We start from the raw sequence: 54,724 nt of genomic DNA, 5'->3' as shown, positions 1-54,724 counted from the left end.
GGCTGGACATCGCCGAGGTCAAGCGGGCGAACCCGCGGGCCGTCGGATGTGTGCTCGGCGGGCACGGCATCACCGCCTGGGGCGAGACGTCCGAGGAGTGCGAGCGCAACTCGCTGTACATCATCCGGACCGCCGAGGCCTTCCTCGCCGAGAAGGGCAGGGCGGAACCGTTCGGGCCGGTCGTCGCGGGATACGAGGCGCTGCCCCGGGCCGAGCGCAGGGAGCGGGCCGCCGCACTCGCGCCGTACATCAGGGGTCTGGCGTCACAGGACCGGCCGCAGGTGGGGCACTTCACCGACTCCGAGGCGGTACTGGACTTCCTGGCCCGCGCCGAGCACCCCCGGCTGGCCGCCCTCGGCACCTCCTGCCCCGACCACTTCCTGCGCACCAAGGTACGGCCGCTGGTGCTGGACCTGCCGCCGGCCGCGCCGCTGGAGGACGCCGTCGCCCGGCTGAAGGAACTGCACACCGCCTACCGGGAGGAGTACGCCGCCTACTACCGGCGGCACGCCCTGCCCGGCTCCCCCGCCATGCGCGGTGCCGATCCGGCCGTCGTGCTGGTCCCCGGGGTCGGCATGTTCAGCTTCGGCAAGGACAAGCAGACCGCCCGGGTGGCCGGCGAGTTCTACGTCAACGCGATCCATGTGATGCGGGGCGCCGAGGCGGTCTCGTCGTACGCGCCGATCGAGGAGGCGGAGAAGTTCCGCATCGAGTACTGGGCGCTGGAGGAGGCCAAGCTGCGGCGGATGCCCGCGCCCAAGCCGCTCGCCACGCGGGTCGCGCTGGTGACGGGGGCGGGCAGCGGGATCGGGAAGGCCATCGCGCACCGGCTGGTGGCGGAGGGGGCGTGTGTCGTCGTCGCCGACCTGGACGCCGAGGGCGCGGCGCGGGTCGCCGAGGAGCTGGGCGGGCCGGACCAGGCCGTCGCGGTCACCGTGGACGTCACCTCCGAGGAGCAGATCGCCGCCGCGTTCCGCTCGGCGGTGCTCGCCTTCGGCGGGGTCGACCTGGTCGTCAACAACGCCGGGATCTCCGTGTCCAAGCCGCTGCTGGAGACCACCGCCCGGGACTGGGACCTCCAGCACGACATCATGGCCCGCGGCTCGTTCCTGGTGTCCCGGGAGGCGGCCCGGGTGATGACGGCGCAGGGACTGGGCGGCGACGTCGTGTACATCGTCTCGAAGAACGGTGTCTTCGCCGGGCCGAACAACATCGCCTACTCCGCCACCAAGGCCGACCAGGCCCACCAAGTGCGCCTGCTGGCGGCCGAGTTGGGTGAGCACGGAATCCGGGTGAACGGGGTCAACCCGGACGGTGTGGTGCGCGGCTCCGGCATCTTCGCCGGGGGCTGGGGCGCGCGGCGGGCCGCCGTGTACGGGGTACCGGAGGAGAAGCTGGGCGAGTTCTACGCGCGGCGGACCCTCCTCAAGCGCGAGGTGCTGCCCGAGCATGTGGCCAACGCGGTGTTCGCGCTGACCGGCGGCGACCTCACGCACACCACCGGGCTGCACATCCCGGTCGACGCGGGTGTGGCGGCCGCGTTCCTGCGATGAGCGCGGGCGTGAAGGCGTACGCGGCCGTCGACCTGGGCGCCTCCAGCGGGCGGGTCATGGTCGGCCGGGTGGGCCCGGACTCGGTGGAGCTGACCGAGGCGCACCGGTTCCCGAACCGGCCGGTGCGCCTCCCGGAGGGCCTGCGCTGGGACATCCTCGCGCTGTACGGCGGTGTCCTGGACGGGCTGCGGGCGGCGGGCGCCCGCTGCGGCGGCCGGCTCGCCTCCGTCGGCATCGACGGCTGGGCGGTCGACTACGGCCTGCTGGACACCGACGGGGCACTGCTCGGCAATCCGGTCCACTATCGCGACGCCCGCACCGAGGGGGTCGCGGAGAAGGTGTGGGCGACCGTGCCGGCGGCGGAGCTGTACGCGGCGACCGGCATCCAGTACGCGCCGTTCAACACGCTGTACCAGCTCACGGCCGAACGCTCGACCGCCCGGTTCGCGCGGGCCGCGCGGGTGTTGCTCGTCCCGGACCTGCTGGCGTACTGGCTCACCGGCGAGCAGGGCACCGAGCTGACCAACGCCTCCACCACCCAGCTCCTCGACCCCCGGACCCGGACCTGGGCGTACGGGCTCGCCGACCGGCTGGGCATCGACCTGGCGCTGTTCGCGCCGCTGCGGCAGCCGGGCGATCCGGCCGGGGCCCTGCGGCCCGAGGTGCTGGCGGAGACCGGCCTGCGCGGCCCGGTGCCGGTGACGGCGGTCGGCTCGCACGACACCGCGTCCGCGGTGACGGCCGTCCCGGCGACCGGGGAGCGGTTCGCCTACATCTGCACCGGCACCTGGTCCCTGGCCGGCCTGGAGCTGACCGCGCCGGTGCTGACCGAGGAGAGCCGGGCGGCGAACTTCACCAACGAGCTGGGGCTGGACGGCACGGTCCGCTATCTGCGCAACATCATGGGGCTGTGGCTGCTCCAGGAGTGCGTACGGGCCTGGGGGGAGCCGGACCTGGGGCTGCTGCTGCGGGAGGCGGCGGCCGTGCCGACGCTGCGCTCGGTGGTGGACGCCGGGGACGCGGCGTTCCTCGCGCCGGGCCGGATGCCGGAGCGGATCGCCGAGGCGTGCCGGTCGTCGGGGCAGCCGGTGCCCGTCACCCGGGCGGAGGTGACCCGGTGCATCCTGGACTCGCTGGCCCTCGCCCACCGGCGGGCCGTGCTGGACGCGGCCCGGCTCGCCGACCGTCCGGTGGACGTGGTGTACCTGGTCGGCGGCGGCACCCGCAACGCGCTGCTGTGCCAGCTGACGGCCGACGCCTGCGGGCTGCCGGTGGTGGCGGGCGCGACCGAGGCGGCGGCCCTGGGCAATGTGCTGGCGCAGGCCCGCGCGCACGGACTCGCCGGCGACCTGCCCGCGCTGCGCCGGCTGCTCACCCGCACCCAGCCGCTCACCCGGTACACGCCCCGGGGGGACACCGGCCGGTGGCGGGCGGCCGAGGCTCGGCTCACCGCGCGGTGAGCCGCGCTCTCCCCGCGGCCGCACCCCGCCGACTACCCTGCACTGGTCCGATGATCCGTTTCCCCGTCCGACCACCGACACCGAGGAGCCGCGATGCGTGTCGCCCTGTTCCTGACCTGTGTCAACGACACGCTGTATCCGGACACCGGCCGGGCCGTGGTGAAGCTGCTGACCAGACTGGGTGTCGACGTCGACTTCCCGATGGGCCAGACCTGCTGTGGGCAGGCGCACTACAACACCGGCTACCGCCATGAGGCCGAACCGCTGGCCCGGCACTTCTCCGATGTCTTCGGCGAGTACGAGGCGATCGTGACCCCGTCCGGGTCGTGCGGGGCGATGGTGCGGGAGCTGTATCCGCGGCTGGGTGAGCGGGCCCGGGCCGAGGGGCGCGGGGACGGGCTCGCCCGGACGCTGGCGCCGGTGGTACCGAAGACGTACGAGCTGACGGAGTTCCTGGTGGATGTGCTCGGGGTGACGGACGTGGGCGCCTACTACCCGCACAAGGTCACCTATCACCCGACCTGTCACGGGCTGCGCGGGCTCGGGCTCAAAGACCGGCCGCGCCGGCTGCTGAAGGCGGTGAAGGGGCTGGAGCTGGCCGAGCTGCCGGGGGCCGAGGAGTGCTGCGGGTTCGGCGGCACGTTCGCGGTGAAGAACGCCGCGGTGTCGGCGGCGATGGGCGTGGACAAGGTGCGCAACGCGGAGTCGACGGGCGCCGGGGTGCTGTGCGCGGCCGACAACTCCTGTCTCATGCACATCGGCGGCACGATGAGCCGGCTGGGCAGCGGCATGCGGCCGGTGCACATCGCGGAGATCCTGGCGAGCACGGAGGAGGAACCGGCGGTATGAGCGGAACGTTCGTCGGCATGCCGGCCTTTCCCCAGGCCGCTCGGGGCGCCGTCCACGACTCCACCCTGCGCGGCAACCTTCGCCACGCCACGCACACCATCCGTGCCAAACGAGCCAGGGCGGTGGGCGAGTTGTCCGACTGGGCCGAGCTGCGCGAGGCGGGCCGGCGGATCAAGGACCACACCCTGCGCCATCTCGACCGGTATCTGGAACAGCTGGAGGAGTCGGTCACCGCGGCCGGCGGCACGGTGCACTGGGCGGCCGACGCCGAGGAGGCCAACCGGATCGTCACCGAACTCGTCGAGGCCACCGGCGAGTCGGAGGTCGTCAAGGTCAAGTCGATGGCCACGCAGGAGATCGAGCTGAACGAGGCCCTCGCGGCGGCGGGCATCCGCGCCTACGAGACGGATCTCGCGGAGCTGATCGTGCAGTTGGGCGAGGACCGCCCCTCGCACATCCTCGTCCCCGCCATCCACCGCAACCGGGGCGAGATCCGGGACATCTTCGCGCGGGAGATGCGGAAGTGGGGCCGGCCGGCGCCCGAGGGCCTGACGGACGCGCCCGCCGACCTGGCCGAGGCGGCCCGGCTGCACCTGCGGGAGAAGTTCCTGCGGGCGAAGGTGGGCATCTCCGGCGCCAACTTCATGGTCGCCGAGACCGGCACGCTCGTGGTCGTCGAGTCCGAGGGCAACGGCCGGATGTGCCTGACCCTGCCCGAGACGCTGATCTCGGTCGTCGGCATCGAGAAGGTCGTGCCCACCTGGCGGGACCTGGAGGTCTTCCTGCAGACCCTGCCCCGCTCCTCGACCGCCGAACGCATGAACCCGTACACCAGCATGTGGACCGGCACCACGGACGCCGACGGGCCGCGCGCCTTCCACCTGGTGCTGCTCGACAACGGCCGCACCGACACCCTCGCCGACACCGTCGGCCGCCAGGCGCTGCGCTGCATCCGCTGCTCGGCCTGCCTGAACGTGTGCCCGGTGTACGAGCGGGCGGGCGGGCACGCCTACGGCTCGGTCTACCCGGGCCCCATCGGCGCCATCCTCAGCCCCCAGCTGCGGGGCACGGCGAGCGAGATCGACGCCTCCCTGCCGTACGCGTCGTCGCTGTGCGGGGCCTGCTACGAGGTGTGCCCGGTCGCCATCGACATCCCCGAGGTGCTGGTGCACCTGCGGGAGCGGGTGGTCGAAGGCGGCCCGGCCGTGCGCCGGGGCAACAAGGTGCTGCTGAAGCCGGCGAAGGGGCACGCGGCCGAGCGGGCGGCGATGCGGGCGGCGCGCTGGGCGTTCGCCCACCCCGGCGCCCTGCGCGCGGGCCAGCGGCTGGCCTCCCGGACGCGCCGGCTGCACCCGCGCACCCTGCCGGGACCGGGCCGGGCGTGGAGCGGCGCACGGGATCTGCCGGCCGTACCCGCGGAGCCCTTCCGGGACTGGTGGCAGCGCACGCGTGGTGGAAAGGACGGCGGCGAGTGAACGGCAGGGAGCGGATCCTGGGCCGGGTGCGGCGGGCCCTCGCGGACGTGCCCCCGGACGAACGGCCCTACGAGGAGGCCGTGCCCCGGGAGTATCTGCGCGCGCACGGGGAGCGGACCACCGGGGAGACGGTGGAACTGCTGGCGGAGAACCTGGCGGACTACCGGGCGATCGTGCACCGCGCCGACGCGGAGGAACTGCCGATGCTCGTCAGGCGGCTGCTCGCCGAGCACGGCTCCCAGGAGGTGCTGGTCCCGCCGGGCCTGCCGTCGGGGTGGCTGGCCGCGGCGGACCCCGTGCGGATCCATGACCGGGCGGCCTCCACCGCCCTGCGCCTGGACCGGGTGGACAGCGTGGTGACCGGCTGTGCCGTGGCGATCGCCGAGACCGGCACCCTCGTGCTCGACGGCTCCCCGGACCAGGGCCGGCGCCGGATCTCGCTGATCCCGGACCACCACATCTGCGTCGTCCGCGTCCCGGACCAGGTCGTCTCCTCCCTCCCGCAGGCCCTCGAACGCCTCGATCCGGCCCGCCCGCTGACCTGGATCTCGGGTCCGTCGGCCACCAGCGACATCGAACTGGACCGGGTGGAGGGCGTACACGGCCCCCGCACGCTGGAGGTGATCCTGCTCGGCTGACCTCCTCGGTGCGCACACCGCCGGGGTCCGCCGGTCGGGGCACGGCCGGATGAAGGCCCGGGGCCGCTGCCGTAGCGTGGGTGGATGATCCGGTTCGAGCAGGTCACCAAGCGGTACCCGGACGGTACGACGGCCGTGGACGGCCTGTCCTTCGAGGTCGCCGGGGGCGAACTGGTGACCCTCGTCGGGCCGTCCGGGTGCGGCAAGACGACGACCATGATGATGGTGAACCGGCTCGTCGAGCCGACCTCCGGCCGGATCCTCGTCGACGGCCGGGACATCGCCACCGTCGACCCGGTGCGGCTGCGCCGCCGCATCGGGTACGTCATCCAGCAGGTGGGCCTCTTCCCGCACCGCACGGTCCTCGACAACACCGCGACCGTGCCCGCGCTGCTCGGCTGGAAGCGGGCGAAGGCGCGGGCCCGGGCGGCCGAGCTGCTGGACCTGGTGGGCCTGGACCCGAAGACGTACGGGCCGCGCTACCCGCACCAGCTGTCCGGCGGGCAGCGGCAACGGGTCGGCGTGGCCCGCGCGCTGGCCGCCGATCCGCCGGTGCTGCTGATGGACGAGCCGTTCGGCGCGGTCGACCCGGTGGTGCGCGAGCAGTTGCAGGACGAGTTCCTGCGCATGCAGGCCGAGGTGCGCAAGACGGTGCTGCTGGTCACGCACGACATCGAGGAGGCCGTCCGGCTCGGCGACCGTATCGCCGTGTACGGGCAGGGCCGGATCGAGCAGTCCGACACGCCCGGCGCGGTCCTCGGGGCGCCCGCCACGCCGTACGTCGCCTCCTTCGTGGGCGCCGACCGGGGGCTGAAGCGGCTGTCGGTCACCGCGATCGAGCCGGACGACCTGGAGCAGCCGCCGGTGGCCCGCCCGGACGAGCCCGCCGGCCGGGCCCGGGAGCGGCTGCGCGGCGAGGGCGCCCGGTGGGCGGTGGTCCTGGACGCGGACGGTGATCTGCACGGCTGGGTCGGCATCGGGGAACTGGCGGCGGGCGGCACGGTCGGGGACCTGGCCCACCGGATGACCGCCTGGGTGCCGGTCGGGGCGCCGCTGAAGCAGGCGTTCGGGGTGATGCTCCAGCACGACGCCGGGTGGGTGGCCGTGCTGGACGGGGCGCGGTTCCTCGGCGTGCTGACCCCGGCGAAGCTGCACGAGGCGCTGCGCCGCTCGGTGGACGCGGACGCGCGCGGGGTGGCGCGGGGGCAGGTGCCGTTCGACTCGGTGACGGACGCGTGAGGCCGGTTACCCGATCAGCCCCTTGTCCCGCAGATAGGCGCGGGCCACGTCGGCGGGCAGCCGGCGCGCGCTGTCGACCTGCCGGTTCACGGCGGCCAGGTCGGCGGTGGTGAGTACGTCGTCGAGCCGGCCCAGGGCCTTCGCCACCCGTGCGCCGCCCGCGCGGGCGCGGTTGACGACCGGGACGACGTGATCGGCGTTCTGCAGCCGCTTGTCGTCGGCGAGCAGGACCAGGCCGAAGGAGTCGAGGGTGGCGTCGGTGGTGGTGGTCAGCACCATCTGGTCCCGGCCCTGCTGCACGGCCCGTTTGGCCTGGGTGGTGCCGACGCCCTTGGGATCGATCCCGGTGATGTCGATGCCGTACACCTTCCGCAGGCCCGGGGCGCAGTACGGCCGCCGTACGCACTCGTCGCCCGCCGCGAGCCGCACCGGCAGTCTCCGGGCGCCGAGGTCGCTGAGGGTCTTCAGGCGGTGCCTGCGGGCGTAGTCGGCGGTCACCGCGAAGGCGTTCTGGTCGACGGCCCGGCCCGGCGGGAGCACGGTCAGGCCGCGGGGCGTGGCGAGGGCGCGCAGGGCCTTCATCGTGGCGCCGAGGTCGGGCGAGCCCACCGGGGGCGCGGCGGCGCCGTGCGTCTTGGCGTTCAGCCAGTCGGCGAAGGTGGCCGCGTACTCGGGTACGACGTCGATCCGGCCGGCTTCCAGGGCCGGTTCGTACAGTTCCCGGTTGGCGACCGTGAGGAGGGAGGTCCGGTATCCGGCCTCGTCGAGCAGCAGGGCGTACAGCCGGGCGAGCAGGTCGCTCTCGGTGAAGCCGGCCGAGCCGATGGTCAGCCGGCGGCTGTCGCCGGGGGCGGCGGTGATCCGGCCGCGGTCCTCCAGGGCGGGGCCGGCGGCGCAGGCCCCGAGGGGCAGCAGGGCGAGCAGCGCGAGGGCCGCACGGGCGAGGGCGGTGAGCGCGGCGGGGCGGGGGGTCTGCTTGCCTCTCATGGCCGGCCGCCCCTCGCCCGGGCCGGCGCCAGACGCTCGGCGAGTTCGAAGACGGCCTCCACCACGAGGGCGAAGGCGGCGACGAGGAACGCGCCCGCGACCACCTGGGGCGTGTCGGCCAGGTTGAAGCCGGCCGTGATGATGCGGCCGAGGCCGCCGCCGCCCGCGAGCGCGGCGAGGGTGGCGGTGGCGACGAGCTGGACCGCGGCGATCCGGACCCCGTTCAGCAGCAGGGGGAGCGCGAGGGGCAGTTCCACGTGGAACAGCAGTTGACGGCCGGTCATCCCCATGCCCCGGGCGGCCTGTACGACACCGCGGTCGACCTCGCGCACGCCGACGTAGGCGTTGGTGAGCAGCGGCGGTACGGCGAACAGCACGAGGGCGACCACGGTGGGGCCGTCGCCCCACCGGCCGACGGGGGTGAGCAGCAGCAGGACCAGGACGGCGAAGGTGGGCACGGCCCGGCCGGCGTTGGCGAGGTTCACGGCGAGCGCGCCGCCCTTGCCGAGGTGGCCGAGGACCAGCGCGACGGGCAGGGCGATCGCACAGCTCGGCAGGAGGCAGACGACGGTGAGCGTCAGGTGCTGGAGCAGCCGGTGCCCGATGCCGTCCTCGCCCGGCCAGTGCGCGGGGTCGGTGAGCCAGTCCCAGGCGGCTGCGAGGGTGCTCATGCGCGGGCCGCCCTGGTCCAGGGGGTGAGCAGCCGCTGCACGCCCAGCAGGAGCAGGTCCGCGGCGACGGCGATCAGCACGCACAGCACGGACGCGGTGAGCACCTGGGCCTTGAAGTAGCTGTTCATGCCCGCGTAGATGAGGTTGCCGAGGCCGCCGTAGCCGACGATCGCGCCGACCGTGGCCAGGGAGACCGCCGAGACGGTGGCGATGCGCAGGCCCGCCATGGCGGCGGGCAGGGCGAGCGGCAGCTCCACGGCGAGGAGCAGGCGGACGGGGCCGTAGCCGAGGCCGCGCGCGGCCTGCCGGGTCTCCTCCGGGACGGCGCGCAGGCCCGCGAGGATGTTCCGGACCAGCACGGTGAGCGAGTACAGCGCCAGCCCGGCGACGACGAGGGCGGCCGACAGGCCGTACAGGGGCAGCAGGAGGGAGTACATGGCCAGCGACGGGATGGTGTACAGGACCGTCGTCACGGCCAGGACCGGGCCGGCCGCCCGGCCCCGGCGGCGGGCCAGCACCGCGAGCGGCATCGCGACGGCGAGGCCGATCAGTACCGACAGAAAGGTCAGCTGGAGGTGCTGGACGACCGCGTCGAGCAGGATGTGCCGGCGGGTGCTCAGATAGACCCCGCAGATCCACTCGTTGCGCGTGAGGCAGTCGTCGGGGGGCGGGGTCACGGGTCCATTGCAGCGGGCGGGGGCGGGCGGGGCGCGTTGTGGTGGGCCGGACGGGGGTGCCGGCCGGGGTGCCGGCCGGGGAGGCGGTGGGCGTGGCGGGGGGTGGGCGTGGGGATCGGAGCAGACCGTGGCGCGGGGGCTGAACAAGCGCTTAGATAGGGCCGGAACGTTTCCCTGGGGCCCGCTCCCAGGATCCGCGCTGCTCCCGACCCGCCGGAGGCCCCCGTTGTTCACGTCCGTCGACGACGTCTCCGTCCGCCTCGCCGAGACCGGATATCTCGCCTCGCCCGCCATCGCCACCACCGTGTTCCTCGCCGCCCGCCTGGGCAAGCCGCTGCTGGTGGAGGGGCCCGCCGGGGTCGGCAAGACCGAGCTGGCCAAGGCCGTCGCCCAGGTGACCGGCGCCCGGCTGGTACGGCTCCAGTGCTACGAGGGCGTGGACGAGTCCCGGGCCCTGTACGAGTGGAACCACGCCAAACAGCTGCTGCGCATCAGCGCGGGCCGTGACGAGAGCTGGGACGAGACCCGGACCGACATCTTCAGCGAGGAGTTCCTGCTCCCCCGCCCGCTGCTGACCGCCATCCGCGGTGACGAGCCGACGGTGCTGCTCATCGACGAGACCGACAAGGCCGACATCGAGATGGAGGGCCTGCTGCTGGAGGTGCTCGGCGACTTCCAGATCACGGTCCCCGAACTGGGCACGGTCACCGCCACCCGCCGCCCGTTCGTCGTCCTCACCTCCAACGCCGGCCGGGAACTGTCCGAGGCGCTGCGCCGCCGCTGCCTGTTCCTGCACATCGGGTTCCCGGAGGAGGAGCTGGAGCGGCGGATCGTACGGCTGAAGGTGCCGGGCCTCGACGAGGCGCTGACCGCGTCGGTGGTGCGGGTGGCCGGGGCGCTGCGCGCGATGGACCTGCGCAAGGCGCCGTCCGTCGCCGAGACCGTCGACTGGGCGCGCACCCTGCTGGCCCTGGGCGCCGGCACCCTGGACGAGAGCGTCGTACGGGACACCCTCGGGGTGCTCCTCAAGCACCAGGAGGACATCCGGAAGGCGGCGGCCAAGCTGGACCTGGGCGCGCTGTGAGCGCCGTCGCCGACCGGATCACCGGTCTGGTGGGGGCGCTGCGCGCGCACGGGGTGCGGATCGGCACCGGGGAGAGCGTGGACGCGGCGCGGGCGGTGGAGGCGCTGGGCCTCGCCGACCGGGAGCTGCTGCGCGAGGGGCTGGCCGCGACCCTGCTGCACGGTCCGGAGCAACGACCCCTGTTCGACTCGGTGTTCGACCTGTACTTCCCGCGCGGTGTCGGCGGTCCGCGGAACGCTTCCGGGGGCCGGGACGAGCTGCGCGACCGGCTCGCCGAGGCGCTGGCCGCCGACGACCGGGCACTCATGGCCCGGTTGGCGGCGGAGGCGGTCGACGGACTGGGCGGCTACGGGAGTTCACCCGGCTCGGACGGCTGGTCGGCGTACCAGACCCTGGAACGGCTGCGCCCGGGGACCCTGTTGGCCCGGGTACGCGCCGGCATCCGTGGCCCGGGCGGCAGCGGGGCGGGCGGGGCGGACTTCGCGGACCGGCTGCTGGATGACGAGATCCGGCGCCGCGTCGAGGAGTTCCGGCGGATGGTCGGGACGGAGGCGCGGCGCCGGGTGGCGGAGCGGCGCGGGCGGGACGAGATCGCCCGGCGGGGCGTCCGGCCGACCGCCGACCGGGTCGACTTCCTGTACGCCGGCCGGGACCAGCTCGCCGAACTGCGCAGGACCGTCCAGCCGCTGGCGCGCAAGCTGGCCACCCGGCTGGCCGCGCGCCGCCGCCGGGCCGCGCGCGGCACCGTCGACCTGCGCCGCACCCTGCGCTCCTCGCTGTCCACGGGCGGGGTGCCGATACGGCCGGTGCTGCGCCGGCGCCGCCCGGTCCGCCCCGAACTGGTGCTGCTGTGCGATGTGTCCGGCTCGGTGTCCGGGTTCTCCGACTTCACCATGCTCCTCGTCCAGGCGTTGCACGAGGAGTTCACCAAGGTGCGTGTGTTCGCCTTCGTCAACCGGCTGGACGAGGTCACCGGCCTGCTCGGCCACGGCCGTGCCGACCCGGACGGGCTCGGCGCCCGCATCCGCGCCGAGGCCACCCTCACCGGCTGGCACGGCAGCAGCGACTACGGCATGGCGCTGGGCGAGTTCGCCGAGCGGTACGGCGGCGCGGTCGGCCCCCGTACGACCGTGTTCGTTCTCGGGGACGCCCGGACCAACATGAGCGACCCCAACCTCGCCGCCGTACGGGACATCGCCCGGCGGGCCCGGCGCGTCCACTGGCTCAACCCCGAGCCGCGCGACCGCTGGGGCACCGGCGATTCGGCGGCGCCCGCGTACGCCGGTCTGGTGGACATGCACGAGTGCCGCACGGCCCGGCAACTCGGCGCGCTGATCGCCCGGTTGCTGCCGGTGTGAGGCGGGTGCTCCGGGGCGTGCCCGCCGGTGCGGGGTGACGGCGGGCGGCCCGCCGTGATCGACTGGCCGCGACGGCACCCCCACCCGCGCCGGTCACCGACCCGAGGACATGCGATGAGCCAGCACCCGCCCGTGCCGCTGGGCACCTTCCCCACCCCCGTCGAACCGGCGCCCCGGCTGGCCGCCGCGCTCGGGCTGGGCCCGGACGACCTGTGGGTGAAGCGGGACGACCTGACCGGCCTGGGCGGCGGCGGGAACAAGGTCCGCAAACTGCAGTGGACGGTGGGCGCGGCCCTCGCCGAGGGCGCGGACACCCTGGTGACGACCGGTGCCCCGCAGAGCAACCACGCCCGGCTGACCGCCGCCGCGGGCGCCCGGCTGGGGCTGGACGTCGTCCTCGTCCTGCGCGGCTCCCCGGGCGGTTCACGCTCCGGCAACCTCGCCCTGGACGGGCTGTTCGGGGCGCGGCTCGCCTGGGCCGGCGACGTGGACCGGGCCGCGCTGGACGCGGCGGCCGACGAGGTCTGCGCGCGCCTGCGGGCCGCCGGTGCCCGTCCGGCGCTGATCCCGTTCGGCGGCTCCAGCGTCCTGGGGGCCAGGGGCTACGCGGGCTGCGGGGCGGAACTGCGCGAGCAGGTGCCCGACCTGCGTACGGCGGTGGTCGCGCTCGGCTCGGGCGGCACCATGGCGGGGCTGGTCGCGGCCCTGGGCAGCCGGTCGGTGCTCGGTGTCGACGTGGGCGCGCTGACCGGCCCGGCGGCCGCGGTGGCGGAGTTCGCCGCGCCGCTCACGGAGGAGGAGATCACGCCGGAGGGGCTGCGGGTGCGCCGGGACCAAGTGGGCGCCGGGTACGCGGCCCTGACCGGCCCGGTGACGGAGGCGCTGCGGCTCGCCGCCCGCACCGAGGGCCTGGTCCTGGACCCGACCTACACGGGCCGGGCCCTGGCCGGCCTCCGCGCCGCCGTCCGGGACGGCGACATCCGCCCGGGCGAGAAGACGGTCTTCCTCCACACCGGCGGCCTGCCGGGCCTCTTCGGCCACCCGGCGGCGGTGACCTTCGCGGAGGACGGCGCGACCCCCTTCGAAGCGTGACCGCCGCCGGCCGGAGACGCTCCTACTCCTTGGCGTACTCGTTCGCCATGGTCCCCGCGAAGTCGTGGATCACGACCTGCTCGTCACCGACCACCCAGGCGTCGTGGCCGGGCGGGCACATGACGGTGTCCTCCCTTCCGGCCGCTCACCGCGGCCGGGGCCGGCCAGCGTCCCCCGGCGGCCTCGGACGGCACCGGCGCTGCGGCGGCGGCCGTACCCCACCCCACCATCGTCGGCTCCGCTCCCCCGCCCCGCCAACCAGGTGAAGGACGGCGTCGGGACCCCACGGCCGGCGGGGCGGGCACCGGCCGTAGGCTGGCGTACCGCATGCCCCGCTCCTGTCCCCGACCACCCGAAGGTGACCATGTTCGCGCTCTCTCTCGGTGACGACGGCGCCGAGCTGTGCCCGCTCCCGCCCTGGCAGGCCGAGGAGTTCCTCGCCCATATGGACCGGGGGCGCGCGTTCATCGGGCGGTTCAACGGACTGCCGGACGTGGTCACCGACCCGGCGTCCAGCCGGGCGTTCCTGGAGGCGTACGCCCGGAAGGAGGCGGCCGACGCGGGGCTCATCCGGGCGATCCGCCTCGACGGCACCCTGGTCGGCGCGGTGATCCTGCGCCGGCTGGACGTCGCCCAGGGCACGGCGGAGGCGGGTTGCTGGCTGGAACCGGACGCGGTGGGCCGGGGCCTGGTGACCCGGGCGGCGCGGCGGCTGATCGACTGGGCGGTCCGGGAGCGGGGCGTCCACCGGGTGGAGTGGTGGGTGTCGTCCGGCAACGCGCCCAGCATCGCCGTGGCCCGCCGGCTCGGCATGCGCAAGGAGGCGGTCCTGCGGGACAGCCACCTCCACCGGGGCGAACGGCACGACGAGGAGATCTGGGCGGTACTGGCCCCCGAGTGGACGGCCGGCCCGGCGGCCGACGCGGCCTGACGGCGGCCTCCCCCTCGCGCGCCGCCCGCAGGGCCTTCGCCGGTTACCGCGCGACCGCCTTCACCAACGAGGAGGAGATCCAGGGCGGGCCGGCCGGGCAGGCCGAGCGGCTGTTGCGGGACCGGCTGACCGAGGCGGGCGTAGCTGTGCGCGCGAGCGGGCCGTGGACGCCGCACGCGGTGGTGGACCGCAACCTGATCACCGGCCGGAACCCGGCGTCCTCGGCTCCGGCCGCGAAGGAACCAGTGAAGCTGCTGGGCTAAGCCCCCCTTGGTCGGCCGAGGGTGGACCGCACCACCTGGGGGCCCCGCGCCGGAAGGCGTGAGGAGCTCACCGGCCGCCTGCCGCCGCCCGACGGCCGGGCCCTGCCGGTACGGGACAGTACCGGCTACGACGGTGACGGCCGGCCCGGTCCCCTGCCGGGCAGCCCGCCGCTGACCCACGATCGGCTGCGCGCGCCGATACCGCGTCCGGTACCGGTGGCCGGCTGACGGCGGCCCGGCGCCACCGGGAGGGCACTCAGCCCGTGTTCTCCCGGATGCGGGCCAGCAGAGCCCGCAGCTGCTCGCGTTCGGCCGTGTCCAGGGTCGCCGTGGCCTCGGCGAGGGCGAGGCGGTCGGTCTCCTCCGCCTCGCGGTGGCAGTGCAGCCCGTCCTCGGTGAGGCGCAGCAGGAACGCGCGCCGGTCCGTGGGGTGGCGCACCCGCTCCACCAGGCCGTCGCGTTCCAGGCTGTCCACGATCGTGGTGGTGGTGCGGGCGGCGATCCCGGCCATCTCGCCGAGGTCCCGCATCCGCAGCGGTTCCGGCGCCCTGGCCAGCATGCGCAGGGCGCGCAGCCGGGCCACCGACGCCCCCTTCTCCCGCAGCCGGGCCTCCACGAACTGCCGTAGTCGGTTGGTCGTCTCGTACAGCTCGTCGATGAGGATGTCGCTGCTGCCGTGCACTGCCATGGTGCCCAGTCTCTCCTGTCCCGCAGGGCCGGGCGCCTCGCACCCCGCCCTGCCGCGGCGACGGCCTGTTGACGGCCCGTCAAGCCCCGTCCCCCCACCGTACACGCGGAAAGCCATATCCTGAGCAACAACATAGTGCGTATGCTCAGCATATGCGCCGTCCCTCACTGCCGTTCGCCCTGCCGTCGCTCAGCCAGCGCCTGGTCGTCCCCGTCGTCTGCGTCAGCGTGACGTTCATCGCGATCGTCGACGGAGCTATCACCACCGTGGCCCTGCCCTCGATCGCCCGTCAGTTCCATTTGACGACCGCCGCACTGGACGGCGTGGTCGTCGCCTACCCGGTCTGCCTGGCCATGGCCATCCCGGCCTCCGCCTGGCTGGTCGAGCGGTTCGGCGGCAAACGCGTCCTGCTGGCCGCCCTGGTCGCCTTCCTCGGCTCGTCCCTGCTGTGCGGGGCGGCGGCCGGGCCCGGTCAGCTCGTCGCCTACCGCGCGGTGCAGGGACTGTCGGCAGGCGTCCTCTTCCCGGCCTCCGCCGCGCTGCTGTTCGGCACCTTCACCCCCGCCGAACAGGTGCGGATCTCCCGCTACATGATCGTTCCGCAGCAGATCGCCCCGGCCGCCGCCCCCGTGCTGGGCGGGCTGCTGGTGGACCACCTGTCCTGGCGGTGGGTGTTCTACGTCAACCTGCCGGTGGGGCTCCCGGCCGTCCTGTTCGGCGCGCTGTTCCTGGCCGGCGACCGCGGCGGCCGGCCCGGCCGGTTCGACCTGCCCGGACTGCTGCTGAGCGCGGGCGCCCTGGGTACCGTGATGTTCGGCGTCTGCGAGGGACCCAACCGCGGCTGGTCCTCCCCCGCCGTCCTCGGCTGCCTGGTCCTCGGCACGGTGCTGCTGGCCGCCGCCGCCACCTTCGAACTGCGCACGGCCCACCCCCTGCTGCGGCTGCGCCTGTTCACCGACCGGCTCTTCCGGGACACCAACCTGATCAATCTGGTCGGCCTGATACCCATCATGGGCGCCCTGTACCTCGGCCCGCTCTTTCTCCAGCAGGCGCAGGGCCGTACCGCGCTGGAGTCGGGCCTGACCACCTTCCCCGAGGCGTTCGGCGTCCTGCTGACCGTGCAGATCACCGGCGCGCTGTACGCCCGGGTCGGCCCGCGCCTGATCGTCGGCTGCGGGCTGGCCGGGGTGAGCGCGACCCTGGTGCTGCTCGCCACGTGCGACGCCGGCACCGGTCTGTGGGCCGTCCGCGCCTACATGTTCCTGTTCGGAGCCGCGATCGGCTGCTTCTTCATCCCCACGACGGTCGCCTCGCTGGCCACCATCGACCGGGCCGACCTGGCCCAGGCCACGATGCTGAACACCGTGGTGCGCCAGACCGGCGGCGCGCTCGCGCCGGCGGCGGTGACCACGGCCCTCGTCCTCGGCACCCCGTCGGGCGCCGCCACCGCCCCGCCCGTCGCCGCGTACCAGCACGCCTTCCTCGCCCTCGCCGCGATCGCGGCGGCCACGGCGGTCTTCACCTTCACGATGCCCGACGGCGCCGCCCGCGCCGCCGCCCGCGGCGGTGCCGAGGCGTCCGGCCGGCCCGCCCTCCTGCGGCGCCGACGGGACCGGGTCGGCGCCTGAGCCCTGCCGCGCCGGCGCCGGAAGCCCGCCGTGCCGCTCGCGTCCGTGGTGCGAAGCACGTCGGCCTCCCGCATATTGAGGAAGTGACTCTCTCCGGGACGAGGCGGCACCTCGGATCTGGCCCGGCACCGACGAGCGCGCCCGGCGGCGCACAAAGGAGGCTGTGATGTCGTTCCCGGAACCGACCGTGCTCGAATGCCCCTTCGACTACGCTGAGGCGCTGGAGTTCGACCCCGAGCTGGACGCGCTGGCGCGGCGCGGCCCGGTCAGCCGGATCAGGCTGCCCTACGGCGAGGCCGAGGCGTGGCTCGTGACCAGCTTCGCCGGTGTGCGTCAGGTGACGTGCGATCCGCGGTTCAGCCGGGCGGCGATCGTCGGACGCGACTATCCGAGGATGACGCCCGAGCCCATCGTGTCACCGGAGTCCATCAACGTGACGGACCCGCCGCACGCCACCCGGCTGCGGCACGTGGCCGCCCAGGCGTTCACCCGCGACCGGGTGGCGGCCATGCGGCCGGCGGTGGACCGGGTGGTGGCCGGACTGCTCACGGCGATGGCCGAGACCGGACCGCCCGCCGACCTGGTGACCCATCTGTCGGTGCCGCTGCCCCATCTGACGATCTGCGAGCTGCTGGCCGTACCCGAGGCCGACCGCGACGAGCTGCGGGACCGCACCATGCGGCTGCTGGCCACCTCCGCCGACGCCCGGCGGACCGCGGCCGAGGCCAAGGCGTCCCTGCGGGCGTACTTCGCGGGGCTGGTCCCCGAGCGGCGGCGGGCGCCGGGCGAGGACCTGCTGAGCACGCTGGCCACGGCCCCGGTGCCGGAGGGCGAGGAGCCGTTGAGCGACGACGAGCTGGCGGTGCTGGCCGTAACGCTCATCCTCAGCGGCAACGACACCGCGACCTGCCAGATCAGCGACATCGCCTATCTGCTGCTGACCCATCCCGAGCAGTGTGCGGCACTCGCCCGCGACCCCGGCCGGTTCCCCGGCGCGCTGGAGGAGCTGCTGCGGTTCATCCCGTTCCGCAAGGGGGTGGGCATCCCCCGGATCGCCCTGGAGGACGCGGAGGTCGAGGGCACCCTCATCAGCGCCGGCGACTACGTCCACGTGTCGTACCTGGCGGCCAACCGGGACCCGGCCGTCTTCCCCGACCCGCACCGGCTGGACCTTGAGCGGCCGGTGCGCCCGCACATGACGTTCGGCTGGGGCGGGCACCACTGCCTGGCGGCACCGCTCGCCCGGGCGGAGCTGGACAGCGCGCTCAGCGGCCTGCTGACCCGGTTCCCCTCGCTGCGTCTCGCCGTGGCCCCCGAGGACATCGAGTGGGACACCGGCACCATCCGCCGCTTCCCGGTGCGGCTGCCGGTCACCTGGTGAGGCCGCCCTCGCCCCTGTGAGGCAACGTCACCGGCCGTGGACGTCACACGGCGCCGCCCGCCGGCCTCTCGCGGCTGCGCGGGTCCGGCGCGGCGGCCGGCCCGGGCCGACGGCCGCCCGGCGCTGGTGCTCCGGCTCGACGGCAGGGTGGGCGGCAGCGCGGGCGCGCTGCGGACACCGTCCTCGCCCCGCGCCTCGCCGACGGCCGGATCACCGGCCTGTACGCCGCGCGCACCCCCGAGAAGCCGTCCCGCATGGACCACGAGGTCGTCCCGCGCCACCGAACCCGCCCCGGCCGCGGTCGTGAGAGCGTACGCGGTCGGAAGGCGGCCCCGCCGCCGGGACGGAACCGGTGTGGCGGCAGCGGCAGGCCGCCCCCTCCGGTGCCGGAGGGGGCGGCCGGGGTCAGCGCCCGGTTCCCGGCCGGAAGCGCCGGTACAGCACGGTGCCGCCCGTCAGCGACGCCAGGCCCGCGGCGGCGGCCGTCCAGGTGCCGTCCGCTCCGGTGTGGGCGAGGGTGCCGGGCGGGCGCTGCCGTACGACGCTGGACGACAGGTGCGGCACCGGGCGGGTCGGGGTCGCGGGGTGGGAGGGTTCGTGCGGCTGGTGGCGCACCGGCGGCGTGTGCCGCGTGGGCGGCTGCGCGGGCGGGGTGGGCCGGCCGGGGGTGTCGGGGCACGGGGAGGTGTTCACGGACTGGTTTCCGAAGACGGGGTCGCCGATGCCCACCACGTCCACGGTGCTGCCGCTGATGTCCACCGGCAGATCGACCGGGAGCCGGACGCCGTCGCCGGAGATCACCCCGGGCGAACCCTGCTCCTTGCCCACGGCCGTGGCCCCGCCCGGCCTCGCGGCCCCTTCCTCGCCCCCGGCCTGGTCACCCTGGTTGGCGCAGCGGTTGCCCATGGCGGGGTTGAGCAGCCCCACCACGTCCCCGGTGATCCCGCACGCGTCCACCGGAACGTATACCGGCAACTGGATGCCGTTGTCGGAGATCAGCCCGGGCGAACCGCCCGCATGGCCGCCCGCGGCGGAGTCGGCGTGCGCCGGCCAGGCCACTGCCATCGCCCCCGAGGCGGCGGCGACGGCGATGACACTGTTTCGGGTAACCCGTTTCATCGGTTCCCTGTCCTTCCAGATACGGTCGCGGGCACTCGCCCGCACCCGGTGAAACGCGAGGGAAAGCATGCAAGTTATGGCTTATCAATCTTTCGCCGGGTACCGGGGACAAACGCGCGCACCGAAAAGGCGTCCCCGGACCGTCGGAAGTCGGCCGCCCTGCCGGGCCGCGCAGATGGCCGAGCCTGCGGCAGCGGTGGCGCCCGGGAGCTGATAGCTGTCGTGAGGGCACCTCAGCCGGAACCGATCTACCCGGAATCGACCGAGACGAGGAGCGATGGCAACGGTACGAGACACCAGGAGCGACACCGCGCCCGCCAGTCTGCGCCTGCCCGGCATCCTGCTGGGCGTGGGGCTCGGCGGATTCGTCGACGGGATCCTGCTGCACCAGCTCCTCCGGTGGCACCACATGCTGACCAGCACCGACCACGACCGCATCGGCGTGAAGTACTACGACCCGAAGAGCGTCTCCGGGCTGGAGATGAACACCGTGTGGGACGGCGTCTTCCACACCGTGTGCTGGCTGGCCGTCCTGTCCGGGCTCGCCGTGCTGTACGCCCGGGTGACCAGCGGCCGGCGGCGGGTGTGGACCTCACGGGTGCTGTGGGGCTGGATCCTGGTCGGCTGGGGCCTGTTCAACCTGGTGGAGGGCCTGCTGGACCACCAGATCCTGGGCATCCACCATGTGCGCGGCGGGGCGCACCAGGTGTGGTGGGACGTGGCCTTCCTGGTCTTCGGGGCGCTGCTGGTGGCCGGCGGGCTGCTGCTCCGGCGGGGCGGCCGGTCCTACGATCCGGCGGCCCCCGGTGCCGCCCGTGAGGGGCGCCTCGCCTGATGGGCCACCACCACACGTCCCACCCGGAGAGCGGTGGCGCGCTGGCCGTCGTCCTGCCGGTCCTGGCCCTGCTGGTGTGCGCCGGCGGCTATCTGCTGCTGGTCCTGCGGGCGCGCCGGCGGAATCCGGTGCGGGCCTGGAGCCCGTGGCGGACCGCCGCGTTCTGTGCCGGGGTGGTGCTGTCGGCGGTGGCGCTGCTGCCGCCGGTGGCGCCCTTCGCGCACCGGGATTTCCGCGGTCATATGGTCCAGCACCTGCTCATCGGGATGTACGCCCCGCTCGGCCTGGTGCTCGGTGCCCCGGGCACCCTGGTGCTCCGCGCCGTTTCCGCGCCCCTCGCACGCCGGTTCACCGCGGTGCTGCACAGCGCCCCGGCACGCCTGTTGAGCCGTCCGCCGGTCGCCCTGCTGCTGTCGGCCGGGAGCCTCCCGGTGCTGTACTTCACCCCGCTGTACGACACCGCCACGGCCCATCCGGCCGGGCACTGGCTGGTGCACGCGCACTTCCTGCTGTCGGGGTGCCTGTTCGCACACGCCGTCGCCGGTCCCGACCCCGCCCCGGCCCGGCCGGGCGTGCCCGCCCGGCTGGCCTGGCTGGGCTGCGCGATCGCCGTGCACGCGGTCGCCGCGCAGCTGATGTACGGCGGGTTCCGGGTGGCCGTCCACGCTCCCGCGTCCGAGGTCCGGGGCGGCGCGGAGATCATGTACTACGGCGGTGACATCGCCGAGCTGCTGCTGGCGGCGGCGCTGGTCGCCACCTGGCGCCCCGCGCGCCGTCCGTTCGCCCGGCCGGCGTCCCTCAGGCCCCGGGCGCGACCGTCCGGGTGACCACCCAGCGGCTCTCGCCCAGCCGCCGGGCACGCCGGAAGCCCCGGCTCTCGAACAGGCCCGCCGTGCCGCCGAACAGGGCGGATCCCGGCGCCCGGGCGCCCTCGGTGTCCCGCGGGTAGCCCTCCACCGTGCCGCCGCCGAACCGGGCGATCTCGGCCAGGGCGCCGTCGAGGGCTGCGCCGGCCACGCCGGTGCGCCGGCGGGCACGGTGGACGAAGAAGCAGGTGATCCGCCAGTCGGGCAGGGCGGGCGCGGTGGCCTCGTAGGCGCGGCGGTGGGCGATCCGGGGTACTTCGGCGGGCGGGCCGAACTGGCACCAGCCGACGCAGTCCGGGCCGTCGTACACCAGCGCCGCGTGCGCCCTTGCCTCGCGCACCCGGCGTTCCTTCGCCGCCCGGTTCCGCTCCGGGGTCGTCCCGCGGCCGATGCCCTCCTGGTGGAAGGCCATGCACCAGCAGCCGCCGCACACCCCGCCGTGGTCCTCCGCCAGGCGGGCGAAGTCAGCCCAGGTGTCCGGGCTCAGCGCCCGTGCGGTGAACGCCATGGGTGCCTCCGGTTCACAACGGGGTGGCGGCTCACAACGGGGTGGCGGCGCGCAGGATCAGGACCAGGGTGACGGCGGAGTTCGCCGACGACATCGCGGAGGCCAGCGCCCCGGCGGCGGCGCCCCAGGCGGCCAGGCCGACCGCGGTGAACGCCGACGGCCAGGTGCGGGCCGCCGGTGCGGGCGCCAGCAGCGCGGCCACCCGGCGCGGCACGGGCCCGGTCGCGGCGAGCGCGGCCAGGGTGGGCGCCGGGGTGCGCGGGGACAGCAGGGCCGCCTTGCCGATGGCGCGGGCGACCGTGCGCCGGTCGCCCACCGCGCGGGCCGCCTCCTCGTCCGCCCACCGCTCGGCCGTGTAGACGACGGCGGTGCGCAGCGGGCGCAGGAACGGGTTGGCGCGGGCCGCCAGGTGCGCGGCGAGCAGATGGCGGTGGTGGCGGGCGGCCAGATGGGCGCGTTCGTGCGCGAACAGGGCGCGCCGCTCGGCCGGGGCGAGTCCGGCCAGCAGGGCGGTGCTGACCACGATCCGACCCCGGCCGCCGGGCAGCGCGTACGCGTACGGCGTGCCGTCGGGCAGGACGGCCACCGTGGGGCCCGGCACTCCGGCCAGGGCCCGGCGGGCGCGGCGGGTGACCCGGCGGTGCCGCCACAGGGTGCGGGCGCAGGCGGCGGCGACCACGGCGAGCGCCGGTATCGCGGCCCGGCCGGCCACCTCGTCGTGCGGGACGGCGGCCCGCACCTCGGGGTCGGACCAGCCGTCGGGCAGCGGGTTGCCGGGCAGTTGCGCGGTGCCGACCACCATGAGCAGGGCCAGGCACAGCGTGCTGCACACGGCCATGACCACGGCGACCGCGGTGAGCAGCCGGGTGGCGGTGCGCGGGTGCAGCCGGGTCTCGGCGAGCCGGGCGACCGGCCAGGCGGACAGCGGCAGCACCAGCGGCAGGAAGACGAAGACTCCCATCGGCGCTCAGTCCTCCGGGCCGCCGGCGTCCGGGGCCGGGATGTCGAGCAGGGCCCGCAGCACCTGTTCGTCGCCGGGCGGCAGGGCGGTGACGAAGCTGGCCAGGACCGCCTCGCGGTCCCGTTCGCCGTCCAGCAGGCGGCGCATGCGCAGCGCGGCCAGCCGGGCGACGTCGGCCGTGGGCGTCCACAGGAAGGACCTGCCGTGCCGTTCGCGGGAGACGACGTCCTTGGCGAGCAGCCGGGTCAGGATGGTGACGACGGTGGTGTACGCGAGGTCGCCGCCGAGGTGCTGCTGCACCCAGGCCGCGCTGACCGGCCCGTCCGCCTCGCGCAGCGCACCGAGCACCTGGCCCTCCAGTTCGCCCTGTCCGCGCCGCCGGGCCCGGCTCTCCCGCTCTGTCATCTCCGGTCCCCTCCCCCGTCTCGCACCGTTCGCTCACCGACCCGTCCCACGCTACTTCACGCCACTGACAGCGGCCCGGCCGCGCGGGCCGTGCCGGGTGCGCGCCGACGCCCCGGGGTGCCGCCGGGGGCGGGTGCGGGCGTGGCATGCTGACGCGATGGCACCCCGTGATGACACACCGCTCGCCGAGCGGGTCGAGGAACTCCTCGCCGCCGGCGGCCCCTTGCCCATCGTCGCGGCCGGCCGGCCGGTCCTGCGGCGCGGCACCGAGCCGTACGACGGTCAGCTCGGCCCCGCGCTCCTGGCCCGGTTCGTCGAGGCCCTGCGCGCCACCATGCACGCGGCTCCCGGTGTGGGCCTGGCCGCCCCGCAGGTCGGCATCCCGCTGCGGATCGCGGTCATCGAGGACCCGGCGCCGGTGCCGCCGGAGGTGGCGGCGGCCCGGGGCCGGGTCCCGCAGCCGTTCCGGGTGCTGGTCAACCCGGTGTACGAGCCGGTGGGCACCGCCCGGGCCGCGTTCTTCGAGGGCTGTCTGAGCGTGCCGGGCTGGCAGGCGGTGGTGGCCCGGCACGCCGAGGTGCGGCTGCGCGGCGAGGACGAGCACGGCCGCCCGCTGGACGAGATGTTCACCGGCTGGCCGGCCCGGATCGTCCAGCACGAGACGGACCACCTCGACGGGACGCTGTACCTGGACCGCGCGGAGCCGCGCTCGCTGTCGACCAACGAGGCGGTGGCGTCCCTGTGGTCCCAGCCGACCCCGCGGACGGCCGCCGACGCGCTGGGCTTCCGTCTGCCGTAGCCGCGCGGTCAGTTGTCCCGGTACGCCTCCAGCAGCCGCAGCCACACCTCGCTGAGGGTCGGGTAGGACGGGACCGCGTGCCACAGGCGGTCGACCGGGACGCGGCCGGCGATCGCGACGGTGGCCGAGTGGATCAGTTCGCCGACACCGGGGCCGACGAAGGTGACTCCGCGCAGGATCTCGTCCTCCAGGTCGACGACCATGCGGGCGCGGCCCCGGTAGCCGTCGCCGTACAGGCCGGCGCCCGCCACGGAGGAGAACTCGACGTCCACGGCGCGTACCCGGTGGCCGGCCTGTTCGGCCTCGGCGAGGGAGAGGCCGACGGCGGCGGCCTCGGGGTCGGTGAAGACGACCTGGGGTACGGCGTGGTGGTCGGCCGTCGCGGCGTGGGCGCCCCAGGGTTCCTCCAGGAGCGTGTCGCCGGCGGCGCGGGCGGCGATCGCGGCGCCGGCGATGCGGGCCTGGTACTTGCCCTGGTGGGTGAGGAGGGCGCGGTGGTTGACGTCACCGACCGCGTAGAGCCAGTCGGTGCCGGTGACGCGGAGGCTGTCGTCGGTGTCCAGCCAGGAGCCGGGTTCCAGGCCGACGGTCTCCAGGCCGAGGTCGTCGGTGCGCGGGGCGCGTCCGGTGGCGAAGAGGATCTCGTCGGCCTCGATCCGGTCGCCGGCGGAGGTGACCGCCACGACGGTGCCGTTCTCGCGGCGGACGGACTCCACGGAGGTGCCGGTGCGGATGTCGGCGCCCGCACCGGTGAGGGCCTCGGCGACCAGTTCCCCGGCGAACGGCTCCATGGTGCCCAGCAGGCCCTTGCCGCGGACCAGTACGGTGACCCGGGAGCCGAGGGCCTGCCAGGCGGTGGCCATCTCGGCGGCGACGACCCCGCCGCCGACGACGATGAGCCGTCCGGGGGCGGCCTTGGCGCTGGTGGCCTCGCGGCTGGTCCAGGGCCCGACTTCGGCGAGTCCGGGCAGGTCGGGCAGTCGGGCGCGGGTGCCGGTGGCGACGGCGACGGCGTGCCGGGCGGTGAGCGTGGTCAGGGTGCCGTCGGGGCCGGTGACGGTGACCGTGCGCGGACCGGCGAGCCGACCCTGGCCGCGGTACAGGTCGGCGCCGGTGCCCGCGAGCCAGTCGGCCTGCCCGTCGTCGTGCCAGTGGGAGGTGTACTCGTCGCGGCGGGCCAGCACGGCCGGGGTGTCGAGCGGTCCCCGCATGGCCTGGGCGAGGCCGGGCAGGCGGCGGGCGTCGGCCTGCGCGATGACCGGCCTGAGCAGGGCCTTGCTGGGCATGCAGGCCCAGTACGAGCACTCGCCGCCGAGGAGTTCGCTCTCCACGACGGCGGTGGTCAGGCCGGCCGCCCGGGTCCGGTCGGCGACGTTCTCGCCCACCGGTCCCGCCCCGATCACCACGACGTCGTACGTGTTCGATTCCGTTTCCGTCATGGGGTCAGTCTGGTGGGTGGTGTGCGCCGAGGCCACATGGGTACGCGCGCGGAACACCGGCGTGCGCGGGTGGAATAGGCGGCCCGGCGGCCGTGTTTGCGCCGTCGGCACACCCCACACCAGGAAGAGGGAACCAGGCCATGAGCAGCACCGTGGAACTGACCAAGGAGAACTTCGACGAGATGGTCTCCGGGAACGAGTTCGTTCTGATCGACTTCTGGGCGTCCTGGTGCGGGCCGTGCCGGTCGTTCGCGCCGGTGTACGAGAAGGCGGCCGAGGAGAACCCGGACCTGGTGTTCGGCAAGGTGGACACCGAGGCGCAGCCGGAGCTGGCCGCGGCCTTCGAGATCCAGTCGATCCCGACGCTGATGATCGTCCGCGATCAGGTCGCGGTCTACGCCCAGCCGGGCGCCCTGCCCGAGCAGGCCCTCGCGGACCTGATCAAGCAGGCCCGCGCCCTGGACATGGACGAGGTGCGCAAGAGCATCGCCGCCCAGCAGGGCCAGACCGGGCAGTGAGGCGCTCCGGTGCGGTCGCGGGTCGGCTGGACTCGCGTCGCACCACACGGGCCCCCGGCAGGGAGTGCGCTCCGGGCCCGCCGCCGGGGTCGCGCCCCGAGGGGCCTCGGGCATGCCAAGACCGGTCCGGCGCCTGCCCCGACGGCTGGGGCGAGCGACTGCGGGTGCTGGTCGGGGACGCGGACGGGGCGCTGGTGCCCCGCCGGATCCACGCGCTGCCGGTGGGGCACCGCTGGGACCGGGCGCCCGGGGCGACCCTGCCCGGAGACGCCGCCCACCTGATGTCCCCGTTCGTGGGCGAGGGCGCGAACCTGGCGCTGCTCGACGGCGCCGAGCTGGGCCTCGCCCTGGCCGCGCACCCCGGGGACACGGAGGCCGCGCCGGCCGCGTACGAGGCCCGGATGTTCCCGCGCGCCGAGGCGTCGGCGGCGGAGTCCGCGCGCGGCCACGAGCTGCTGTTCGCTGCCGACGCCCCGCGGGGGCTGGTGGAGACGTTCACCGGCGAGGCGGGCTGACCGGAGGACGGCCGGGCCGGTTTGCGGACGCGGGCGCGCCACTGTGGCTCCGGGGGGCCGGGTACCGGGTGGAGGTCAGTCCGGCCGGTCCGTGCGGGTCACCCGGGTGACCAGGTCGAGCCAGGCTGCCTCCAGGCGTTCCATGGGCATCTCGCACTGCCGGGTGAGGTGATGGATCAGCGCGGGGTCCAGGGAGGCCAGCAGGGTGTGGGCGAGCAGGTCGCAGTCGCCGTCGGGCACGATCTGCCGGAGCAGCATCGTGAGGTGGGCGCGCAGGGCCCCGGCCACCGGGTGGGAGAACCGGCGGGTCGGCTCCGGCTGGGCGGCCAGTTGCAGATCCAGCTGTTCGGCCGTGCGGTACAGCACCGCCACGCCGAACGCCCGCAGCCGCTCCAGGGGCGGCGCGCCGGGACCCAGCGGCGGGGGCCCGCCCATGAAATCGGCCTGGAGCCGGCGGGCCGAGTGGTCGAGGAGGGCCATCAGCAGCCCGGTGCGGTCGCCGAAGCGGCGGAAGACGGTGCCCTTGCCCACGTCGGCCGCCGCGGCGACCGCCTCCATGGTGACCCCGGCCACCCCGTGCTCCGCGATCAGCCGGGCGGCCGCCTCCAGCAGCCGGGCCCGGTTACGGGCCGCGTCGGCGCGCAGGCCCGGCTCGCCGGGAGCCGTGCCCACCTCCAGCAAGGAGGGGGTCTCGAAGGGCTCTTGAGGCTTCGGGAAGGGCGGCAGAGCGCTGGACATGACGACAGCGTAAAGCATCGGGAAGAGAACTGGACCGCGGTCCGTTTAAGGTGGTACACACTTAAACGGACTTCGGTCCGGATCGTCTCAGCGATGTTTCAGCCCCTTGGAGTTCCCATGTCTGTTCGCATCCTCGCGCTCGTCGGCAGCCTTCGCGCCGGTTCCCACAACCGCCAGCTCGCCGAGGCGGCCGTGAAGCTCGCGCCGGAGGGCGCCGAGGTCGAGCTCTTCGAGGGCCTGGCCGAGGTCCCCTTCTACAACGAGGACATCGACGTGGAGGGCAACGTGCCGGCCGCCGCCGTCAAGCTGCGGGAGGCCGCACAGGCCGCCGACGCCTTCCTGCTGTTCTCCCCCGAGTACAACGGCACCATCCCGGCCGTGCTGAAGAACGCCATCGACTGGCTGTCCCGCCCCTACGGCGCCGGCGCCTTCGGCGGCAAGCCCGTCGCCGTGATCGGCACCGCCTTCGGCCAGTACGGCGGCGTGTGGGCCCAGGACGACACCCGCAAGGCCGTGGGCATCGCCGGCGGCAAGGTGATCGAGGACATCAAGCTGTCCATCCCGGGTTCCGTCACCCGCTTCGCCGAGACCCACCCGGCCGACGACGCCGAGGTCGCCGCCCAGCTCACCGAGGTCGTGGCCCGCCTGCACGGCAACGTGGGCTCCGCCGCCTGAGCCGCACCCACCCAGGGGGCCGAAGCCGACACGGCTCCGGCCCCACCCCTGTCCCCAATCCTGACGGTCAGGGCGCGGCTCCGTGCCGGCTCTGTGGGTCAGGTCGCCGACAGGCCGATGCCCAGGGTGATCAGGGTGGCGGTCTTCAGGATCTCCAGTGCCACGTACCACAGGTGGCTGCGCGAGCGGGGCAGGTTCTCGCCCGCCAGTACCCGGTCCGACCTGCGGTTGAGGACGGGGCGGACGACGGCGAGCTGGACGGCGAGGAGCGCCGCCACCGCCGCGGTCGGCGCGATGATGCCGGCCGGGGCGCCGCCCACGGCGACCGCGCTGATCACGACGACCGCCAGGACGGTCTCCACGGCGTTCAGCGCCCGGAACACCAGCCGGCCGATGCCCAGTCCGACGGGGATCGTCACCCCCGGGGCGCGGAACTTCAGCGGGGCCTCCAGGAACGAGATCGCCAGCACCATCCCGAGCCAGACGAAGGTGACCGCGCCGGCGGTGGCGGCCAAGGTGGCGTTCATGGGGGTACGGGCCTTTCTCCGGCTGCGCGGCGGTTGTACGCCGGGGTTCGCCGGGCGGGACGGGTTCTGCCGCGCGCGGGTCAGGAGGCGCGGGCGGCCGGTGTGCCGGCCAAGTGGGCGACGCAGGAGTCCGGTTCCGCGAACGGCTCCAGCGCGGTGGCCGTCAGGGGCGCCCCCATCCGGTCCAACGCCCCCTGGATCAGGCCCAGATGGAGTGAGCACACCAAGGCGCCCTGCTCCTCGGCGAGTTCCAGGAAAGGGCAGTGCCGCAGCCGGATCCGTTCCGGGGGCCGGCCGGGCTCGCCGACGCCTTCGGCCCGCGGCGCGAAGCCCAGGCCGTCCAGCAGGGCGAGCAGCCGGGCCGTCGACCGTTCGGGCGTCGGTGTCTCGTCCGGCGCGGGCGGGTCCGCCAGACAGCGGCCCCAGGTCCGGCCCGTCTCCCGGGCCTCCGCGCGCGCCTCGGCCGGGTCGGCGGCGGTCCACCGGCTGAGCAGCATGCGGGCCAACAGCCGGTAGTCGCGCGGGCCGCCGCGGTCCATCCCGGGGCGCGCGGTATAGACGGTACGCGGCCGGCCGGGCCCGGAGGGCTCCTCGGTCCGGCGTTCCACGAGGCCGTCGGCCACCAGGGCGCCCAGGTGGAACCGCACGCTGTTGGGGTGCAGTCCCATCCGCTCGGCGGCCTGCGCGACCCCGAGCGGCGCGGGCGCCGCGCGCAGTACGTCCAGCAGCGCCCGGCGGCGCGGACTCTCCCGGGTGCTCACGTCCGGACACCCCTCTCCACCGCTGCCCAGCGCGGCCGGTTTTCACGAATCGTACCTGTATTAATTGTAGAGTGGCCGGGATGTGCGAGCGGGGGAACGCGAGAGCCGAGGGGAACACCAGATGACATCGCCGTCCGCGACCGGCACCGGACCGGCCGCCCGCCCGGCGACGCGGCCGCGCGTTCTGTGCGAGACCCGCGCCCTGGCCGAGACACCGCCACTGCCCGCCGGCGTGCTGTGGAAGCTGGCCGAGAGCGGGCGCCAGCTCGACGCCAACGTGGTCCGGCTGGCTCCCGGCGGCCGGGTACCGGCCCACACCGAGACGCAGTTGGACGTGCTGGTCCTGGTCGTCGCCGGGGACGGCCTGCTCGGTGACGGCTCCCCGGACCCGGGGCAGCCGCTCGTCGAGGGCGCCCTGGTGTGGCTGCCGCACGGCGCCGCGCGCAGCATCACCGCCGGCCCGGCCGGGCTGACGTACCTGACCGTGCACAACCGGCGCCCCGGCATGCGGATCGGCGCACGGCCCGATGCGGCTACGGCGTGACACCCGGGGTGGCCAGGCCGGTCGCGCGGACCGCTAAGGTGCCCGCGTGAGCACGATCACCGATGACAGCGCCCCCGGCCGCCATGGCCCGTACGCCACCACGGAGGCCGACCCGCGTGAGGTCGGCCGGGTGCGCACCGAGTACTCACCGGCCCACGACGGCGACCCCGACCCGGGGGAGATCGTGTGGACCTGGGTGCCGTACGAGGAGAACGACGGCCGGGGCAAGGACCGTCCGGTGCTGGTCGTGGCCCGGGAGGCGGCGGGCACGTTCCTCGCGTTGCAGCTGACCAGCAAGCGGCACGACAGGGACCGGGAGTGGGTGGCCCTCGGCGGCGGGCCCTGGGACGGTTCCGGCCGCGACTCCTGGGTGGACGTGGACCGGGTGCTGCGGCTGCACGAGCGGGGCATGCGCCGGGAGGCCGCCGCGCTGGACCGGGCGCGCTTCAACCTGGTCCGGCGGCGACTGCGCGAGCGCCACGGCTGGAACTGACGGCAGGCGGGTCCGGCTCCGAGGGGACGGGTGTCACGTACCCCGCGCGCCCGCCCCCGGCGCCTCGGGCCTCCTGCGCAACGCCTCCTGAGCCTCGGAAAGTTCCCGCACGACCGCCCCCGCGCCTCGGGCAATCCCCGTACAACCACCCCCGCGCCTCAGGAAACCCCCGTACGCACATCCCTCCGGGCCTCCGGGAACGCCCGTGCGAACGCCTCCCGTACCACCGCCCCCGGTGTCCGGTCCAGCACACCGAAGACCACATGGTCGAAGCGGTGCGCGAATCGGCCGCCGGGGCCCAGGGCCGCCCGGAAGGCGCCCGCGACCCGCGCCGGGTCGTTCTGGAAGACTCCGCAGCCCCAGGCGCCGAGCACCAGCCGCCGGTAGCCGTGGGCCGCGGCCGTCTCCAGCACGCGTTCCGCCCGCACCGCCAGCGCGCCCGGCAGTCCGGCGGCCCGCTCCGGCGCCGTACGCCGGATCACACCCGCGTTGGGGGCGGCCGCCGTCAGGAAGCCCACGGGATACGGCTCGGGGAGCAGCCGGCCCCGGTCGTCGCGGAACACGGGGACGCCCGGCGAGTAAATCACCCGGTCGGTGTAGAACGGGTCGCGGTCGGCGCGGTGATGGTCGTAGAAGCCGCGGGCCGCGAGCAGGCAGGAGTACAGCGCGGAGGCGCGGCACAAGGCCTCCTCCTGGGCCTGCGCGCCGTTGAGGTAACCGCCGCCCGGGTTGCGGGCCGAGGCGAAGTTCAGTACGGCCACGGGGCCGTCGGCCAGCCGGCGGGCCGCCTCCAGGCTGCTCTCCCCGGTGACCTCGAACCGCGTACCGCCCTCCGGCGCCGGCTCCGCGGGCACCGGCACCGGGGCGGGACCGAACATCCGGGTGCCCGCCCGCGCGGCCTCGACCGCCCGCGCGACCGGCACGTCCCGGCCGTCCGGCGCCCGGTAGCGGCCCGCGGCCACGATCCGTTCCGTCTCCGCGGCGATCCCGCGCAGGCGCGCGCTCACGGCGCCACCCCCGTGGGCGCCGCGGCCGCGCGTCGCGCGGTCTCCCCCGTCGTGCTCATGCACGCATCCTGGGTGATGCTGGTGATGCGGCGCAACGGAATTGACGACGAGCCCGGTACGTCCGGGTCCGCGCTCTTGTGCGCGTCCGCCGAAGGGTCTTGGCTGGGATGAGTGCCCGCACGGCCCGCGCCATGGGCCGATGGCATGCTGGAACCTCAGGAGGATCCCGACATGTCCGATATACGCAGCGACGGCGGTGACTGTACGGAGCACCGCACCGCCGTCACCGACGCCGAGGCGGAGGCCCTGGTCCGGGGCATCTGCTTCAAGACCGGACCGCCCCGCGCCCTCGGTGTCGAGCTGGAGTGGCTCGTCCACCCGCTGGAGCTGCCACAGCTCCCCGTCACACCCGAACAACTCGAAGCGGCCTACGCCACGGTGCGGACCCTGCCCCTGGCCTCGGCGCTCACCGTCGAACCCGGCGGCCAGCTGGAGCTGAGCTCGCCGCCCGCCGGCTCCCTGATGGAGTGCGTCGACACCGTTTCGGCCGACCTGGACGCCGTACGGGCCGCTCTGGCCGACGACGGTCTCGGTCTCACCGGCCTCGGCCACGATCCCCGGCACCCGCCCCGCAGGTTTCTGCGCGCGCCCCGCTACGACGCCATGGAGACCTGCCTGGACCGCACCGGTCCGGCCGGCCGGCACATGATGTGCTCCTCCGCCTCCGTCCAGGTGTGTGTGGACGCGGGCCACGAGGAGCCGGGCCCGCTGGGGCACACCCGGCGCTGGTGGCTGGCGCACCAGTTGGGCGCGGTCCTGGTGGCCGCGTTCGCCAACTCCCCGCTGGTCGGCCTGCGGCGCACCGGCTGGCGCTCCACCCGTCAGCTGAGGTGGATGGAGATAGGGCCCGGCCGGGCCGGCGCTCCTCCGCTGGACGGCGCGCCACGGGCCGCCTGGGCCCGGCACGCGCTGGACGCGCCGGTGATGTGCGTCCGCCGGGACAGCGGCCCCTGGGAGGTTCCCGAGGGGCTCACGTTCCGGCAGTGGGCCCGTTCCCGGTCGCCCCGGCCGCCCACCCGGGCGGACCTCGACTACCACCTGAGCACCTTGTTCCCGCCGGTCCGGCCGCGCGGCCATCTGGAGCTGCGGATGATCGACGCGCAGCCCGGAGCGGACGGCTGGCTCGTGCCCCTCGCGGTGACGGCCGCGCTGTTCGACGACCCCCAGGCCACCGAGACCGCCTACCGGATCGTCAAGCCGCTCGCCGAACGGGCCCTGGACCGGCCGGCCCCGCACAATCCGCTGTGGGCCGACGCGGCCCGGCACGCCCTCGCCGACCCGGAGTTGCGCGAGGCCGCCGACGGCTGCTTCGCGGCGGCCCTGGAGGCGCTGCCCCGGCTCGGCGCCACGACCCGGGTCACCGACGCCGTGGCCGCGTTCCGGGACCGCCATGTCGCCCGGGGCCGCTGCCCGGCCGACGACCTGCTGGACGAAGGCCCACCCGGGGGCAGCCGCGCCCACGGGAGGAAGGACATCCGCACATGACCGCCCCGGAGACCGGCACCACGACCACCGAGACGGACACCGAGGCCCTGCGCGAACGGGCGCGGGCCTGCCTCACCACCGCCCGCGCCCGCACCACGCTGCTGACCACCTGTGTCGACGAACCCGACCTCACCGCCCAGCACTCCCCGCTGATGTCCCCGCTGGTGTGGGACCTCGCGCACATCGCCAACCAGGAGGAGCTGTGGCTGCTGCGGGCGGTCGGCGGCCGGGAGGCGATGCGGCCCGGGCTGGACAGCCTCTACGACGCCTTCGAGCACCCGCGCGCCGAGCGCCCCTCGCTGCCGCTGCTGCCGCCCGCCGAGGCCCGCCGGTACGCGGCCGAGGTGCGCGTCCGGGCGCTGGACCTGCTGGCGTCGGCGGACTTCCACGGCACCCGGCTGACCGAGGCCGGCTTCGCCTTCGGCATGGTCGCCCAGCACGAACAGCAGCACGACGAGACCATGCTGATCACCCATCAGCTCAGAAGGGGTCCGCGGGCGCTGACCGCGCCCGACCCGGACCCGGCGCCGCCCTTCACCGGCCCGGCCGAAGTCCTCGTCCCCGGCGGCCCGTTCACCATGGGCACCTCCGACGAACCCTGGGCGCTGGACAACGAACGCCCGGCGCACCCCCGCCGGTTGGCGCCGTTCTGGATCGACACCGTCCCGGTGACCAACGCGGCCTACCAGGCGTTCATCGAGGACGGCGGCTACACCACCGAGCGCTGGTGGACACCGGAGGGCTGGGCGCACATCCGGCGGCACGGCATCACCGCCCCGCTGTTCTGGCGGCGGGACGGCGACCGGTGGCTGCGGCAGAGGTTCGGGGTCACGGAACCGGTGCCGCCGGACGAGCCGGTGCTGCACGTGTGCTGGTACGAGGCGGACGCCTACGCCCGCTGGGCCGGACGCCGGCTGCCCACCGAGGCGGAGTGGGAGAAGGCGGCCCGCCACGACCCGGTCTCCGGCCGCTCCCGGCGCTATCCGTGGGGCGACGCCGACCCCGCGCCCGAGCACGCCAACCTAGGCCAGCGGCATCTGCGGCCCGCCCCCGCCGGCAGCTATCCGGCCGGGCAGTCGCCGCTGGGCGTACGGCAGTTGATCGGTGACGTGTGGGAGTGGACGGCGAGCGACTTCCTGCCGTACCCGGGGTTCCGGGCGTTCCCGTACAAGGAGTACTCCGAGGTGTTCTTCGGCTCCGCCCACAAGGTGCTGCGCGGCGGCTCGTTCGCCGTGGACCCGGTGGCCTGCCGGGGCACGTTCCGCAACTGGGACTACCCGGTCCGCCGGCAGATCTTCTCCGGGTTCCGCACCGCCCGTTCGGAGGCCGCCTGATGTGCCGTCACCTTGCCTACCTGGGGCCCGAAGAACCGCTGGGACGGCTGCTCGTGGAGCCCCCGCACGGGTTGTACCGGCAGTCGTGGGCGCCGCGCCGGCAGCGGTACGGGACGGTCAACGCCGACGGGTTCGGGGTCGGCTGGTACGCGCCCGGGGATCCGGCGCCGGCCCGTTACCGGCGGTCCGGGCCGATCTGGGCCGACCTGTCCTTCGCCGACCTGGCCCGGGTGGTGCGCTCGGGCGCCGTGCTCGCCGCGGTCCGGGACGCGACGCTGGCGGGGGCGGACGCCGAGGCCGCGGCGGCGCCGTTCGCGGCCGGGCGGTGGCTGTTCAGCCACAACGGGCTGATCGCCGGCTGGCCGGACGCGGCGGCACCGCTGGTGTCCACGCTGCCCCCGGTCGAACTGCTGTCGCTCCAGGCCCGCACCGACTCGGCGTTCGTCTGGGCGCTGGTCCTGCACCGGCTGCGGTCCGGCCAGGCCCCGGAGCGGGCGCTGGGCGGACCGGTGCGCGAACTGGCCCGGGCGGCCCCCGCCTCCCGGCTGAACCTGCTGCTGACCGACGGGGACACGATCACCGCCACCGCCTGGGGCGACTCGCTGTGGTACCGCGCGGAGCCCGGCCGGAGCACGGTCGTCGCCTCCGAGCCGTACGACGACGACCCGCTGTGGCGGGAGGTCCCCGACCGCACCGTGCTCACCGCGAGCCGCGCCGGCGTGCGGCTCGCCCCGCTGGAGGATCCGGCGGCCGTACCTTCGAAGGAGCCCTGCCGTTGAGCCCCTTGCACATCACCCGCACCCTCCCCGAGGACGCGACGGAGGCCGCGCTGCGCGCCGACGTCCTGCGCGGCCTCACCGCGACCCCCAAGTGGCTGCCGCCCAAGTGGTTCTACGACGCCCGCGGCAGCGAGCTGTTCGAGCGGATCACCGAGCTGCCCGAGTACTACCCCACGCGCGCCGAACGGGAGATCCTCGCCACCCGGTCCGGGGAGATCGCCGCGGCGAGCGGTGCCCGCACCCTGGTCGAACTGGGCTCGGGCTCCTCGGAGAAGACCCGCCATCTCATCGACGCGCTGCCCTCGCTGGCCGCGTACGTCCCGGTCGACGTCAGCGAGAGCGCGCTCACACAGGCCGGACGGGCGCTCGTCGAGGAACGTCCGGGGCTCGACGTGCACGCGCTGATCGCCGACTTCACCGCCCCGCTGACCCTGCCCGCGACGCCCGGTCCCCGGCTGCTGGCCTTCCTCGGCGGCACGATCGGCAATCTGCTGCCCGCCGAACGCGCCCGGTTCCTGGCGTCCGTGCGCGCGCTGCTCGCCCCGGGCGACGGGCTGCTGCTCGGCACGGACCTGGTCAAGGACGAGGGGATGCTGGTCCGGGCGTACGACGACGCGGCCGGGGTGACGGCCGCGTTCAACCGGAACGTGCTGGCCGTGATCGACCGCGAACTGGGCGCCGACTTCGATCCGGAGGCGTTCGACCACGTGGCCCTGTGGGACGCCGGGCAGGAGTGGATCGAGATGCGGCTGCGCTCCCGTACCGCACAGACCGTGAAGGTGCCCGCGCTGAACCTGGCCGTGGACTTCGCGGCGGGCGAGGAGCTGCGCACGGAGGTGTCGGCCAAGTTCCGCAAGGAGGGCGTCACCGCCGAACTCGCCGCCGCCGGGCTGGAGCTGACGCACTGGTGGACGGACGCGGCGGGCCGCTTCGCGCTGTCGCTGAGCGTGCTGCGGTGAGCCGGGTGCGGCGGCTCAGCCCACGTCGGGGGCGAGCGCCTCGGTGATCCGCGCGGAGGCGCGGCGGGCCTCGGTCGCCGGGTCGCCGCCCTGGAGCACCCGGGTCATGTACTCCTTGATCGGGTTGTCGGCCTCGACGTCGGCCCACTGAGGGGTGGAGGGGGTCGCCCGGCCGCGCGCCGCGCCCGCGGCCATGGCGGCGACCCCCTCCGTGCCGGCGACCGCGCCGGCCAGCGTGGTCTTGTTGGGCACGTAGTGCATGGTGCGGGCCAGCTCGGTGTCCCACTTGGCGCCGGTGAGCGCGCCGACGACGGTGGTCGCGGCGAACTGGTCGTCGGTGTTGCGCGGGACGACCAGGTCGGAGCCGCCGGTGAAGACGGTGCCGGGCCGGCCGGCGGTGCGGCCGGGCACGGGGAAGAAGCCGAGCTTGTCCTTCAGGTCCGGGTTCTGCCGGACGATCGCCTGGGCGAGCCCGGGTACGGCGATGATCTGCGCGACCTTGCCGCCGGCGAACACCCCGGCCTGGGGCGGGTGTTCCTCGTCGGCGTCGGCGGGTCCCGCGCCGAGCGCCTGAAGGCGCCGGTAGAAGTCCATGCCGCGCAGCGCGGCCGGGCTGTCCAGGGTGCCCCGCCACTCGTGGTCCTTCTCCTCGGCGAGTTCGCCGCCCTCGTCCCAGATGAACCCGGAGAGCGTGTACCAGTCCTGGCCCGCGAGGTAGATGCCCTGGTTCCCACCGGTGTCGAGCTTCTCGGTGGCGGTGAGCCATTCGTCGCGGGTCTTCGGCGGGCGGGTGATGCCGGCCTGCCGGAAGAGGTCCTTGCGGTAGATGACGACCCGGTTGGCCGCGTACCAGGGGATGCCGTACTGCTTGTTGCCGTCCTTGCCGGGCTGGGCGAGGCCGGGCAGCCAGGTGTCCTTGCCCCAGTCCCGCATCGACTCCAGCGTGAGGTCCGCCAGCCGGCCGCCGTCGGCGTACAGCGGCACCTGGGTGTTGCCGACCTCGATGACGTCCGGTCCGTCGCCGGAGGGTTCCTTGAGCGCGCCGCGGACCTTCTCCACGATGCCGGTCCATTCCTGGATGCGGATGTCGAGGCGCAGGTCGTCGTGGGTACGCTCGAAGTCCTCGGTGAACCGCCGCAGGAACTCCTTGGAGGCGCTGTCCTTCATCAGCCACACGGTGACGGTCTTCCGCTCCTGGTGGTCGCCGGGGAGCATCCCGCAGGCGCTGACGAGGGAGCCGGTGACACAGACGAGGGCGAGCAGACGACGTCTCACGAAGGGTCCTGTTCTGTCTGGCAGGTGGTGCCGAGGTGCGGGGACAGGGTGTGGGGGCCCGACGTGGGGGACGAGCACGAGGGCTCGTACGGGTGTGCTGGATTTTGGTATGTACCAATGCGGAGGTCAAGCGCTACCCGGCGGTACGCGCGGGACGCCGTGCGCAGGCGGCGCGGATAGTGCACGGTGGAGTACGGCGTGACACGTAAGGAGCACCCGCATGACGAACCACACCTACCGGGTCACCGAGATCGTCGGCACCTCGCACGAGGGCGTCGACCAGGCCATCCGCAACGGCATCGCCCGCGCCGACCAGACGCTGCGCAACCTGGACTGGTTCGAGGTGACCCAGGTCCGCGGCCAGATCGAGAACGGCCGGATCGAGCACTACCAGGTGGGTCTGAAGGTCGGCTTCCGTATCGAGGACAGCGCCTGAGCCGCCCCGGCGCGCGTCAGGTCCGGCCCTCCCGTTCCTGCGCCTCCTGAACCGCGGCCGACTTCTCCGCCCAGCGCGCCCGTACGACGGTGAACCCGGCGCGTTCGGCGTCGTCGCACACCAGCTCGTCGTCGTCCACCAGCACCCGGACCTCACGGTCCCGGGCGAGCCGGCGCAGGATGGCCAGCTTGGTGAAGCGGGCCGGTCTGCGGTCGGCGTCCCCTCGCATGAACACCCGCCCCTCGGGCAGTCCGTGCGCCGCGAGCCACTCCAGGGTGTCCCGGCGGTACCGCTCGGGACGGCCGGTGAGATAGACGACCTCGCAGCCGCGGGCGCTCTCCACGGCCAGCGCCACGCCCTCGGCGAGCGGCGGATCCGCGGGCGCGGCGGCGAAGAACGCGGCCCAGTTCCGCGGCCGGCGCTCCAGGAAGTGCTGCCGGTGGGCGGTGTCGGCCAGCGTGTTGTCGAGGTCGAACACGGCGATCGGGGGCCTTGGGCGGTCGGTCACACCGATCACCCTAGCCAGCCGCCTGCCCTGGGCAACCCGCGCGCCGCGAGCGGGCGGCCGGGAGACCTCACCGGCGGCGAGAAGGCACGGCTTCCGGGAATCCTGTGCCCGCCGCGGTGTTGAACACCACGTGAGCAGCACAGTGATCAGCCGTACCCGGTTCTCCGTCCTCGACCGCTCCCGCACCCGGGAGGGCCGTCCGCCCGCCGAGGCGCTGCGGGACACCGTCGCGCTGGCCCGGGAGGCGGAGGCGCTCGGCTACCACCGGTTCTGGGTGTCCGAGCACCACGGGGTGCCGGGGGTCGCCGGGTCCGCGCCGACCGTGCTCGCCGCCGCGGTCGCCGCGGCCACCCGCGCCATCCGGGTCGGCACCGGCGGGGTCATGCTGCCCAACCACCGGCCGCTGGTCGTCGCCGAGCAGTTCGGGGTGCTGGAGTCGCTGTTCCCGGGGCGTATCGACATGGGGCTCGGCCGCTCGGTCGGCTTCACGGACGGGGTGCGCAAGGCGCTCGGCCGGGACAAGGAGGACGCGGAGGACTTCGCGGCCCAGCTCGGGGAACTGCTGGACTGGTTCACGGGCGGCTCGCCGACCGGGGTGCGGGCCCGCCCTTCGGAGGGCCTGACCGTGCCGCCGTTCGTGCTGGCCCTGGGCGAGGGCGCGCGGATCGCGGCCCGCGCGGGCCTGCCCATGGTCATCGGCGATCTGCGGGGCCGGGAGAAGATGCTGCGCGGCATCGACCAGTACCGCTCGCTGTTCCGTCCGTCCCGCTGGGCGGCCGAGCCGTACGTGGTGATCTCCGGCACGGTCGCGGTCGCCGGCACCGAGGCCGAGGCGCGCCGGCTGCTGGTCCCCGAGGCCTGGTCGCTGGCGTACTCCCGCACCCGCGGCACCTTCCCGCCGCTCGCCCCCGCCGAGTCGGTTCAGGCCCGCACGATGACGGCGAAGGAGCGGGACCTCTACGAGTCCGCGCTCGCCGGGCACATCGCGGGCACCCCGGAGCAGGTCGCGCACGAGCTGGAGACGGTGCTGAAGGAGACGGGCGCCGAGGAGGTGCTCGTCACGACCAGTACCTACGACCGCACGGGCCTGCTGGACTCCTACCGGCGGCTCGCCGCGCTGTTCGCGCCGGGCCGGTGAGCCCCCGCCCCGAGATGCGGTTGCGGCGCGGGCCGGTGACCCTGGGAGGGCAAGCCTGTCAGCGACGAGGAGGGCTGCCATGTCCATGCTGGACAAGCTCAAGCAGATGATCAAGGGTCACGAGAGCACGGCCGACAAGGGCGTCGACAGGGGCGGCGACTACATCGACCAGCGCACCGGCGGCAAGTACCGGTCGCAGGTCGACACCGGGCAGGACAAGCTGAGGGACGAGTTCGGCACCCGGCCGCAGGACCCGGGCAACCCTCCGCGGTAGCGGCGCGACGGGGGCGGATAGAGTTCCCCCGATGCACACCCCTTACGACCCTTACGTCCGCGTCCGCGGCGCCCGCGAGCACAACCTCAAGGGCGTGGACGTGGACATCCCCCGGGACGTGCTGGCCGTGTTCACCGGGGTCTCCGGCTCGGGCAAGTCCTCGCTGGCGTTCGGCACCGTCTACGCCGAGGCGCAGCGGCGGTACTTCGAGTCGGTCGCACCGTACGCGCGCCGGCTGATCCACCAGGTCGGGGCCCCGAAGGTCGGCGAGATCACCGGGCTGCCGCCCGCGGTCTCGCTCCAGCAGCGCCGCTCGGCCCCCACCTCGCGCTCCTCGGTGGGCACGGTCACCAACCTCTCCAACTCGCTGCGGATGCTGTTCTCGCGGGCCGGCCACCATCCTCCCGGCGCCGAGCGGCTGGATTCGGACGCGTTCTCGCCGAACACCGCCGCCGGGGCCTGCCCCCGCTGCCACGGCCTCGGCCAAGTGCACGACACCACCGAGGAGTTGCTGGTCCCGGACCCCTCGCTGTCCATCCGGGAGGGGGCGATCGCGGCCTGGCCGGGCGCCTGGCAGGGCAAGAACCTGCGGGACATCCTGGACACGCTCGGCCACGATGTGGACCGGCCCTGGCGCGAGCTGCCCGCCGAGCAGCGCCACTGGATCCTGTTCACCGACGAACAGCCGGTCGTCACCGTCCACCCGGTGCGGGACGCCGACCGCATCCAACGGCCCTACCAGGGCACCTACACGAGCGCGCGCCGGTATGTGCTCAAGACCTTCTCCGACACCAGGTCGGCCACCCTGCGGGCGAAGGCCGAACGGTTCCTGACCAGCACCCCCTGCCCGGACTGCGGCGGCAGCCGGCTGCGGCCCGAGGCGCTCGCGGTGACCTACGGTGGCCGGACCATCGCCGAACTCGCCGCGCTGCCGCTGACCGACCTCGCGGAACTGCCCGACGGCGGCGACGAGACGGCGCGGGTCCTCACGGCGGACCTGAAGTCCCGGATCGCGCCGGTGGTCGAGCTGGGCCTCGGCTATCTCAGCCTGGACCGGGCCGCCCCCACGCTGTCCCCGGGCGAGCTGCAACGGCTGCGCTTGGCCACCCAGTTGCGCTCCGGGCTGTTCGGTGTGGTCTACGTGCTGGACGAGCCGTCCGCCGGGCTGCACCCGGCCGACACCGAGGCGCTGCTCACCGTCCTGGACCGGCTCAAGGCGGCCGGGAACTCGGTGTTCGTGGTCGAGCACCATCTGGACGTGGTGCGCGGCGCCGACTGGGTGGTGGACGTGGGTCCCGGCGCGGGCGAGCACGGCGGGCGGGTGCTGTACAGCGGGCCGCCGGCCGAACTCGCCTCGGTGGCCGAGTCGGCGACGGCCGCCTATCTCTTCGACGAGTCGCCCGGTCCGGCGCGCGAGGTCCGCGAGCCGCGCGGCTGGCTGACGGTGGGCCCGGTGGCCCGGCACAATCTGCGCGCGGTCACGGCCCGGTTCCCGCTCGGCGCGTTCACCGCGGTCACCGGTGTCTCCGGCTCCGGGAAGTCCACGCTCGTCGGCGAGTTGACGGAAGGGCTGCCGGGGGTGGGGCGGCTGGTCCGGGTCGACCAGAAACCCATCGGCCGCACCCCGCGCTCCAACCTCGCCACCTACACGGGCCTGTTCGACGTCGTACGGAAGGTGTTCGCCGGCACCGAGGAGGCACGGGCACGCGGGTACGGGGTCGGCCGGTTCTCCTTCAACGTGCCCGGGGGGGCGCTGCGAGACCTGCCAGGGCGAGGGGTTCGTCAGCGTGGAACTGCTGTTCCTGCCGAGCACCTACGCGCCCTGCCCCGACTGCGCGGGCGCCCGCTACAACCCCGAGACGCTCCAGGTGTCGTACCGGGGACGGACCATCGCCGAGGTGCTGGACCTGACCGTGGAGGCGGCCGCGGAGTTCTTCGCGGACACCCCGGCCGCCTCCCGGAGTCTGCGCGCCCTGCTGGACGTGGGCCTGGGCTATCTGCGGCTCGGTCAGCCCGCCACCGAGCTGTCCGGCGGGGAGGCGCAGCGGATCAAGCTGGCGAGCGAACTCCAGCGGGGCCGCCGGGGCCACACCCTGTATCTGCTGGACGAGCCGACGACCGGGCTGCACCCGGCCGACGTGGAGGTGCTGACGGACCGGCTGCACGGGCTGGTGGACGCCGGGCACACGGTCGTCGTGGTCGAGCACGACATGACGGTGGTCGCGGGCGCCGACTGGGTGATCGACCTCGGCCCGGGCGGCGGCGACCGGGGCGGCCGCATCGTGGCGGAAGGCCCACCGGAGGAGGTGTCCCGGGCGGAGGGCAGCGCGACGGCGCCCTATCTGGCGCGGGTCGTCCCTTGAGCGCCCGGGCCGGCACGGCGTGTGCCCCGGTCATGCCCCGAGGACCGGGCGGCCGGCCCGTGTGCCGTGCTCGTGCGGGCGGGCCAGGGTGCCGGCGACCAGGGCCGCGTGGGTCCAGGCGGGCTCAAGGGCGGGCGGCTGGGCGGCGTGGGCGAGGCTACGGCGGTCGGGGTGGGTGCCCGGTGGGATGAGTGGTCCCACCCGCACCTCGGCGATCAGACCGCGGGTCCGGGCCACCCGCCACAGGGAGGCCGCCAGGGTGTCCTCGCCGACGAAGGCCGCCGCGGTGCCGGGGCCGCCGTCCCGCCGCCGGTAGCGCAGGCCGACCGGCTGGACCGGTACGCCCGCGTCGAGCGCGGCCTGGAAGACGGCCCGGTGGAACCGGCCCCGGGCGCGTCCGCACCAGGTACTGCCCTCGGGAAAGGCGCTCACGGCCCCGCCGGCGCGCAGGGTGCCGGCGATCCGGGCCACCGTCGCGGGCAGGGCGCGCAGCCGGTCCCGTTCGAGGAACAGGGCCCCGCCGCGCGCCGCGAGCGCGCCCGCCAGGGGCCACCGCCGGACCTCTGCCTTGGCGAGCATCCGGGCCGGGCGTACGGCGGCGAGCAGCGGGATGTCCAGCCAGGAGACGTGGTTGGCGACGAGCAGCAGCCCGCCGTCCGGCGGGGCGGTGCCCGTGATCCGGACCCGGACCCCGGCGGCCCGCACGATCAGCCGGCACCACCGCCGGATCCACTCGGCGGGGACCCTCCTGCCGAAGGGGGACAGCGCGACCCCGGCCAGCACCAGGGCCGCGACCGCGGTCAGCCGCAGCACGGCCCGGGGGACGGACGCGGTGGCCCGGACGGGATCCACGCAGGCGGCCGGGGTGCACGGCGCGGTGGGCAGCCAGCCGCTCATCAGGCCGGGACGAGGGAGAGGAAGTGGCGCAGGTAGCGCGGGTCGACCCGGCGCATGGACAGCAGGACGTACAGGTCGGCGACGCCGAAGCCGGGGTCGTGCGCGGGTGCGCCGCACACCCAGGCACCGAGCCTCAGGTAGCCGCGCAGCAGGGCGGGCAGTTCGGTGCGGGCGGCCGGGGCCGTCGCGGGCGCCGTCCACGGCAGCAATGGCCGGACCCGGAATTCCTCGGGGGCCAGGTGCCGTTCGCGCACCCGCTGCCAGGTGCCGGCGGCGAGGGCGCCGCCGTCGGCGAGCGGTACGGAGCAGCAGCCGGCCAGCCACTCGTGGCCCCGGTCGGTCATATAGCGGGCTATGCCGGCCCAGATCAGACCGATGACGGCGCCGTCGCGGTGGTCGGGGTGGACGCAGGAGCGGCCGACCTCGACCAGGTGCGGCCGGATCGTGTCGAGCGCGGCGAGGTCGAACTCGCCGTCGGAGTAGAGCCGGCCGGCGACGGCGGCCCGCTCGGGCGGCAGCAGCCGGTAGGTGCCGACGATCTGCCCGCTCGCCTCCTCGCGGACGAGGAGGTGGTCGCAGTAGGCGTCGAAGGCGTCGATGTCGTGCCCCGGTTCCGGGGTGGCCAGCAGGGCTCCCATCTCCCCGGCGAAGACGTCGTGCCGCAGCCGCTGCGCGGCACGCACATCGGCCTCGTCGCGGGCGAGGGTGACGGTGTAGCGGGCGGGTGCCGCGGGCTGCGGGGGACGGTCGAGCGTGGGAACGCCGGTCATGGCTTACTCCTGGGCACGGGCCGGGTCGGCGGGGACGGCGGGCCCGGTGTGCGCGGCCCTCCGCTCCTGTTCTTCCGAGGCCGGTTGGCGTGCGCGTGACCGGTGCCGGGAGCGCGGATGTGGGGCTGGTGAACGGCCCGGTCAGCCGTCCTCGGCGACGCGGCCGGCGAGCAGCCGCCCGGCCTCGTCCCCGCCCAGCACACCAGACGGGGCCGGGTGAGCACCTCCCCGGCCCCGCCCGCCCGCCTGTGGTCGGCGAACGTCTTCAGTCAGCGGCTACCTCTTGCCCGCCTTCCGGGTGGCCCGCAGCCACTCCTTGTTCATGCCGGTGATGGACACCAGCGGGATGCCCTTGGGGCAGGCCGTGGCGCACTCGCCGGTGAGGGTGCAGCCGCCGAAGCCCTCCGCGTCCATCTGGGCCACCATGTCCAGTACCCGCGTCTCCCGCTCGGGCGCGCCCTGCGGCAGCACGTTGAGGTGGTTGACCTTGGCGGAGGTGAACAGCATCGCCGCGCCGTTGGGACACGCGGCCACGCACGCCCCGCAGCCGATGCACTCGGCGTGTTCGAAGGCGAAGTCGGCGTCGGCCTTGGGCACCGGGGTGGCGTGGGCCTCCGGCGCGGAACCGGTGGGGGCGGTGATGTAGCCGCCGGCCTGGATGATCCGGTCGAACGCCGACCGGTCCACCACCAGGTCCTTGATCACCGGGAACGCGGACGCCCGCCACGGCTCGATGTCGATGGTGTCGCCGTCCTCGAAGGACCGCATGTGCAGCTGGCAGGTGGTGGTGCGCTCCGGCCCGTGCGCGTCGCCGTTGATGACGAGGCTGCACGCGCCGCAGATGCCCTCGCGGCAGTCGTGGTCGAAGGCGACGGGCTCCTCACCGGAGAGGATGAGCTGTTCGTTGAGGACGTCCAGCATCTCCAGGAAGGACATGTCGGGCGAGATGTCGTCCACCTCGTAGGTGGACATCGCTCCTTCGGCGTCGGCGTTCTTCTGCCGCCAGACGCGCAGGGTGAGCTTCATGCGTAGCTCCGCTGGGTGGGGTGGACGTACTCGAAGACCAGGTCTTCCCTGTGCAGGACGGGGGCCTCGCCGGTGCCGGTGAACTCCCAGGCGGCGGCGTAGGAGAACTCCTCGTCCTTGCGGGCCGCCTCGCCGTCGGGGGTCTGGGACTCCTCGCGGAAGTGGCCGCCGCAGGACTCGGTGCGGTGCAGCGCGTCGAGGCACATGAGCTCGGCGAGCTCCAGGTAGTCGACGATCCGGTTGGCCTTCTCCAGCGACTGGTTGAACTCCTCGCCGGTGCCGGGGACCTTGATGCGGCGCCAGAACTCCTCGCGGATCTGCGGGATGCGTTCCAGGGCCTTGCGCAGCCCGGCGTCGGAGCGCGCCATCCCGCAGAACTCCCACATCAGCTCGCCGAGTTCGCGGTGAAAGGAGTCCGGGGTGCGGTCGCCGTCCACGGCCAGCAGCAGGTTGATCCGGTCCTCGGTCTCGGCCAGCACCTCCTGGACCGCGGGGTGCCGGTCGGTGACCGGGTCCTGGTGGGGGTTGCGGGCGAGGTAGTCGTTGATGGTGGCCGGCAGCACGAAGTAGCCGTCGGCCAGGCCCTGCATGAGGGCGCTGGCGCCGAGCCGGTTGGCGCCGTGGTCGGAGAAGTTGGCCTCGCCGATCGCGAACAGGCCGGGGATGGTGGTCTGCAGGTCGTAGTCGACCCACAGGCCGCCCATCGTGTAGTGCACGGCCGGGTAGATCCGCATCGGCACCTCGTACGGATCCTCGTCGGTGATCCGCTGGTACATGTCGAAGAGATTGCCGTACTTGGCCTCGACGGCCTTGCGCCCCATGCGCTTGATGGCGTCGGCGAAGTCCAGGTAGACGCCCTGGCCGCCGGGGCCCACTCCCCTGCCCTCGTCGCAGACGTTCTTCGCGGCGCGGGAGGCGATGTCGCGGGGCACCAGGTTGCCGAAGGACGGGTAGATGCGTTCCAGGTAGTAGTCGCGCTCGTCCTCGGGGATCCGGTGCGGCGGGCGGGTGTCGCCCTTGGCCTTGGGCACCCAGATCCGGCCGTCGTTGCGCAGCGACTCGCTCATCAGGGTCAGCTTGGACTGGTGGTCGCCGGTGCGCGGGATGCAGGTCGGGTGGATCTGGGTGAAGCAGGGGTTGGCGAAGTAGGCGCCGCGCCGGTGCGCCCGCCAGATGGCGGTCGCGTTGGAGTTCATGGCGTTGGTCGACAGGTAGAAGACGTTGCCGTAGCCGCCGGAGGCGAGGACGACGGCGTCCGCGAAGTACGTGTCGATCCTGCCGGTGATCAGGTCCCGGGCCACGATGCCGCGCGCCCGTCCGTCGACGACGATCAGGTCCAGCATCTCGGTGCGCGGGTGCATCTCCACGTTTCCGGCGGCGATCTGCCGGGACAGCGCCTGGTAGGCGCCGAGCAGGAGCTGCTGACCCGTCTGGCCGCGGGCGTAGAAGGTGCGGGAGACCTGGACGCCGCCGAAGGAGCGGGTGTCGAGCAGGCCGCCGTACTCGCGGGCGAACGGCACGCCCTGGGCCACGCACTGGTCGATGATCTCCACGGAGATCTGCGCGAGCCGGTGCACGTTGGACTCGCGGGCGCGGAAGTCGCCGCCCTTGACGGTGTCGTAGAACAGCCGGTGGATGGAGTCGCCGTCGTTGCGGTAGTTCTTCGCCGCGTTGATGCCGCCTTGCGCGGCGATGGAGTGGGCGCGGCGCGGGGAGTCCTGGTAGCAGAACTGGACGACGTGGTAGCCCTGTTCGGCGAGGGTGGCGCCGGCGGAGCCGCCCGCGAGGCCGGTGCCCACCACGATCACCGTGTGCTTGCGCCGGTTGGCCGGGTTGACCAGCTTGGCCTCGAACCGGCGCTGGTCCCAGCGCTCGTGGATCGGGCCGGTCGGGGCCTTGGTGTCGGTGACCGGGGCGCCGGTCGCGTAGTCGGTGTACGTCATGGGTCAGCTCACCACTTTGGTCATGACGCCCACGGGTACGGCGATGAAGCCGGCCGTGAGCAGCAGCGCGAGGACGTTGGCGACGGTCTTCAGGGCGCGGTCGCGGGCGCGGCTGCCGACGCCGAGGGTCTGGGCGGCGCTCCAGAAGCCGTGCCGGATGTGCAGGCCGAGCGCGAGCATCGCGACGATGTAGACGACGTTGCCGTACCAGGTGGAGAAGGTGTCCACGACGTTCTGGTACGGATGTCCCTCCTGGAAGCCGCCGGGGTGCGCGGTGCCGGTGGTCAGGTCGAGGACGTGCCAGACGATGAACAGCCCGAGGATGACCCCGCCCCAGCGCATGGTGCGCGTCGCGTAGCTCGCCCGCGGTTTGGCGTGGACGTACTTGGTGGGGCGGGCCTTGAGGTCGCGGCGGCTGAGCTGGTAGGCGGAGGTGGCGTGGGCGACCACGGCGACGACGAGGACGACCCGGATCAGCCAGAGCGTCCACTCGTAGTGCATGAAGGGTTCACCGACGGTGCGCAGCCAGTGCCCGTAGTGGTTGAACTCGTCCGGGCCGAAGAAGATCTTCAGGTTGCCGATGACGTGGGCGACCAGGTACAGCAGCATGATCACGCCGCTGACGGCCATGACCGTCTTCTTGCCGACGGAGCTGTCCCACACGGTACGCGCCATGGACGGCCGTCGGTCCGTCCGCGTTGCCAGAGCCATGGCACAGAACGCTAGGGCCGAAGGTCCCGATCGGTCCAAGACATGGCGCAGCTTGTTTCCATAGGCTGAGGCTATTCTGGCTGCGTGCAGTTCCAGCAGCTCCAGTACTTCGTGGCCGTCGCCGAGACGCGGCACTTCACCCGGGCCGCCGAGCGGGTCCATGTGGCCCAGCCGTCGCTGTCGCAGCAGATCAAGGCGCTGGAGCGGGAGCTGGGCGCGGATCTGTTCCTGCGCGCGCGGGGCAACATCACGCTCACCGACGCCGGCGAGGCGCTGCTGCCGCTGGCCCGGCGGATCCTGGCCGACGCGGACACCGCCCGGCACGAGGTGCAGGAGCTGGTGCAGCTGCGGCGCGGGCGGGTGCGGCTCGGGGCGACGCCGAGCCTGTGCACCGGACTGCTGCCGGACGTGCTGCGCGCCTTCCACGACCGGTACCCGGGCATCCGGCTGCTGATCGAGGAGGGCGGCTCGCACGACCTGGTGCGGGAGCTCGCGCGCGGTGCGCTCGACCTGGCGCTGGTGGTGCTGCCGCTGCCGACGCCGGCGCCCGCGCTGACCACGGTGGAGCTGCTGCGCGAGGACCTGGTGGTGGTGTCCTCGCCGGAGGCGCCGGCGCCCGGCCGGGGCGGGCGGGTGATCCATATCGCCGACCTGGCGGGCGAGCGGCTGGTGATGTTCCGGCACGGGTACGACCTGCGGGAGCTGACCGTGGCCGCGTGCCGGGCGGAGGGCTTCGAGCCGGACTTCGCGGTGGAGGGCGGCGAGATGGACGCGGTGCTGGGGTTCGTCCGGGCCGGGCTGGGGGTGGCGGTGGTGCCGCGCATGGTCGCCACCCGGGCCGGGCGCGGGCTGCGGGTGACCCCGCTGGCCCGGCCCGGACTGCACCGTACGATCGCGCTCGCCCACCGCAGCGACGTGGCCCCGCCGCGGGCGGCGCGCGAGTTGCAGCGAATGCTGCTGGAGCGCTGAGCCGCGGGCTCAGCCGAGGACGGCGGGCCTGAGCACCTCCTCGCACCAGCGGCAAAAGCCGGTCGGCGCGGTGTCGGGGGTGACGGGCACGCCGGCGCCGTAGAAGTCCTGGTCGTCCAGGGCGCGCATCATGTCGGCCAGGCCCTGGGCCGCGGCCCGGCCGGCGCCGTACCGCAGGAGCGCCGCCTTCTGCTCCTCGGCGTCGACCCGGCGGAAGCGGACCGGCCGGTCCAGCACCTCGGACACCACCCGTGCCATGCCCTCGGGCGTCAGATCGTCGGGGCCCACCAGCGGTACGTCGGCCTGGCCGGTCCAGGCGCCGTCGAGCAGCAGCCGCGCCGCCGTGACGCCGATGTCCCGGGTGGCGCAGGTGCGCAGCACCCGGTCGCCGGGCACCGCCATGGCCAGCTCGCCGCCGTCCCGCAGGGCGGCGGCCTGGGTGAGCAGGTTCTCCATCAGGTACGGCGGGCACAGCGCGCGGTGGTGCACGCCGGTGGCGCGCACCTCGTCGTCGGCGGCCAGCGAGGCGGAGATCTGCCCGGCGTGCTCGGCCACCCCGCGGCCCAGGGTGGAGACGGCGACGACCCGTTCGACGCCCTGGGTGGCGATCGCGTCCACGAGCGGCCGGGTGAAGGCGCGGAAGTGGCCCTCGACGCTGTCGGCGGTGAGCGACGGCGGCACCAGCCAGAACACCCGGTCGGCGCCCGCGCACGCCTTGGCCATGACGTCGGGGTCGGCGTGCGAGCCGGTGACGACCTCCACGCTTTCGCGTACCCGCGAGGGCAGGCGGGCCGGGTCGCGGACGACGACGCGCACCGGTCCCGCCGCGTCCCCGGCGTCGAGGAGGGAGGCGAGGACCTGGCCGCCGACCTGGCCGGTGGGGGTGGTGACGAGGATCATGAGGGCTCCGGAAAAGTCTGTGGGAGAGGGAGTGGAAGAAGACCTGCTCGAGCCTGCCCGCCGGGTTCCGGGAACTGAAGGACCGGCCGGCTCAGGGTTGTTACCCTCAGGGCAATACCGAGCGGAGGGGTGCGGGGTGGACTCCCGTCTGGTGTGCTACTTCGTCGCCGTGGCCGAGGAACTCAACTTCGCCCGCGCCGCCGAGCGGCTGGGCATCTCCCCGCCGCCCCTGTCCCGCGCGATCCGCCGGCTGGAGGCCGAGCTGGGGGTGCCCCTGTTCGAGCGGACCACGCACCGCGTCGCGCTGACCGAGGCGGGTGAGGCGCTGCTGCCCCAGGCGCGCTTCGCGCTGGACGCCCTGGAGGCGGCCGGGCGGCGGGCGCGCCGGGCGGCCGGGCCGGACCGCACACTGGTCCTGGCGGTCAAGGCCGACAGCGACGCGGGGCTGCTGGAGCCCCTGCTGGAGCACTACGCCGCCCGGCCCGGCGCCCTCCCGGTGACGGTCCGGCTGTGCGCGTGGCGGGAACAGCCCCGGCTGCTGCGGCGCGGGGAGGCGGACGCGGCGCTGCTGCACGAGCCGTTCGACCGCACCGGCCTGGACAGCGAGCCCCTGCTCGAAGAGGACCGGGTCGCCGCCCTCGGCTCCGCCCACCCCCTGGCCGGCCGCGACCGGATCACCCTCGCCGACCTCGGTCTGCGGCCCGGGGGACTGCACCGGTTCCTCGAAGAGTCGCGGGGCGCGGGCCGGGACCTCGCCCAGCTGCTCACGCGCGTCGCGCTGGGCGATGCGGTGTCCGTGCTGCCGGCCTCCGTCGCCGGCCGCTACCCGCGCCCGGGGGTCGTCTACCGGCCCGTCACGGACGCACCGCCCTCGCTGCTGGCGATCGCCTGGCCGCAGCAGTCCCGCTCCACGGCCACGGCGGCGCTGGTACGGTCGGCCACCACGGTGGCCGCGACGGCACGCGGCGCGGGGGCCGGCGTCCCTGCCCCCGCGGACACGACCGCCGAAGCCCTCCCGTCCACGGGCCGGCAGCGGTCCGGCCCGCCGCCCACCGGCGATCCGGCCGCCCGACCACTCCCGGGCGCCCACACGTAGCCGACCGGCCCGGCGGCCCACGGCAACCCCCGCGCGCGCGAGGAGGACGCGGCGCCCCGGGAGTCCCGCCGCGCAAGGAGCGAAACGACACGACGGCCACCGGCGAAACCGGCCATCCGGCCGCCCTGTCGCTCCTGGTCACGCGCGGCGCGCGAAGGCCGCCGCGGTCATTCGGCCTGCCGCCGTCGGCGCGCCCGGGGCCGCGGGAGCTGCGCGCGTAGAGCGGGGCGCGAGGCGGGTGAGGGCCGGCGGGTCGCGGGAAACGCGGCGCCGGTCAGCCCGTGGCGTCCACCAGGGTCAGGTCGTGGAGCCGCTCCGGCGGGCCCGGGCGGGCGTAGTACCAGCCCTGGGCCGTGTCGCAGCCCAGGATGCGCAGCTGCTCGGCCTGGGCGCCGGTCTCCACGCCCTCGACGGTGACCGCCAGATCGAGGCTGTGGGCGAGGGAGACGATGCCCTCCACGATCTTCAGGTCGACGGGGTCGGCGGGGAACCGCTGCATGCCCTGGGTGAAGGAGCGGTCGAGCTTGAGGATGCTGACCGGCAGCCGGCGCAGGTTGGCGAGGTTGGAGTAGCCGGTGCCGAAGTCGTCCAGGGCGATGTCGACGCCCATCTCGGCGAGCCGGCGCAGCGGTTTGAGGAGGTCGTCGTCGGCGCCGATGAGCGCGGACTCGGTGACCTCCAGGCACAGCGCGTCCGGGGTGACGCCCGCGCGTTCGAGGATGTCGACGGTGTCCTGCACCAGCCCCGGGTGACCGAGCTGGCAGGGCGAGAGGTTGACGTTGATCCGCAGCGGGCCGGCCTGCCCGCCGTGGCGTTCGCGCCAGGCGCGGGCCTGCCGGATCGACTCCTCCAGCACCCAGCGGCCGAGCGGCACGATCAGACCGGTGTGCTCGGCGAGCGGGATGAACCGGTCCGGGCCGAGGACCCCGTGCTGCGGGTGCAGCCAGCGCACCAGGGCCTCGGCACCGCGCACACTGCCGTCGCCGAGGTGCACCAGGGGCTGGTACTCGATGAAGAACTCGCCGCGTTCCAGGGCGGTCGGCAGCGCCGTGGTCAGTCCGTGCCGGGTGATGGCGCGGGCGTCGGCCTCGGGGTCGGCGAGCTCCGCGCGGTTGCCACCCGCCGACTTCGCCCGGTACATGGTGATGTCGGCGCTGCGCAGCACCTCCGCGGCGCTCCGCTCGCCGGCCGGACCCTCCACGATGCCCAGGCTGCCGCGCACCAGCAGATCGCGGCCGTCGATGCTGATGGGCGTCACGAGCGCGTTCATGATGCGCTCGGCGAGTTCGTCGACACCGTGCTCGGTGTCGGGGCCGGTGGTCAGGGCCACGAACTCGTCGCCGCCGAGCCGGGCGACCATCTCGCCGGGGGCGGTCGCGCAGGACTGGAGCCGGTCGGCGACCTCCACCAGCAGCCGGTCCCCGGCCGCGTGCCCGAGGCTGTCGTTGATGGTCTTGAAACCGTCCAGGTCCAGATAGCACAGGCCGAAGCGCTGGCCCTCGCCCGCGTTCAGGGCCTTCTCCAGCCGCTCGAAGAACAGGGTGCGGTTGGGCAGGCCGGTCAGGGCGTCGTGCGTGGCCTCGTAGCGCAGCCGCAGATTGAGCAGCCGGCGCTCGGTGGTGTCCTCCATGAGGGCCAGCTGATACTGCGGGCTGCCGTCGGCGTCGCGCAGCAGCGAGACGGTCAGATTGGTCCACAGGACCGTTCCGTCGGGCCGGTTGAACGCCTTCTCCACGTGGTAGTGCTCGCGCTCGCCGCGCACCAGTTCCTCGTACAGCCGCCGGATCTGCGGGGCGTCCTCGGGATGCGCCCAGTCCTGGACCCGCCGGCCACGCAGGGTCTGCTCGGACAGGCCGAACATGCGCAGCAGCGCCTCGTTGACCTGGAGGAGGTTGCCGCGCAGGTCGGCGATGCCGATCCCTATGGCGGCGCCCTCGAAGACCGCGCGGAAGCGGGCCTCGCTGGCGTGCAGCGCCTGGGCGACCACGCCCTGCGCCCGCAACGCGGCCTGGGCGATGGCCTCCTGCTCGGCACGGGTGCGCTCGCGCAGCGCCTGGGCGTAACCGGCGGCCATCGCGTGCTGCAACCGCGAGGAACGCAGCCGCAGTTCGTCCTGGGGGCGGTCCTCACCGCAGTACAGGACCAGGTAGGCGTCGACGCAGTCCAGGGTGCGGGCCAGCGCCTCGGGGTCGGTGCAGTGCGCGCCGACCAGGGCGGCCCCGACGGCCTTGGCCGCGTCCGCGTCGAAGTGGCGGGCGTGCAGCAGCTCGCTCAACCGGCGGGCGAGCGGCAGGAGTTGTCCCGCGAACTCGGCGCGGGTCAGCGACGTCGAGGTCACCGGGTAGACCGCCCGGCTCCAGATGGTCGTCAGCCGGTGCAGTCTGTCCTCCGGCCCGTCCGGTTCCGCGCTCACGCCGAACGCCCCACGCCGGCGAATCCGGAGAAGGCATACGGATCCTCGTCCTCCGGCGCCGAATCCGGGCGCCAGTGCGGCATCTGCACCAGTCCGGGTTCCACCATGTCGTACCCCTCGAAGAACCGCGCGACCTCGTCGCGCGAGCGCATGATCAGCGGGTTGCGAATGTCCTTGTATACGTCCACCGCGGCCTCGGCCCGCTCGGCGGGCAGCGGGATTCCCTCGTACGTGGCATGGGTGAGGATCAGCAGGCTGCCGGGCGCGAGCGCCTTTCGCAGCTCGGCCACCGCACCGTACGGGTCGTCCGCGTCGTCCACGAAGTGCAGTATGGCAACGAGCAGCAGCGCCACCGGGCGCTCCAGATCGATGAGCCGCTCCAGCCGGGGGCTGGTCAGGATCTCCCCGGGCTTGAGGAGATCGGCGGCGATCACGTCCGCGTCGTCGTTGTCCGCGAGCACGGCCTCGCTGTGCGCGACGGCCACCGGGTCGTGGTCGACGTAGACCACCCGGGCGCCCGGTACGGCGGCCTGGGCCACCTCGTGGACGTTGCCGAACGTCGGGATGCCGGAGCCGATGTCGAGGAACTGGGTGATGCCCTCACCGGCCGCGAACCGCACCGCCCGGCGCATGAACGCCCGGTTGGCCTGCATGACCTTCGGCAGGCCCGGCATGAACTCCATGGCCCGGCGCGCCGCCTCCCGGTCCACCTCGAAGTTGTGCGAACCGCCCAGGTAGTAGTCGTAGATCCGCGAGACGCTCGGCACCGAGATGTCGATGCTGCGTGGGGCCCAGGCAGGACGCTCCATAAATGTCTCCAAAGCGTGGACAGGTGTAGGCGATCCGGTGTTCGAGCTGAGGCTACTGATCGCCCGCCAAAGGAGCGAGCCGAACCGGAAATTGACCATCCGTTCCCGGTCACTGCCTGCGGCAAGTGCCCGTACGGCCCCGGTGCGTGACGGTGCGACGCACCCACGGCTCCCGCCGCACACAACGATCCGCCCCCTCCGTGCGGTGCGGAGGGGGCGGATCTTCGGCCGCGCGCCGGGCCGGGGCGGGTTGATCGACCCTGGGGAGGGGATCTATGCGCCCGGCGCGCCGACCGGCTTGCCGTCGGGCGAGACGGCGTACCAGGTGCCGCCCACGCCCTGACCGGTTGTGTCTCCCGGGGCCTTGTCCCCGGAGAAGGTGTAGACGGGCCGGCAGTCGACGGTCATCTGCCGGGCCCCGTCGGGCCGGGTGAAGGACATGAGGCCCTTCTTCGTCACGCCCTCGGTGTCGTCGGCGTCGACCGGGCCGACGGCCGGCCACTTCTCCAGGCAGGCCCCGGTGCAGTTCGAGACGGGCCTGGGCCAGGCCTTGTCCTTCATGAAGCGGTAGACCGTCATGCCCGCGCGGTCCACGACGATCTTCCCGAGCTTCGGGTCCTCGCGGACGGACAGGCCGGGCAGCCCGGACGGCTGCGCCTTCTCGCCGGTGGGGGTGAGCGCGTACCAAGTGCCTCCCACACCCTGGCCGTTCACGTCACCGGAGTTGACGTCCTTGGCGTAGCGGTACGCGGGCCGGCCGCCGATGGTGAGCTGCTTCGAGCCGTCGGCGCGGGTGACCTCGCCGAGCAGCGCGCGGTCGACGCCGGCGCCGGCGGAGGCGTCGTCGGCGGGGACCGGTGGCCAGGTGGTGGCGCAGTCGCCGGAGCAGTTGGACGTCGGCGGGTCTGCGGTGTCCTTGTCGAACCGGTACAGGGTGAGGCCGGAGGAGTCGGTCAGCACCTTGCCGAGTTCGGGGTTGCTCGCCACGGTGAGCTTTCCCGCGGGGGTCGGCGGGGCCGTGGAGTCCTGGGTGCCGTCGGCGCCGTATCCGTTGCCCGCGCCGATCGCCGTACCGCCGCCCGGGGGCCCGTCGTCGCCCGCCGCGACCGTCGCCCCGGCGTTCCGGGCCGCCGACGCGGGAGTGGTCCCGTCGTCCTGACCGCACGCCGTCGTCAGGGCCAGCACCGCGGCTGCCGTGGCCGCCAGCGAGGCGGTCCGCCAGGAGGTCTTCATCGTCAACTCCCCATCGTCACCCGGTTACCGCGGCGCCTGCCGCGCCGCCGCACGGCCATGGGTACGGGGGGAGGGGGCCGTCGTGTTCAACGACGGCCGGGAATTCTTCCCCCGAGGAGGGGAGGCGCGACGCAGCACGGCAAGGACACGGCGCGGCCACGGCACAACACGACGGCGGACGGGCGGCGGGCGGCATATGCGGCTCTCTCGTTCGGCAAACCTCCGGTCGTCAATCTCCTTCTTTCGGAGCAATCTCGGGCGACTGTGCGGTAATACGGTCCCCCGCACCCCATGATCTGCGTCGTGCATGGACCCGAAGCGACCCGACGCGCACCCACCGCACGGCTGTTGGCCCTGCTGACGCTGGCCTGGGCCCTGGTGGGCTGGCCGGCCGGCACCGCGTCGGCCGACGCCTGCGCGTACGCCTCGACGGGCCCGGACGGCACGGTGGCGGTGGCCCACGCCGGCGGCCACCACCGGCCCCACCCACCCGGCCACCACCACTGGCCCCACCCGCCCGGCCACCACCACTGGCCCCGCCCACCCGGCCCTCACTGGCCCCACCCGCCCTGGCCGAAACCGCCGCCCCCGCTCCCGTGCCCGCCCATGCCGACGCCCACGCCCCCTCCCCCGCCGAAGCCCACACCGCCCCCGAGGCCGAC

General features: G+C 74.4%; 53 protein-coding genes and 3 pseudogenes (1 of these 56 cut by a window edge). 31 read left to right on the top strand and 25 right to left on the bottom strand.

Annotated elements, in window-relative coordinates:
* From ABD350_RS16040 to ABD350_RS16015, 6 genes are all read left to right on the top strand, one after another.
* A protein-coding gene (locus ABD350_RS16040) for a bifunctional aldolase/short-chain dehydrogenase (RefSeq protein ID WP_344348765.1) crosses the window boundary here: on the top strand, positions 1-1,553 show its 3' portion. Its footprint begins 487 nt before the window's first position; 1,553 of the gene's 2,040 nt are visible here — the last part of the coding sequence; the start codon falls outside the window, past its left edge; it ends in the stop codon at positions 1,551-1,553.
* Positions 1,550-3,013, top strand: coding sequence for a rhamnulokinase (locus tag ABD350_RS16035; protein ID WP_344348764.1), 1,464 nt, complete (start codon positions 1,550-1,552; stop codon positions 3,011-3,013). The genes ABD350_RS16040 and ABD350_RS16035 overlap by 4 nt, the downstream gene beginning before the upstream one ends.
* 93 nt (positions 3,014-3,106) lie before the next feature.
* Positions 3,107-3,862, top strand: coding sequence for a (Fe-S)-binding protein (locus tag ABD350_RS16030; protein ID WP_344348763.1), 756 nt, complete (start codon positions 3,107-3,109; stop codon positions 3,860-3,862).
* The gene (locus tag ABD350_RS16025) at positions 3,859-5,337 is read left to right on the top strand and encodes a LutB/LldF family L-lactate oxidation iron-sulfur protein (RefSeq protein WP_344348762.1); all 1,479 of its coding nucleotides are present in this window, start codon (positions 3,859-3,861) and stop codon (positions 5,335-5,337) included. Before ABD350_RS16030 ends, ABD350_RS16025 begins: the two co-directional genes overlap by 4 nt.
* Complete coding sequence (locus ABD350_RS16020; protein WP_344348761.1) at positions 5,334-5,975, top strand: LutC/YkgG family protein; 642 nt, start codon at positions 5,334-5,336, stop codon at positions 5,973-5,975. The genes ABD350_RS16025 and ABD350_RS16020 overlap by 4 nt, the downstream gene beginning before the upstream one ends.
* A gap of 84 nt (positions 5,976-6,059) precedes the next feature.
* Positions 6,060-7,214 (top strand): ATP-binding cassette domain-containing protein, encoded by a 1,155-nt coding sequence (locus tag ABD350_RS16015; protein ID WP_344348759.1) that lies wholly within the window; start codon positions 6,060-6,062, stop codon positions 7,212-7,214.
* 6 nt (positions 7,215-7,220) lie between these two features.
* Here the strand turns inward: ABD350_RS16015 and ABD350_RS16010 are convergent, their stop codons facing one another.
* The 3 genes from ABD350_RS16010 to ABD350_RS16000 are packed head-to-tail and all read right to left on the bottom strand — an operon-like array spanning position 7,221 to position 9,549.
* On the bottom strand, positions 7,221-8,201 hold the full coding sequence (locus tag ABD350_RS16010; RefSeq protein ID WP_344348758.1) for an ABC transporter substrate-binding protein: 981 nt from the start codon (positions 8,199-8,201) through the stop codon (positions 7,221-7,223).
* Entirely contained in the window at positions 8,198-8,872 is a 675-nt protein-coding gene (locus ABD350_RS16005) for an ABC transporter permease (protein ID WP_344348757.1), read from the bottom strand. The genes ABD350_RS16010 and ABD350_RS16005 overlap by 4 nt, the downstream gene beginning before the upstream one ends.
* Positions 8,869-9,549, bottom strand: coding sequence for an ABC transporter permease (locus ABD350_RS16000; RefSeq protein ID WP_344348756.1), 681 nt, complete (start codon positions 9,547-9,549; stop codon positions 8,869-8,871). The genes ABD350_RS16005 and ABD350_RS16000 overlap by 4 nt, the downstream gene beginning before the upstream one ends.
* 226 nt (positions 9,550-9,775) lie before the next feature.
* Between ABD350_RS16000 and ABD350_RS15995 the strand changes: the two genes are divergently transcribed.
* The 3 genes from ABD350_RS15995 to ABD350_RS15985 all read left to right on the top strand — a co-directional run bounded on the left by ABD350_RS15995 (position 9,776) and on the right by ABD350_RS15985 (position 13,083).
* Complete coding sequence (locus ABD350_RS15995) at positions 9,776-10,633, top strand: AAA family ATPase (protein ID WP_344348755.1); 858 nt, start codon at positions 9,776-9,778, stop codon at positions 10,631-10,633.
* Positions 10,630-11,991: a vWA domain-containing protein gene (locus tag ABD350_RS15990; protein WP_344348754.1), complete on the top strand. Its 1,362-nt coding sequence runs from the start codon at positions 10,630-10,632 to the stop codon at positions 11,989-11,991. The genes ABD350_RS15995 and ABD350_RS15990 overlap by 4 nt, the downstream gene beginning before the upstream one ends.
* Before the next feature lie 114 nt (positions 11,992-12,105).
* The gene (locus tag ABD350_RS15985) at positions 12,106-13,083 is read left to right on the top strand and encodes a D-cysteine desulfhydrase family protein (RefSeq protein ID WP_344348753.1); all 978 of its coding nucleotides are present in this window, start codon (positions 12,106-12,108) and stop codon (positions 13,081-13,083) included.
* A 22-nt stretch (positions 13,084-13,105) separates the two neighbouring features.
* Here the strand turns inward: ABD350_RS15985 and ABD350_RS15980 are convergent.
* A pseudogene (locus ABD350_RS15980) lies at positions 13,106-13,207 on the bottom strand (cupin domain-containing protein); the annotation flags it as partial.
* Between the two features lie 240 nt (positions 13,208-13,447).
* Here ABD350_RS15980 and ABD350_RS15975 point away from each other — a divergent pair.
* The gene (locus ABD350_RS15975) at positions 13,448-14,014 is read left to right on the top strand and encodes a GNAT family N-acetyltransferase (RefSeq protein WP_344348752.1); all 567 of its coding nucleotides are present in this window, start codon (positions 13,448-13,450) and stop codon (positions 14,012-14,014) included.
* Positions 13,981-14,277 (top strand): type 1 glutamine amidotransferase family protein, encoded by a 297-nt coding sequence (locus ABD350_RS15970; RefSeq protein ID WP_382466858.1) that lies wholly within the window; start codon positions 13,981-13,983, stop codon positions 14,275-14,277. Before ABD350_RS15975 ends, ABD350_RS15970 begins: the two co-directional genes overlap by 34 nt.
* Before the next feature lie 256 nt (positions 14,278-14,533).
* On the opposite strand, the gene ABD350_RS15965 is transcribed toward ABD350_RS15970, so the two are convergent.
* On the bottom strand, positions 14,534-14,965 hold the full coding sequence (locus tag ABD350_RS15965) for a MarR family winged helix-turn-helix transcriptional regulator (RefSeq protein ID WP_344348751.1): 432 nt from the start codon (positions 14,963-14,965) through the stop codon (positions 14,534-14,536).
* A 227-nt stretch (positions 14,966-15,192) separates the two neighbouring features.
* Between ABD350_RS15965 and ABD350_RS15960 the strand changes: the two genes are divergently transcribed.
* Positions 15,193-16,593: a DHA2 family efflux MFS transporter permease subunit gene (locus tag ABD350_RS15960; RefSeq protein WP_425584190.1), complete on the top strand. Its 1,401-nt coding sequence runs from the start codon at positions 15,193-15,195 to the stop codon at positions 16,591-16,593.
* Positions 16,594-16,759: 166 nt separating this feature from the next.
* Positions 16,760-17,974, top strand: coding sequence for a cytochrome P450 (locus ABD350_RS15955; RefSeq protein WP_344348749.1), 1,215 nt, complete (start codon positions 16,760-16,762; stop codon positions 17,972-17,974).
* A 405-nt stretch (positions 17,975-18,379) separates the two neighbouring features.
* On the opposite strand, the gene ABD350_RS15950 is transcribed toward ABD350_RS15955, so the two are convergent.
* Positions 18,380-19,093: a chaplin family protein gene (locus tag ABD350_RS15950; protein ID WP_344348748.1), complete on the bottom strand. Its 714-nt coding sequence runs from the start codon at positions 19,091-19,093 to the stop codon at positions 18,380-18,382.
* A gap of 277 nt (positions 19,094-19,370) precedes the next feature.
* On the opposite strand from ABD350_RS15950, the gene ABD350_RS15945 reads away from it, so the two are divergent.
* Together ABD350_RS15945 and ABD350_RS15940 are read left to right on the top strand one after the other, a co-directional pair.
* Positions 19,371-19,928 carry a DUF2243 domain-containing protein gene (locus ABD350_RS15945; RefSeq protein ID WP_344348747.1) on the top strand — a complete coding sequence of 186 codons (558 nt, stop codon included), beginning with the start codon at positions 19,371-19,373 and terminating at the stop codon, positions 19,926-19,928.
* On the top strand, positions 19,928-20,755 hold the full coding sequence (locus ABD350_RS15940) for a cytochrome c oxidase assembly protein (protein WP_344348746.1): 828 nt from the start codon (positions 19,928-19,930) through the stop codon (positions 20,753-20,755). Before ABD350_RS15945 ends, ABD350_RS15940 begins: the two co-directional genes overlap by 1 nt.
* Here the strand turns inward: ABD350_RS15940 and ABD350_RS15935 are convergent.
* Genes ABD350_RS15935 through ABD350_RS15925 form a run of 3 tightly spaced genes read right to left on the bottom strand, consistent with a single transcriptional unit; the run spans position 20,727 to position 22,668 of the window.
* The gene (locus ABD350_RS15935) at positions 20,727-21,302 is read right to left on the bottom strand and encodes a GNAT family N-acetyltransferase (protein ID WP_344348745.1); all 576 of its coding nucleotides are present in this window, start codon (positions 21,300-21,302) and stop codon (positions 20,727-20,729) included. The two genes, ABD350_RS15940 and ABD350_RS15935, sit on opposite strands and share 29 nt — an antisense overlap.
* 31 nt (positions 21,303-21,333) lie before the next feature.
* On the bottom strand, positions 21,334-22,263 hold the full coding sequence (locus ABD350_RS15930) for a M48 family metalloprotease (RefSeq protein WP_344348744.1): 930 nt from the start codon (positions 22,261-22,263) through the stop codon (positions 21,334-21,336).
* Between the two features lie 6 nt (positions 22,264-22,269).
* On the bottom strand, positions 22,270-22,668 hold the full coding sequence (locus ABD350_RS15925) for a BlaI/MecI/CopY family transcriptional regulator (RefSeq protein ID WP_344348743.1): 399 nt from the start codon (positions 22,666-22,668) through the stop codon (positions 22,270-22,272).
* Positions 22,669-22,825: 157 nt separating this feature from the next.
* Between ABD350_RS15925 and ABD350_RS15920 the strand changes: the two genes are divergently transcribed.
* Positions 22,826-23,467: a peptide deformylase gene (locus ABD350_RS15920; RefSeq protein WP_344348742.1), complete on the top strand. Its 642-nt coding sequence runs from the start codon at positions 22,826-22,828 to the stop codon at positions 23,465-23,467.
* Positions 23,468-23,475: 8 nt separating this feature from the next.
* Here the strand turns inward: ABD350_RS15920 and ABD350_RS15915 are convergent, their stop codons facing one another.
* Complete coding sequence (locus tag ABD350_RS15915; protein ID WP_344348741.1) at positions 23,476-24,906, bottom strand: dihydrolipoyl dehydrogenase family protein; 1,431 nt, start codon at positions 24,904-24,906, stop codon at positions 23,476-23,478.
* A gap of 140 nt (positions 24,907-25,046) precedes the next feature.
* On the opposite strand from ABD350_RS15915, the gene trxA reads away from it, so the two are divergent.
* Both trxA and ABD350_RS15905 read left to right on the top strand, forming a co-directional pair.
* Complete coding sequence (gene trxA, locus ABD350_RS15910; protein ID WP_344348740.1) at positions 25,047-25,424, top strand: thioredoxin; 378 nt, start codon at positions 25,047-25,049, stop codon at positions 25,422-25,424.
* A gap of 140 nt (positions 25,425-25,564) precedes the next feature.
* Positions 25,565-25,939 (top strand): annotated as a pseudogene (locus tag ABD350_RS15905) (FAD-dependent oxidoreductase); the annotation flags it as partial.
* A gap of 75 nt (positions 25,940-26,014) precedes the next feature.
* Here the strand turns inward: ABD350_RS15905 and ABD350_RS15900 are convergent.
* Positions 26,015-26,695 carry a TetR/AcrR family transcriptional regulator gene (locus tag ABD350_RS15900; protein ID WP_344348738.1) on the bottom strand — a complete coding sequence of 227 codons (681 nt, stop codon included), beginning with the start codon at positions 26,693-26,695 and terminating at the stop codon, positions 26,015-26,017.
* 99 nt (positions 26,696-26,794) lie between these two features.
* On the opposite strand from ABD350_RS15900, the gene ABD350_RS15895 reads away from it, so the two are divergent.
* Positions 26,795-27,352, top strand: coding sequence for an NAD(P)H-dependent oxidoreductase (locus ABD350_RS15895; RefSeq protein ID WP_344348737.1), 558 nt, complete (start codon positions 26,795-26,797; stop codon positions 27,350-27,352).
* Between the two features lie 98 nt (positions 27,353-27,450).
* Here ABD350_RS15895 and ABD350_RS15890 read toward each other — a convergent pair whose 3' ends face one another.
* Both ABD350_RS15890 and ABD350_RS15885 read right to left on the bottom strand, forming a co-directional pair.
* Entirely contained in the window at positions 27,451-27,879 is a 429-nt protein-coding gene (locus tag ABD350_RS15890) for a hypothetical protein (protein WP_344348736.1), read from the bottom strand.
* Positions 27,880-27,959: 80 nt separating this feature from the next.
* Positions 27,960-28,640 carry a helix-turn-helix transcriptional regulator gene (locus tag ABD350_RS15885; protein WP_344348735.1) on the bottom strand — a complete coding sequence of 227 codons (681 nt, stop codon included), beginning with the start codon at positions 28,638-28,640 and terminating at the stop codon, positions 27,960-27,962.
* A gap of 121 nt (positions 28,641-28,761) precedes the next feature.
* Here ABD350_RS15885 and ABD350_RS15880 point away from each other — a divergent pair, with 121 nt between their 5' ends.
* Together ABD350_RS15880 and ABD350_RS15875 are read left to right on the top strand one after the other, a co-directional pair.
* Positions 28,762-29,184 carry a hypothetical protein gene (locus ABD350_RS15880; RefSeq protein ID WP_344348734.1) on the top strand — a complete coding sequence of 141 codons (423 nt, stop codon included), beginning with the start codon at positions 28,762-28,764 and terminating at the stop codon, positions 29,182-29,184.
* 46 nt (positions 29,185-29,230) lie between these two features.
* Entirely contained in the window at positions 29,231-29,677 is a 447-nt protein-coding gene (locus ABD350_RS15875; RefSeq protein ID WP_344348733.1) for a type II toxin-antitoxin system PemK/MazF family toxin, read from the top strand.
* A gap of 158 nt (positions 29,678-29,835) precedes the next feature.
* On the opposite strand, the gene ABD350_RS15870 is transcribed toward ABD350_RS15875, so the two are convergent.
* Entirely contained in the window at positions 29,836-30,684 is an 849-nt protein-coding gene (locus ABD350_RS15870) for a TIGR02452 family protein (protein ID WP_344348732.1), read from the bottom strand.
* A 231-nt stretch (positions 30,685-30,915) separates the two neighbouring features.
* Here ABD350_RS15870 and egtA point away from each other — a divergent pair, with 231 nt between their 5' ends.
* From egtA to egtD, 4 genes are read left to right on the top strand one after another with little or no spacing between them, the layout of a single operon-like run.
* On the top strand, positions 30,916-32,229 hold the full coding sequence (gene egtA, locus ABD350_RS15865; RefSeq protein WP_344348731.1) for an ergothioneine biosynthesis glutamate--cysteine ligase EgtA: 1,314 nt from the start codon (positions 30,916-30,918) through the stop codon (positions 32,227-32,229).
* Complete coding sequence (gene egtB / locus ABD350_RS15860) at positions 32,226-33,563, top strand: ergothioneine biosynthesis protein EgtB (protein ID WP_344348730.1); 1,338 nt, start codon at positions 32,226-32,228, stop codon at positions 33,561-33,563. Before egtA ends, egtB begins: the two co-directional genes overlap by 4 nt.
* The gene (egtC, locus tag ABD350_RS15855; RefSeq protein ID WP_344348729.1) at positions 33,563-34,342 is read left to right on the top strand and encodes an ergothioneine biosynthesis protein EgtC; all 780 of its coding nucleotides are present in this window, start codon (positions 33,563-33,565) and stop codon (positions 34,340-34,342) included. The genes egtB and egtC overlap by 1 nt, the downstream gene beginning before the upstream one ends.
* Entirely contained in the window at positions 34,339-35,301 is a 963-nt protein-coding gene (gene egtD / locus ABD350_RS15850; RefSeq protein WP_344348728.1) for an L-histidine N(alpha)-methyltransferase, read from the top strand. Before egtC ends, egtD begins: the two co-directional genes overlap by 4 nt.
* Positions 35,302-35,316: 15 nt before the next feature.
* On the opposite strand, the gene ABD350_RS15845 is transcribed toward egtD, so the two are convergent.
* Complete coding sequence (locus ABD350_RS15845) at positions 35,317-36,576, bottom strand: extracellular solute-binding protein (RefSeq protein ID WP_344348726.1); 1,260 nt, start codon at positions 36,574-36,576, stop codon at positions 35,317-35,319.
* 220 nt (positions 36,577-36,796) lie between these two features.
* On the opposite strand from ABD350_RS15845, the gene ABD350_RS15840 reads away from it, so the two are divergent.
* Complete coding sequence (locus tag ABD350_RS15840; protein WP_030607157.1) at positions 36,797-37,012, top strand: dodecin; 216 nt, start codon at positions 36,797-36,799, stop codon at positions 37,010-37,012.
* 16 nt (positions 37,013-37,028) lie between these two features.
* Here the strand turns inward: ABD350_RS15840 and ABD350_RS15835 are convergent, their stop codons facing one another.
* On the bottom strand, positions 37,029-37,520 hold the full coding sequence (locus ABD350_RS15835) for a phosphatase domain-containing protein (protein ID WP_344348722.1): 492 nt from the start codon (positions 37,518-37,520) through the stop codon (positions 37,029-37,031).
* Positions 37,521-37,650: 130 nt separating this feature from the next.
* Between ABD350_RS15835 and ABD350_RS15830 the strand changes: the two genes are divergently transcribed.
* From ABD350_RS15830 to ABD350_RS15820, 3 genes and pseudogenes are all read left to right on the top strand, one after another.
* The gene (locus ABD350_RS15830; protein WP_344348721.1) at positions 37,651-38,658 is read left to right on the top strand and encodes an LLM class flavin-dependent oxidoreductase; all 1,008 of its coding nucleotides are present in this window, start codon (positions 37,651-37,653) and stop codon (positions 38,656-38,658) included.
* A gap of 79 nt (positions 38,659-38,737) precedes the next feature.
* Positions 38,738-38,932, top strand: coding sequence for an antitoxin (locus ABD350_RS15825; RefSeq protein ID WP_344348719.1), 195 nt, complete (start codon positions 38,738-38,740; stop codon positions 38,930-38,932).
* A gap of 31 nt (positions 38,933-38,963) precedes the next feature.
* A pseudogene (locus ABD350_RS15820) lies at positions 38,964-41,295 on the top strand (ATP-binding cassette domain-containing protein).
* Positions 41,296-41,325: 30 nt separating this feature from the next.
* Here ABD350_RS15820 and ABD350_RS15815 read toward each other — a convergent pair.
* From ABD350_RS15815 to ABD350_RS15795, 5 genes are all read right to left on the bottom strand, one after another.
* Positions 41,326-42,192, bottom strand: a complete 867-nt coding sequence (locus ABD350_RS15815) for a lysophospholipid acyltransferase family protein (protein ID WP_344348718.1) — start codon at positions 42,190-42,192, stop codon at positions 41,326-41,328.
* Entirely contained in the window at positions 42,192-42,962 is a 771-nt protein-coding gene (locus ABD350_RS15810) for a GNAT family N-acetyltransferase (RefSeq protein WP_344348717.1), read from the bottom strand. Before ABD350_RS15810 ends, ABD350_RS15815 begins: the two co-directional genes overlap by 1 nt.
* Positions 42,963-43,238: 276 nt before the next feature.
* A complete protein-coding gene (locus tag ABD350_RS15805; protein ID WP_344348716.1) occupies positions 43,239-43,988 on the bottom strand; it encodes a succinate dehydrogenase/fumarate reductase iron-sulfur subunit in 750 nt (249 codons plus the stop codon).
* The gene (locus ABD350_RS15800; protein WP_344348715.1) at positions 43,985-45,931 is read right to left on the bottom strand and encodes a fumarate reductase/succinate dehydrogenase flavoprotein subunit; all 1,947 of its coding nucleotides are present in this window, start codon (positions 45,929-45,931) and stop codon (positions 43,985-43,987) included. Before ABD350_RS15800 ends, ABD350_RS15805 begins: the two co-directional genes overlap by 4 nt.
* Positions 45,932-45,934: 3 nt before the next feature.
* A complete protein-coding gene (locus tag ABD350_RS15795) occupies positions 45,935-46,606 on the bottom strand; it encodes a succinate dehydrogenase (protein WP_344348918.1) in 672 nt (223 codons plus the stop codon).
* 120 nt (positions 46,607-46,726) lie between these two features.
* Here ABD350_RS15795 and ABD350_RS15790 point away from each other — a divergent pair, with 120 nt between their 5' ends.
* Positions 46,727-47,611 carry a LysR family transcriptional regulator gene (locus tag ABD350_RS15790; RefSeq protein WP_344348714.1) on the top strand — a complete coding sequence of 295 codons (885 nt, stop codon included), beginning with the start codon at positions 46,727-46,729 and terminating at the stop codon, positions 47,609-47,611.
* A 9-nt stretch (positions 47,612-47,620) separates the two neighbouring features.
* Here the strand turns inward: ABD350_RS15790 and ABD350_RS15785 are convergent, their stop codons facing one another.
* Positions 47,621-48,511, bottom strand: coding sequence for an NAD(P)H-binding protein (locus ABD350_RS15785; RefSeq protein ID WP_344348713.1), 891 nt, complete (start codon positions 48,509-48,511; stop codon positions 47,621-47,623).
* 136 nt (positions 48,512-48,647) lie between these two features.
* Between ABD350_RS15785 and ABD350_RS15780 the strand changes: the two genes are divergently transcribed.
* Positions 48,648-49,607 (top strand): LysR family transcriptional regulator, encoded by a 960-nt coding sequence (locus ABD350_RS15780; protein WP_344348712.1) that lies wholly within the window; start codon positions 48,648-48,650, stop codon positions 49,605-49,607.
* Between the two features lie 274 nt (positions 49,608-49,881).
* Here the strand turns inward: ABD350_RS15780 and ABD350_RS15775 are convergent, their stop codons facing one another.
* The 3 genes from ABD350_RS15775 to ABD350_RS15765 form a co-directional block, all read right to left on the bottom strand.
* Positions 49,882-52,020, bottom strand: a complete 2,139-nt coding sequence (locus ABD350_RS15775) for a putative bifunctional diguanylate cyclase/phosphodiesterase (protein ID WP_344348711.1) — start codon at positions 52,018-52,020, stop codon at positions 49,882-49,884.
* The gene (locus tag ABD350_RS15770; protein WP_344348710.1) at positions 52,017-52,829 is read right to left on the bottom strand and encodes an SAM-dependent methyltransferase; all 813 of its coding nucleotides are present in this window, start codon (positions 52,827-52,829) and stop codon (positions 52,017-52,019) included. Before ABD350_RS15770 ends, ABD350_RS15775 begins: the two co-directional genes overlap by 4 nt.
* A 273-nt stretch (positions 52,830-53,102) precedes the next feature.
* A complete protein-coding gene (locus ABD350_RS15765; protein ID WP_344348916.1) occupies positions 53,103-54,062 on the bottom strand; it encodes an SCO0930 family lipoprotein in 960 nt (319 codons plus the stop codon).
* Positions 54,063-54,724: the final 662 nt, after the last annotated feature.

This window comes from Streptomyces nogalater, assembly GCF_039532885.1.
Taxonomy (GTDB): domain Bacteria; phylum Actinomycetota; class Actinomycetes; order Streptomycetales; family Streptomycetaceae; genus Streptomyces; species Streptomyces nogalater.
This window is presented reverse-complemented; position numbering and strand designations above follow the sequence as displayed.

Excerpts from the sequence above, each read along its gene's own strand:
- ABD350_RS15940 (WP_344348746.1), top strand. The coding sequence starts at position 19,928 with ATGGGCCACCACCACACGTCCCACCCGGAGAGCGGTGGCGCGCTGGCC.
- ABD350_RS15805 (WP_344348716.1), bottom strand. The coding sequence starts at position 43,988 with ATGAAGCTCACCCTGCGCGTCTGGCGGCAGAAGAACGCCGACGCCGAA.
- ABD350_RS15945 (WP_344348747.1), top strand. The coding sequence starts at position 19,371 with ATGGCAACGGTACGAGACACCAGGAGCGACACCGCGCCCGCCAGTCTG.
- ABD350_RS15955 (WP_344348749.1), top strand. The coding sequence starts at position 16,760 with ATGTCGTTCCCGGAACCGACCGTGCTCGAATGCCCCTTCGACTACGCT.
- ABD350_RS15920 (WP_344348742.1), top strand. The coding sequence starts at position 22,826 with ATGGCACCCCGTGATGACACACCGCTCGCCGAGCGGGTCGAGGAACTC.
- ABD350_RS15975 (WP_344348752.1), top strand. The coding sequence starts at position 13,448 with ATGTTCGCGCTCTCTCTCGGTGACGACGGCGCCGAGCTGTGCCCGCTC.
- ABD350_RS15935 (WP_344348745.1), bottom strand. The coding sequence starts at position 21,302 with ATGGCGTTCACCGCACGGGCGCTGAGCCCGGACACCTGGGCTGACTTC.
- ABD350_RS15930 (WP_344348744.1), bottom strand. The coding sequence starts at position 22,263 with ATGGGAGTCTTCGTCTTCCTGCCGCTGGTGCTGCCGCTGTCCGCCTGG.
- ABD350_RS15825 (WP_344348719.1), top strand. The coding sequence starts at position 38,738 with ATGTCCATGCTGGACAAGCTCAAGCAGATGATCAAGGGTCACGAGAGC.
- egtB (WP_344348730.1), top strand. The coding sequence starts at position 32,226 with ATGACCGCCCCGGAGACCGGCACCACGACCACCGAGACGGACACCGAG.
- ABD350_RS15900 (WP_344348738.1), bottom strand. The coding sequence starts at position 26,695 with ATGCTTTACGCTGTCGTCATGTCCAGCGCTCTGCCGCCCTTCCCGAAG.
- ABD350_RS15895 (WP_344348737.1), top strand. The coding sequence starts at position 26,795 with ATGTCTGTTCGCATCCTCGCGCTCGTCGGCAGCCTTCGCGCCGGTTCC.
- ABD350_RS15985 (WP_344348753.1), top strand. The coding sequence starts at position 12,106 with ATGAGCCAGCACCCGCCCGTGCCGCTGGGCACCTTCCCCACCCCCGTC.
- ABD350_RS16010 (WP_344348758.1), bottom strand. The coding sequence starts at position 8,201 with ATGAGAGGCAAGCAGACCCCCCGCCCCGCCGCGCTCACCGCCCTCGCC.
- ABD350_RS16035 (WP_344348764.1), top strand. The coding sequence starts at position 1,550 with ATGAGCGCGGGCGTGAAGGCGTACGCGGCCGTCGACCTGGGCGCCTCC.
- ABD350_RS16015 (WP_344348759.1), top strand. The coding sequence starts at position 6,060 with ATGATCCGGTTCGAGCAGGTCACCAAGCGGTACCCGGACGGTACGACG.
- egtC (WP_344348729.1), top strand. The coding sequence starts at position 33,563 with ATGTGCCGTCACCTTGCCTACCTGGGGCCCGAAGAACCGCTGGGACGG.
- ABD350_RS16025 (WP_344348762.1), top strand. The coding sequence starts at position 3,859 with ATGAGCGGAACGTTCGTCGGCATGCCGGCCTTTCCCCAGGCCGCTCGG.
- ABD350_RS15925 (WP_344348743.1), bottom strand. The coding sequence starts at position 22,668 with ATGACAGAGCGGGAGAGCCGGGCCCGGCGGCGCGGACAGGGCGAACTG.
- ABD350_RS15770 (WP_344348710.1), bottom strand. The coding sequence starts at position 52,829 with ATGGAGCGTCCTGCCTGGGCCCCACGCAGCATCGACATCTCGGTGCCG.
- ABD350_RS15810 (WP_344348717.1), bottom strand. The coding sequence starts at position 42,962 with ATGACCGGCGTTCCCACGCTCGACCGTCCCCCGCAGCCCGCGGCACCC.
- ABD350_RS16030 (WP_344348763.1), top strand. The coding sequence starts at position 3,107 with ATGCGTGTCGCCCTGTTCCTGACCTGTGTCAACGACACGCTGTATCCG.
- ABD350_RS15795 (WP_344348918.1), bottom strand. The coding sequence starts at position 46,606 with ATGGCGCGTACCGTGTGGGACAGCTCCGTCGGCAAGAAGACGGTCATG.
- ABD350_RS15800 (WP_344348715.1), bottom strand. The coding sequence starts at position 45,931 with ATGACGTACACCGACTACGCGACCGGCGCCCCGGTCACCGACACCAAG.
- ABD350_RS15965 (WP_344348751.1), bottom strand. The coding sequence starts at position 14,965 with ATGGCAGTGCACGGCAGCAGCGACATCCTCATCGACGAGCTGTACGAG.
- trxA (WP_344348740.1), top strand. The coding sequence starts at position 25,047 with ATGAGCAGCACCGTGGAACTGACCAAGGAGAACTTCGACGAGATGGTC.
- ABD350_RS15840 (WP_030607157.1), top strand. The coding sequence starts at position 36,797 with ATGACGAACCACACCTACCGGGTCACCGAGATCGTCGGCACCTCGCAC.
- egtA (WP_344348731.1), top strand. The coding sequence starts at position 30,916 with ATGTCCGATATACGCAGCGACGGCGGTGACTGTACGGAGCACCGCACC.
- ABD350_RS15785 (WP_344348713.1), bottom strand. The coding sequence starts at position 48,511 with ATGATCCTCGTCACCACCCCCACCGGCCAGGTCGGCGGCCAGGTCCTC.
- ABD350_RS15765 (WP_344348916.1), bottom strand. The coding sequence starts at position 54,062 with ATGAAGACCTCCTGGCGGACCGCCTCGCTGGCGGCCACGGCAGCCGCG.
- ABD350_RS15915 (WP_344348741.1), bottom strand. The coding sequence starts at position 24,906 with ATGACGGAAACGGAATCGAACACGTACGACGTCGTGGTGATCGGGGCG.
- ABD350_RS15950 (WP_344348748.1), bottom strand. The coding sequence starts at position 19,093 with ATGAAACGGGTTACCCGAAACAGTGTCATCGCCGTCGCCGCCGCCTCG.
- ABD350_RS16005 (WP_344348757.1), bottom strand. The coding sequence starts at position 8,872 with ATGAGCACCCTCGCAGCCGCCTGGGACTGGCTCACCGACCCCGCGCAC.
- ABD350_RS15880 (WP_344348734.1), top strand. The coding sequence starts at position 28,762 with ATGACATCGCCGTCCGCGACCGGCACCGGACCGGCCGCCCGCCCGGCG.
- ABD350_RS15890 (WP_344348736.1), bottom strand. The coding sequence starts at position 27,879 with ATGAACGCCACCTTGGCCGCCACCGCCGGCGCGGTCACCTTCGTCTGG.
- ABD350_RS15815 (WP_344348718.1), bottom strand. The coding sequence starts at position 42,192 with ATGAGCGGCTGGCTGCCCACCGCGCCGTGCACCCCGGCCGCCTGCGTG.